Origin of the sequence: Microbacterium sp. (assembly GCF_040394595.1) — a bacterium.
Classification (GTDB): domain Bacteria; phylum Actinomycetota; class Actinomycetes; order Actinomycetales; family Microbacteriaceae; genus Microbacterium.
Map to the genome: position 1 here is coordinate 56,540 of NZ_JBEBSA010000004.1, position 56,035 is coordinate 112,574.

The 56,035-nt window shown below is 71.2% G+C and carries 50 protein-coding genes, 2 tRNA genes, 1 other RNA gene and 2 pseudogenes (2 of these 55 cut by a window edge); 33 read left to right on the forward strand and 22 right to left on the reverse strand.

The features are described 5' to 3' along the window. The 5 genes and pseudogenes from ABWO84_RS07100 to ABWO84_RS07120 form a co-directional block, all read left to right on the forward strand. On the forward strand, positions 1-761 hold the 3' portion of the coding sequence (locus ABWO84_RS07100) for a carbohydrate ABC transporter permease (protein ID WP_353113821.1). It extends 208 nt beyond the left edge of the window; the window shows 761 of its 969 coding nt (coding positions 209-969); its start codon lies beyond the left edge, outside the window; its stop codon occupies positions 759-761. A 76-nt stretch (positions 762-837) separates the two neighbouring features. Beyond that, a pseudogene (locus ABWO84_RS07105) lies at positions 838-1,785 on the forward strand (pyridoxal-phosphate dependent enzyme); the annotation flags it as partial. An 84-nt stretch (positions 1,786-1,869) separates the two neighbouring features. Next, positions 1,870-3,027 (forward strand): cystathionine gamma-synthase, encoded by a 1,158-nt coding sequence (locus ABWO84_RS07110; protein ID WP_353113822.1) that lies wholly within the window; start codon positions 1,870-1,872, stop codon positions 3,025-3,027. Between the two features lie 253 nt (positions 3,028-3,280). Further along, a complete protein-coding gene (locus ABWO84_RS07115) occupies positions 3,281-4,510 on the forward strand; it encodes a multidrug effflux MFS transporter (RefSeq protein ID WP_353113998.1) in 1,230 nt (409 codons plus the stop codon). A gap of 75 nt (positions 4,511-4,585) precedes the next feature. Then, the gene (locus ABWO84_RS07120) at positions 4,586-5,818 is read left to right on the forward strand and encodes a GNAT family N-acetyltransferase (protein WP_353113823.1); all 1,233 of its coding nucleotides are present in this window, start codon (positions 4,586-4,588) and stop codon (positions 5,816-5,818) included. 110 nt (positions 5,819-5,928) lie between these two features. Here ABWO84_RS07120 and ABWO84_RS07125 read toward each other — a convergent pair. Further along, positions 5,929-6,016 (reverse strand) — tRNA-Ser (locus ABWO84_RS07125). Positions 6,017-6,135: 119 nt separating this feature from the next. Here ABWO84_RS07125 and ABWO84_RS07130 point away from each other — a divergent pair. From ABWO84_RS07130 to trhO, 3 genes and pseudogenes are all read left to right on the forward strand, one after another. Beyond that, the gene (locus ABWO84_RS07130; RefSeq protein WP_353113824.1) at positions 6,136-6,501 is read left to right on the forward strand and encodes an HNH endonuclease; all 366 of its coding nucleotides are present in this window, start codon (positions 6,136-6,138) and stop codon (positions 6,499-6,501) included. Further along, positions 6,498-7,847 (forward strand): LssY C-terminal domain-containing protein, encoded by a 1,350-nt coding sequence (locus ABWO84_RS07135; protein ID WP_353113825.1) that lies wholly within the window; start codon positions 6,498-6,500, stop codon positions 7,845-7,847. The genes ABWO84_RS07130 and ABWO84_RS07135 overlap by 4 nt, the downstream gene beginning before the upstream one ends. Before the next feature lie 40 nt (positions 7,848-7,887). Next, positions 7,888-8,782, forward strand: a pseudogene (gene trhO, locus ABWO84_RS07140) (oxygen-dependent tRNA uridine(34) hydroxylase TrhO). 29 nt (positions 8,783-8,811) lie between these two features. Here the strand turns inward: trhO and ABWO84_RS07145 are convergent. The 4 genes from ABWO84_RS07145 to ABWO84_RS07160 all read right to left on the reverse strand — a co-directional run bounded on the left by ABWO84_RS07145 (position 8,812) and on the right by ABWO84_RS07160 (position 16,188). Beyond that, on the reverse strand, positions 8,812-11,016 hold the full coding sequence (locus ABWO84_RS07145; protein WP_353113826.1) for a transglutaminase TgpA family protein: 2,205 nt from the start codon (positions 11,014-11,016) through the stop codon (positions 8,812-8,814). After that, positions 11,009-12,193: a DUF58 domain-containing protein gene (locus ABWO84_RS07150; protein ID WP_353113827.1), complete on the reverse strand. Its 1,185-nt coding sequence runs from the start codon at positions 12,191-12,193 to the stop codon at positions 11,009-11,011. The genes ABWO84_RS07145 and ABWO84_RS07150 overlap by 8 nt, the downstream gene beginning before the upstream one ends. Positions 12,194-12,195: 2 nt before the next feature. Then, the gene (locus ABWO84_RS07155; RefSeq protein WP_353113828.1) at positions 12,196-13,179 is read right to left on the reverse strand and encodes an AAA family ATPase; all 984 of its coding nucleotides are present in this window, start codon (positions 13,177-13,179) and stop codon (positions 12,196-12,198) included. Between the two features lie 81 nt (positions 13,180-13,260). Further along, entirely contained in the window at positions 13,261-16,188 is a 2,928-nt protein-coding gene (locus tag ABWO84_RS07160) for a DEAD/DEAH box helicase family protein (protein WP_353113829.1), read from the reverse strand. A gap of 69 nt (positions 16,189-16,257) precedes the next feature. On the opposite strand from ABWO84_RS07160, the gene ffs reads away from it, so the two are divergent. The 10 genes from ffs to ABWO84_RS07210 all read left to right on the forward strand — a co-directional run bounded on the left by ffs (position 16,258) and on the right by ABWO84_RS07210 (position 28,534). Then, an RNA gene (gene ffs, locus ABWO84_RS07165) (signal recognition particle sRNA small type) lies at positions 16,258-16,354 on the forward strand. Positions 16,355-16,395: 41 nt separating this feature from the next. Beyond that, positions 16,396-16,992 (forward strand): rhomboid family intramembrane serine protease, encoded by a 597-nt coding sequence (locus ABWO84_RS07170; protein WP_353113830.1) that lies wholly within the window; start codon positions 16,396-16,398, stop codon positions 16,990-16,992. Next, positions 16,989-17,660 (forward strand): hypothetical protein, encoded by a 672-nt coding sequence (locus ABWO84_RS07175; protein ID WP_353113831.1) that lies wholly within the window; start codon positions 16,989-16,991, stop codon positions 17,658-17,660. The genes ABWO84_RS07170 and ABWO84_RS07175 overlap by 4 nt, the downstream gene beginning before the upstream one ends. A gap of 58 nt (positions 17,661-17,718) precedes the next feature. Then, positions 17,719-19,833 carry a phosphate acetyltransferase gene (pta, locus tag ABWO84_RS07180; RefSeq protein WP_353113832.1) on the forward strand — a complete coding sequence of 705 codons (2,115 nt, stop codon included), beginning with the start codon at positions 17,719-17,721 and terminating at the stop codon, positions 19,831-19,833. Then, positions 19,830-21,062: an acetate/propionate family kinase gene (locus tag ABWO84_RS07185; protein ID WP_353113833.1), complete on the forward strand. Its 1,233-nt coding sequence runs from the start codon at positions 19,830-19,832 to the stop codon at positions 21,060-21,062. Before pta ends, ABWO84_RS07185 begins: the two co-directional genes overlap by 4 nt. 106 nt (positions 21,063-21,168) lie before the next feature. After that, entirely contained in the window at positions 21,169-21,918 is a 750-nt protein-coding gene (locus tag ABWO84_RS07190) for an HAD-IA family hydrolase (RefSeq protein ID WP_353113834.1), read from the forward strand. Next, positions 21,915-24,389, forward strand: coding sequence for a glycoside hydrolase family 65 protein (locus ABWO84_RS07195; protein WP_353113835.1), 2,475 nt, complete (start codon positions 21,915-21,917; stop codon positions 24,387-24,389). Before ABWO84_RS07190 ends, ABWO84_RS07195 begins: the two co-directional genes overlap by 4 nt. A gap of 130 nt (positions 24,390-24,519) precedes the next feature. Beyond that, positions 24,520-26,898, forward strand: coding sequence for a DNA polymerase III subunit gamma and tau (locus tag ABWO84_RS07200; protein WP_353113836.1), 2,379 nt, complete (start codon positions 24,520-24,522; stop codon positions 26,896-26,898). Continuing rightward, positions 26,898-27,491 carry a recombination mediator RecR gene (gene recR, locus ABWO84_RS07205; RefSeq protein ID WP_353113837.1) on the forward strand — a complete coding sequence of 198 codons (594 nt, stop codon included), beginning with the start codon at positions 26,898-26,900 and terminating at the stop codon, positions 27,489-27,491. The genes ABWO84_RS07200 and recR overlap by 1 nt, the downstream gene beginning before the upstream one ends. Next, entirely contained in the window at positions 27,488-28,534 is a 1,047-nt protein-coding gene (locus ABWO84_RS07210) for a DMT family transporter (RefSeq protein ID WP_353113838.1), read from the forward strand. Before recR ends, ABWO84_RS07210 begins: the two co-directional genes overlap by 4 nt. A 50-nt stretch (positions 28,535-28,584) precedes the next feature. Here the strand turns inward: ABWO84_RS07210 and ABWO84_RS07215 are convergent, their stop codons facing one another. After that, positions 28,585-29,040 (reverse strand): DUF2871 domain-containing protein, encoded by a 456-nt coding sequence (locus tag ABWO84_RS07215; RefSeq protein WP_353113839.1) that lies wholly within the window; start codon positions 29,038-29,040, stop codon positions 28,585-28,587. Positions 29,041-29,135: 95 nt separating this feature from the next. Between ABWO84_RS07215 and ABWO84_RS07220 the strand changes: the two genes are divergently transcribed. The 8 genes from ABWO84_RS07220 to ABWO84_RS07255 all read left to right on the forward strand — a co-directional run bounded on the left by ABWO84_RS07220 (position 29,136) and on the right by ABWO84_RS07255 (position 37,822). Beyond that, on the forward strand, positions 29,136-30,314 hold the full coding sequence (locus ABWO84_RS07220) for a sensor histidine kinase (RefSeq protein ID WP_353113840.1): 1,179 nt from the start codon (positions 29,136-29,138) through the stop codon (positions 30,312-30,314). Further along, positions 30,311-30,925 carry a response regulator gene (locus tag ABWO84_RS07225; RefSeq protein ID WP_353113841.1) on the forward strand — a complete coding sequence of 205 codons (615 nt, stop codon included), beginning with the start codon at positions 30,311-30,313 and terminating at the stop codon, positions 30,923-30,925. The genes ABWO84_RS07220 and ABWO84_RS07225 overlap by 4 nt, the downstream gene beginning before the upstream one ends. 101 nt (positions 30,926-31,026) lie before the next feature. Next, positions 31,027-32,313, forward strand: a complete 1,287-nt coding sequence (locus tag ABWO84_RS07230) for an aspartate kinase (RefSeq protein ID WP_353113842.1) — start codon at positions 31,027-31,029, stop codon at positions 32,311-32,313. Between the two features lie 143 nt (positions 32,314-32,456). After that, positions 32,457-33,515: an aspartate-semialdehyde dehydrogenase gene (locus tag ABWO84_RS07235; protein WP_353113843.1), complete on the forward strand. Its 1,059-nt coding sequence runs from the start codon at positions 32,457-32,459 to the stop codon at positions 33,513-33,515. Positions 33,516-33,620: 105 nt separating this feature from the next. After that, positions 33,621-35,054 carry a malate dehydrogenase (quinone) gene (mqo, locus tag ABWO84_RS07240; RefSeq protein WP_502915402.1) on the forward strand — a complete coding sequence of 478 codons (1,434 nt, stop codon included), beginning with the start codon at positions 33,621-33,623 and terminating at the stop codon, positions 35,052-35,054. 10 nt (positions 35,055-35,064) lie between these two features. After that, the gene (locus ABWO84_RS07245) at positions 35,065-35,706 is read left to right on the forward strand and encodes a thymidine kinase (RefSeq protein ID WP_353113845.1); all 642 of its coding nucleotides are present in this window, start codon (positions 35,065-35,067) and stop codon (positions 35,704-35,706) included. A gap of 114 nt (positions 35,707-35,820) precedes the next feature. Next, complete coding sequence (locus ABWO84_RS07250; RefSeq protein ID WP_353113846.1) at positions 35,821-36,540, forward strand: FadR/GntR family transcriptional regulator; 720 nt, start codon at positions 35,821-35,823, stop codon at positions 36,538-36,540. A 31-nt stretch (positions 36,541-36,571) separates the two neighbouring features. Then, positions 36,572-37,822 (forward strand): alpha-hydroxy acid oxidase, encoded by a 1,251-nt coding sequence (locus ABWO84_RS07255; RefSeq protein ID WP_353113847.1) that lies wholly within the window; start codon positions 36,572-36,574, stop codon positions 37,820-37,822. Between the two features lie 73 nt (positions 37,823-37,895). Here the strand turns inward: ABWO84_RS07255 and ABWO84_RS07260 are convergent, their stop codons facing one another. The 5 genes from ABWO84_RS07260 to ABWO84_RS07280 form a co-directional block, all read right to left on the reverse strand. Beyond that, the gene (locus tag ABWO84_RS07260) at positions 37,896-38,663 is read right to left on the reverse strand and encodes an HAD-IIB family hydrolase (protein ID WP_353113848.1); all 768 of its coding nucleotides are present in this window, start codon (positions 38,661-38,663) and stop codon (positions 37,896-37,898) included. Beyond that, the gene (locus tag ABWO84_RS07265) at positions 38,660-39,109 is read right to left on the reverse strand and encodes a VanZ family protein (RefSeq protein WP_353113849.1); all 450 of its coding nucleotides are present in this window, start codon (positions 39,107-39,109) and stop codon (positions 38,660-38,662) included. The genes ABWO84_RS07260 and ABWO84_RS07265 overlap by 4 nt, the downstream gene beginning before the upstream one ends. Before the next feature lie 107 nt (positions 39,110-39,216). Beyond that, positions 39,217-39,290 (reverse strand) — tRNA-Pro (locus tag ABWO84_RS07270). Between the two features lie 80 nt (positions 39,291-39,370). Continuing rightward, entirely contained in the window at positions 39,371-40,309 is a 939-nt protein-coding gene (locus ABWO84_RS07275) for a metallophosphoesterase (RefSeq protein ID WP_353113850.1), read from the reverse strand. After that, complete coding sequence (locus tag ABWO84_RS07280; RefSeq protein WP_353113851.1) at positions 40,300-42,858, reverse strand: transglycosylase domain-containing protein; 2,559 nt, start codon at positions 42,856-42,858, stop codon at positions 40,300-40,302. The genes ABWO84_RS07275 and ABWO84_RS07280 overlap by 10 nt, the downstream gene beginning before the upstream one ends. A 79-nt stretch (positions 42,859-42,937) precedes the next feature. Here ABWO84_RS07280 and sp36 point away from each other — a divergent pair, with 79 nt between their 5' ends. Further along, positions 42,938-43,153: a Sp36 family protein gene (gene sp36, locus ABWO84_RS07285; RefSeq protein ID WP_353113852.1), complete on the forward strand. Its 216-nt coding sequence runs from the start codon at positions 42,938-42,940 to the stop codon at positions 43,151-43,153. A 41-nt stretch (positions 43,154-43,194) separates the two neighbouring features. Beyond that, complete coding sequence (locus tag ABWO84_RS07290) at positions 43,195-43,653, forward strand: RidA family protein (protein ID WP_353113853.1); 459 nt, start codon at positions 43,195-43,197, stop codon at positions 43,651-43,653. A 77-nt stretch (positions 43,654-43,730) separates the two neighbouring features. Here ABWO84_RS07290 and acs read toward each other — a convergent pair whose 3' ends face one another. Continuing rightward, the gene (acs, locus tag ABWO84_RS07295; protein ID WP_353113854.1) at positions 43,731-45,698 is read right to left on the reverse strand and encodes an acetate--CoA ligase; all 1,968 of its coding nucleotides are present in this window, start codon (positions 45,696-45,698) and stop codon (positions 43,731-43,733) included. Positions 45,699-46,058: 360 nt separating this feature from the next. On the opposite strand from acs, the gene ABWO84_RS07300 reads away from it, so the two are divergent. The 4 genes from ABWO84_RS07300 (at position 46,059) to ABWO84_RS07315 (ending at position 49,794) form a co-directional block, all read left to right on the forward strand. Continuing rightward, the gene (locus ABWO84_RS07300) at positions 46,059-47,057 is read left to right on the forward strand and encodes a TadA family conjugal transfer-associated ATPase (protein WP_353113855.1); all 999 of its coding nucleotides are present in this window, start codon (positions 46,059-46,061) and stop codon (positions 47,055-47,057) included. Beyond that, entirely contained in the window at positions 47,051-47,956 is a 906-nt protein-coding gene (locus ABWO84_RS07305) for a type II secretion system F family protein (protein WP_353113856.1), read from the forward strand. The genes ABWO84_RS07300 and ABWO84_RS07305 overlap by 7 nt, the downstream gene beginning before the upstream one ends. Positions 47,957-48,018: 62 nt before the next feature. Further along, complete coding sequence (locus ABWO84_RS07310; protein WP_353113857.1) at positions 48,019-48,156, forward strand: hypothetical protein; 138 nt, start codon at positions 48,019-48,021, stop codon at positions 48,154-48,156. 3 nt (positions 48,157-48,159) lie between these two features. Next, the gene (locus ABWO84_RS07315) at positions 48,160-49,794 is read left to right on the forward strand and encodes a recombinase family protein (RefSeq protein ID WP_353113858.1); all 1,635 of its coding nucleotides are present in this window, start codon (positions 48,160-48,162) and stop codon (positions 49,792-49,794) included. A 24-nt stretch (positions 49,795-49,818) separates the two neighbouring features. Here the strand turns inward: ABWO84_RS07315 and ABWO84_RS07320 are convergent, their stop codons facing one another. Then, positions 49,819-49,980, reverse strand: coding sequence for a hypothetical protein (locus ABWO84_RS07320; protein ID WP_353113859.1), 162 nt, complete (start codon positions 49,978-49,980; stop codon positions 49,819-49,821). A 17-nt stretch (positions 49,981-49,997) separates the two neighbouring features. Then, positions 49,998-50,789 carry a hypothetical protein gene (locus ABWO84_RS07325; RefSeq protein ID WP_353113860.1) on the reverse strand — a complete coding sequence of 264 codons (792 nt, stop codon included), beginning with the start codon at positions 50,787-50,789 and terminating at the stop codon, positions 49,998-50,000. A 521-nt stretch (positions 50,790-51,310) separates the two neighbouring features. Between ABWO84_RS07325 and ABWO84_RS07330 the strand changes: the two genes are divergently transcribed. Continuing rightward, positions 51,311-51,484, forward strand: coding sequence for a hypothetical protein (locus tag ABWO84_RS07330; protein WP_353113861.1), 174 nt, complete (start codon positions 51,311-51,313; stop codon positions 51,482-51,484). A gap of 10 nt (positions 51,485-51,494) precedes the next feature. Here the strand turns inward: ABWO84_RS07330 and ABWO84_RS07335 are convergent, their stop codons facing one another. The 8 genes in view from ABWO84_RS07335 to ABWO84_RS07370 are tightly spaced (at most 20 nt apart) and all read right to left on the reverse strand, a layout consistent with a single transcriptional unit that may run on beyond the window. Continuing rightward, positions 51,495-52,037, reverse strand: coding sequence for a hypothetical protein (locus tag ABWO84_RS07335; RefSeq protein WP_353113862.1), 543 nt, complete (start codon positions 52,035-52,037; stop codon positions 51,495-51,497). Between the two features lie 19 nt (positions 52,038-52,056). Continuing rightward, positions 52,057-52,641 (reverse strand): HGGxSTG domain-containing protein, encoded by a 585-nt coding sequence (locus ABWO84_RS07340; protein WP_353113863.1) that lies wholly within the window; start codon positions 52,639-52,641, stop codon positions 52,057-52,059. Beyond that, positions 52,569-53,033, reverse strand: coding sequence for a hypothetical protein (locus ABWO84_RS07345; RefSeq protein WP_353113864.1), 465 nt, complete (start codon positions 53,031-53,033; stop codon positions 52,569-52,571). The genes ABWO84_RS07340 and ABWO84_RS07345 overlap by 73 nt, the downstream gene beginning before the upstream one ends. Next, positions 53,030-53,890, reverse strand: coding sequence for an arsenate reductase/protein-tyrosine-phosphatase family protein (locus ABWO84_RS07350; RefSeq protein WP_353113865.1), 861 nt, complete (start codon positions 53,888-53,890; stop codon positions 53,030-53,032). Before ABWO84_RS07350 ends, ABWO84_RS07345 begins: the two co-directional genes overlap by 4 nt. Then, positions 53,884-54,477 carry a hypothetical protein gene (locus ABWO84_RS07355; RefSeq protein ID WP_353113866.1) on the reverse strand — a complete coding sequence of 198 codons (594 nt, stop codon included), beginning with the start codon at positions 54,475-54,477 and terminating at the stop codon, positions 53,884-53,886. Before ABWO84_RS07355 ends, ABWO84_RS07350 begins: the two co-directional genes overlap by 7 nt. After that, positions 54,474-55,427 carry a hypothetical protein gene (locus tag ABWO84_RS07360; protein WP_353113867.1) on the reverse strand — a complete coding sequence of 318 codons (954 nt, stop codon included), beginning with the start codon at positions 55,425-55,427 and terminating at the stop codon, positions 54,474-54,476. The genes ABWO84_RS07355 and ABWO84_RS07360 overlap by 4 nt, the downstream gene beginning before the upstream one ends. 20 nt (positions 55,428-55,447) lie before the next feature. Then, positions 55,448-55,753: a hypothetical protein gene (locus tag ABWO84_RS07365; RefSeq protein ID WP_353113868.1), complete on the reverse strand. Its 306-nt coding sequence runs from the start codon at positions 55,751-55,753 to the stop codon at positions 55,448-55,450. Continuing rightward, positions 55,750-56,035, reverse strand: partial view of a hypothetical protein gene (locus ABWO84_RS07370; RefSeq protein WP_353113869.1) — the 3' portion only. It continues 35 nt past the right edge of the window; only the last 286 of its 321 coding nucleotides appear in the window; its start codon lies beyond the right edge, outside the window — the gene reads right to left on this strand; it ends in the stop codon at positions 55,750-55,752. Before ABWO84_RS07370 ends, ABWO84_RS07365 begins: the two co-directional genes overlap by 4 nt.

Consider the following 56,035-nt stretch of genomic DNA (forward strand, 5'->3'; position numbering starts at 1 on the left):
GATGGTGGACGGTGTTCGTCAACCCGAGCTTCACGCTGGACAACTACTTCCAGGCGCTCACCTCGGGCGGCACGGCGCTGACGCTGGGGCAGTCGTTCATCAACTCGCTCGCGATCACGATCCCGGCGACGGTGATCCCGATCACGATCGCCTCGCTCGCCGCCTACGCGTTCGCCTGGATCCCGTTCAAGGGGCGCAGCGCGACCTTCGTGTTCGTCTTCGCCCTGCAGATCGTGCCGATCCAGATGGCCCTCGTGCCGCTGCTGACGCTGTTCTCGAAGGGCCTGACGATCGGCGACGTGACGATCTTCCCGGGCTTCGGGCTGCGCGATGTGGACCACAGCTTCGCGACGGTGTGGATCGCGCACGCGATCTTCGCCCTGCCGCTGGCGATCTTCATGCTGCACAACTTCATCGCCGAGATCCCGAGCGAGATCGTCGAGGCGGCGCGCGTGGACGGCGCCGGGCACGGACAGACGTTCTTCCGCATCATCCTCCCGCTGGCGATGCCGGCGATCGCGTCCTTCGGGATCTTCCAGTTCCTCTGGGTGTGGAACGATCTGCTGGTGGCGACGATCTTCGCGCCGTCGTCCTCGCTGCCTCTGACGCAGACGCTGAACTCGCTGTCGGGATCGTGGGGCGACCGCTGGTTCCTGCAGTCCGCGGGCGCGTTCATCTCGATCATCGTCCCGCTGATCGTGTTCTTCTCTCTCCAGCGGTTCTTCGTGCGCGGGCTGCTCGCCGGCGCGACGAAGGGCTGACCGAGGCCGGGGGAGCCGGATGCCGGATGTCGAAACACACCTCGGCATCCGGCATCCGTGAACGTAGCCTGGGCACATGCGATACGCGGACTCCATCGTCGACCTCGTCGGCGGCACGCCCCTGCTCAAGCTCGGCCGGGTGACCGAGGGCGTCGCGTGCACGGTGCTCGCGAAGCTCGAGTACCTGAACCCCGGCGGCTCCTCGAAGGATCGGATCGCGGGCCGGATCATCGACGCCGCCGAGGCCTCCGGAGCCCTGCGTCCCGGTGGGACGATCGTGGAGCCGACCAGCGGCAACACCGGCGTCGGGCTGGCGCTCGTCGCCCAGCAGCGCGGCTACCGGTGCGTCTTCGTGGTGCCGGACAAGGTGGGCGCCGACAAGATCGACGTACTGCGCGCCTACGGCGCCGAGGTCGTCGTGACGCCGACGGCCGTCGAGCCGGACAGCCCCGAATCGTACTACAGCGTCAGCGATCGGCTGGTGCGGGAGATCCCCGGGGCGTTCAAGCCCAACCAGTACGACAACCCGAACGGCCCGCGCAGCCACTACGAGACGACCGGTCCGGAGATCTGGCGCGACACCGACGGCGCGATCACCCACTTCGCGGCGGGCATCGGCACAGGCGGGACGATCACCGGAACCGGGCGGTATCTGCGGGAGGTCTCCGGAGAACGGGTGCAGATCGTGGGCGTCGACCCGGAGGGGAGCATCTACTCGGGCGGCCCCGTGCACTCCTACTTCGTCGAGGGCGTCGGGGAGGACATGTGGCCCGGCACCTACGATCCGTCGGTGCCGCACCGGATCGAGCGCGTCGGCGACGCGGAGTCGTTCGCGATGACCCGCCGGCTGGCGCGCGAGGAGGGGCTGCTCGTCGGCGGATCGAGCGGCATGGCGGTGGCGGGCGCGCTGCGCGTGGCCCGCGGGCTGCCGTCCGAGGCGGTGATGGTCGTGCTGCTGCCCGACGGCGGGCGCGGCTATCTCGCGAAGATCTTCGACGACGAGTGGATGCGCGGCCACGGCTTCGAGGCCTGACGCGGGACGTAACAGGATGCCCGGCCGCCATCGGGGCGGGCGTAGCGTGAGAACACCGCCGATCGAGGAGAGACCATGAGTGACCGCGCCTTCGCCACCCGCGCCATCCATTCCGGGCAGCAGGCCGACCCGGTGACCGGGGCGATCATCCCGCCGATCTACCAGTCGTCCACGCACGTGCAGGACGGCATCGGCGGCTTCCGGGGCGGCTACGAGTACAACCGGGCGGGCAACCCCACGCGGGACTCCCTCCAGACCCAGCTCGCCGCGCTGGAGGGCGGCGTCGCCGCGCTGTCGTTCGCGTCGGGGCTCGCCGCGGAGGACGCGCTGCTGCGCGGAATCCTGAGGCCCGGCGACCACGTGCTGCTCGGCAACGACGTGTACGGTGGCACCTACCGCCTGCTCACGACGGTGCTGGCGCCGTGGGGGATCGCCACGACGACCGCTGAGCTCTCCGACCTCGACGCCGTGCGCGCGGCGCTGCGGCCCGAGACGAAGATCGTGTGGGTCGAGACCCCCAGCAACCCGCTGCTGAAGATCGTCGACATCGCCGCCGTCGCCGAGATCGCGCACGCCGCAGGCGCGGCCGTCGTGGTGGACAACACCTTCGCGTCGCCCGCCCTGCAGCAGCCGCTGTCGCTCGGCGCCGACCTCGTGGTGCACTCGACCACCAAGTACCTCGGCGGCCATTCCGACGTGCTCGGGGGCGCGGTGGTCTTCGGCGACGACCGGTTCGTCGAGCCGGTGACCTTCCAGCAGTTCGCCGTCGGCGCGGTCTCGGCGCCGCTCGACGCCTGGCTGACCACCCGTGGCATCAAGACCCTCGACGTGCGGGTGCGCCGCCACAGCGAGAACGCCCTCGCGATCGCAGAGTGGGCCGTCGACCGCCCCGAGTTCGGCGAGGTCTACCATCCGGGCCTCTCCTCGCACCCCGGACATGAGATCGCCGCGCGGCAGATGAGCGGCTTCGGCGGGATGCTCTCGCTGGGCCTGGCCGCAGGCCCCGAGGCGGCGCGCGCCTTCGCCGAGTCCACCGAGCTGTTCCAGCTGGCGGAGTCGCTGGGAGGCGTCGAGTCGCTCATCGGCTACCCGCCCGAGATGACCCACGCCTCGGTGCGCGGCACGGCGCTCGCGGTGCCCGAGAACGTGGTGCGCCTCTCGGTGGGCATCGAGGACGTCGCGGACCTGATCGCGGATCTCGAGCAGGGCCTCGCCCGCATCGCCTCCCGCTGATCGCTCCGCCCGGGCGCTGATCCGGGATGCGGCACGGCGACGCCGGGGGATACGATGGAGGATTCCTCGTCGAATCGTTTCGGCGTGAGCCGCCCCCGTCCCCGGAAACGCCGTGACCGAACACACCCCTGACGAGACCGCCTCCCTGCGCACCCCGACCGGCAGCATCCGCGCGATCACCGACACCATCCGCACGTCGTCGTCCACGGGCGCGATCCGTACGCTCGGCCCCGACCCGCGGACCGCGCCGATCATGCTGCACCCGGGCGACGCGATCGCGACGGGGCGGAGGGTGCTCTACATCATCTTGCTCGGGGCGCTGACGGCCCTCGGCCCGTTCACGATCGACCTCTACCTGCCCGCGTTCCCCGTGTTGGAGGAGGACTTCCAGACGACGGCGGCGATGATCCAGCTGACCCTGACGGGCACGATGATCGGGTTCGCGATCGGTCAGCTCGTCGTCGGGCCGCTGAGCGACAAGGTCGGACGCCGGGTGCCGCTCATCGTCGTCACCGGGGTGCACGTGCTCGCGAGCGTGGCGGCCGCCCTCGCGCCGAACCTCGTGCTGCTCGGCGGGGCCCGGGTGCTCATGGGCGTGGGAGCCGCGGCGGGCGGGGTGGTGGCGATGGCGATCGTGCGCGACCTGTTCGGAGGGCGGCGGCTCGTGGTGATGCTCTCCCGCCTCGCGCTCGTCTCGGGCGTGGCCCCCGTGGCCGCGCCGCTGATCGGCTCGTGGCTGCTCACCGTCATGTCCTGGCACGGCATCTTCGTGGTGCTCGCCTGCTACGGCGCCGTGATGCTCGTCGCCGCGATCGCGCTGATCCCCGAGACGCTCCCGAGGGAGCGCCGGCAGGAGCGGGGCACCACGACCGCCTGGGAGCGCTACCGCAGCGTGCTCACCGACCGGGTCTTCCTCGGCGTGCTCGTCATCGGCGGGATGACCTTCTCGGGGCTCTTCTCCTACCTCGCCGCGTCGCCGTTCCTGTTCCAGCAGACGCACGGGCTCGACGCGCAGCAGTACGGGCTGCTCTTCGCGGCGAACTCGGTCGGCGTCGTGGCCGGGGTGCAGACGGCGTCCCGTCTCGCCGCCCGGTTCGGGCCGCAGTGGGTGCTCGCCGTGTCGACCGCGACGCTGCTGCTCTCCGGTGTCGCGATCATCGTCTGCGATCAGCTCGGCCTCGGCCTGTGGGGCACCCTGGTGCCGCTGTTCCTGTTCATGACGTCGTGCGGCTTCAGCTTCCCGTGCGTGCAGGTGCTGGCGCTCGACCGGCACGGCAAGGCCGCCGGCACCGCGGCGTCGATCCTCGGCGCCAGCAACAACGCCGTCGCCGCGCTCATCTCGCCGATCGTCGGCTGGATCGCCAAGGACGCCGGGATCACGGCGACGACGATGGCCTCGGTGATGGCCGGATGCGCGGTGGTCGCGATCCTCTCCCTGTGGTTCGTGGTGCGGCCGCGGACCGTCGGGATGCTCGCGCCCTGACGCCTCCGCGCGCTCGGCGCCCACCCGCGGGGCCCGGCGCAGGGGCCTCCCATGCGCTTCGGGGAGAATGGGCGGATGACCAGGCGGCGCGCAGCGATCACGGGAGCGGCGCTCCTCGTGGTCGCCGGCGTGCTGGGCGTCTTCGCCGTGGCGCTGCTGCACGGCACCGTGAACCCGGTCGACGAGGCCTGGAACAGGCTGATGGTGCAGGGGCGGCAGCCGCTGGTGCTCGACGCAGCGCGCGTGCTCGACGCGATCGGCGGCGGAGTGATCGCGGTGTTCGTGATCCCGCCGGCCATCGCGCTGACCCTCCTGGCGCTGAGGCGCTGGAGGGAGGCGCTGTTCTCGATCGCGGCGTTCGCCGGCAGCGCGCTGTTCGTGCAGCTGCTCAAGCAGCTCTTCGGCAGGGACCGCCCTGCCGATCTGCTGGTCGCCTCGGACTACGGTTCATTCCCGTCGGGGCATACGGCCAATGCCGCGACGATCGCCATCGTGCTCTGGCTGGTCCTCCCGAGGGCGTGGGTGGCGATCGCGGGCGGGGCGTGGACGGTGCTCATGGCGCTCTCGCGCACGGCGCTCAGCGTGCACTGGCTGACAGACACGATCGGCGGCGCGCTCGCCGGTGCGGCCGCGGGCCTTCTCGTCGCCGCCGTGCTGTGGCGCTGGCTACGCTGGGAGCATCGTCCGTCGTCGAAAGAGAACGCCATGTCCGTGATCCGCCCGTACCGTCCCGCCGACCGCGAGGCGCTGTACGACGTGTGCGCGAGGACCGCCGACGCGGGCGGCGACGCCACCGGCATCCTCACCGACGACCGGCTCTGGGGCGACGTCTGGTCGGTGCCCTACGCCGAGCGCGACCCGGGGCTGTGCTGGGTGGTGGAGTCGGAGGACGGGCGCGTGATCGGCTACATCGTCGCGACCGACGACACCGACGCCTTCGAGACGTGGTTCCGCGACGCGTGGTGGCCGGGAAGGGCGGGGGAGTACCCCGCGGAGACCCCGGACAACGATCGGCAGACCGGGGTCATCCGCTACGCGTCGAACCGCGGCCCCGGCAAGGAGGCCGTGGCCACCGAGTACCCGGCGCATCTGCACATCGACCTCCTGCCGGAGACGCAGGGCCAGGGGCTCGGGAGGCGACTGGTGGACACGCTCTTCGCCGAGCTGCGTCGCCGGGGCGTGCGCGGTCTGCACCTCGGCACCAGCCTCGAGAACCCCGGCGCGATGGCGTTCTACCAGCGGATCGGCTTCGACCGGCTGGACGGACCGGAGGGGTCCGTCCTCTTCGGTGTCCGGTGGGGGAGCTGACCGCGACCCACGTCGGCGGTGAATTCGGCGTGCGCTGGCGAAGGCCGGTCATCGCGGTGCTCGAATGAGCCGGAGATGACGAAGGCCCCGCATGCGCGGGGCCTTCGATCTGGCGGTGACGGAGGGATTCGAACCCTCGGTTGCTTGCACAACACACGCTTTCCAAGCGTGCTCCTTCGGCCGCTCGGACACGTCACCAAGGAACAACCTCACCATCCTATCCGATCCGCGGGAGTGCCCCGTGCGGCGCATCACCGGATCGGCGGCGATCCGCGCGGCGGGCGGGGAAGCGCCGGCCCCGGCGATACCGTCGGGGCATGCCCGTGAGCCAGACCCGCAGAGCCCGCGCCTCCCGCCGCCGGGCCCGCCGCGTCGCCGCATCGGGGAGCGACCTCACCGCCGCGCAATGGCAGCGGATCCTGGATGCCTGGGGGTGCTGCGCGTACTGCGGCGGCGACGGCGCGGCGCTCCAGAAGGACTGCGTGCTGCCGATCTCCCGCGGAGGGCGCTACACGCTGGAGAACGTCGTGCCGGCCTGCCGGTCCTGCAACGCGAGCAAGAGCAACGACGAGGTGACGTCGTGGATGCGCCGCCGGCGGCTCGACGAGCCCGCGTTCCTGCGTCGCTGGGCGGGCATCCTCGCCGGGTTCCGCGCCGAGGGCGCCGCGGAGGCGGAGGGATGACCTCGCGCTCACCGGAGGAGCCGGGGCGCCGTCGGTGGGCTCCCCGGATGCAGCAGTCGCTGCCGACCGCGACCGTGATCGACCGGATCGCCTTCCTGGTCGGCACGATCTCGGCGATCTGGCTGGCGGTGGTGATCGGGATGCAGGGCTTCCGGTACCCCTGGTCCTTCCTCGTGCTGATCCCGGTCTGGGTGATCACGGCCTACCTCGCCCTGCCGCGCCTGCACCGCCTGCTCTCCGACCTCTACGTGCCGGACTACTTCTTCGGGCGCACCAGGACCGGCGACGGACTGCTCGGCGATCCGGTCAACCTCGGCGTCGACGGCAGCCCCGCGCAGCTCGACGAGGCGATGATCGCGGCGGGCTGGCACCGAGCAGACGAGATCACGGCGGCCTCGACCTGGCGCATCATCACCTCGACGATCACCCGGCGCAGCTATCCGACCGCCCCGGTGTCGCCGCTGATGCTCTTCGGACGCCGGCACGACGTCGCCTACCAGCAAGAGGTCGAGGGCAACCCCAAGCAGCGGCACCACGTGCGCTTCTGGCACACGCCTCCCGGGTGGCTCCTGCCGGGCGGGGCGCGCACCGACTGGATGGGCGCCGGCACGTACGACACCGACGTCGGGCTCTCGTTCTTCACCCTGCAGGTGACCCACCGCATCGACGAGAACACCGACATCGAGCGCGACTACGTGGTGTCCTCAGTGCGTGAGGCCGTTCCCACCGCGACCGTGCGCACGCTGCACGACTTCACCACCGGGTATCACTCGCGCAACGGCGGCGGCGACCGGTTCGTCACCGACGGTGATCTGCCGATCCTCGACCTCACCGGCGTCGCGGTGGACGAGGCGGAGTACGAGCGCGAGCAGGAGGCCGAGGCCGGGCCGGACCGTCCGACCGCGCACGACATCATCGATCGCATGCCGCTGACCGTCGTGGCCGCGGTGGTGCTGGTGGTCGTCAGCGCGATCTTCGAGTCGCTCAGCCTGCTCTTCGACAAGGAGGTCGCGGCGCTGCTCGCGGCGGGCGGCGAGGAGGGACGGATCGCCTACATCGTCGTGCTGGCGTTCGTGCTGGTCCTCGCGGTGCTGCAGCTCGTCATCGCACTGCTCGTGCTGCGGCGGGGACGGGGCGCGCGTCTGCTGCTGATGATCCTGCTGGTGCTCGACATCCTCACCACCGCGATCAGCTACCTCGACGGCACCGCGGCCCTGCGCTTCAACGGCACCCTCTTCTCGGCCTCTCTGCAGTGCCTCGCATTGCTCGCGCTGTCGAGCGAGTCCGCCGGCGCGTGGTCGCGCGGCCGTCGGCGCGGAGAGCTGATGGAGGAGGCCCGCCGCTGAGCGGGACGGGAGGCCTCGGAGAGGTGCATAGACTCTCCTGGTGCCCACCCCGAAGATCGTGTTGTTCTATGCGTTCGCGCCCCTCGCCGACCCCGAGGCCATCCGCCTCTGGCAGCGGGACCTCGCGCAGTCGCTGCGCCTGCGCGGACGCATCCTGATCTCCGGGCAGGGGATCAACGGCACGCTCGGCGGCGACCTGCCGGCCCTGAAGAAGTGGGTGCGGCGGTTCCGTGAGCACCCGGCCTTCGCGGACGCTGATGTGAAGTGGAGCGAGGGCACCGGCGTGGACGCCGGGGGGGTACAGCACCGACTTCCCGAAGCTCAGCGTGAAGGTGCGCGCGGAGATCGTCTCGTTCGGCGCCCCCGGGGAACTCGAGGTCGACGAGCACGGCGTCGTCGGAGGCGGCGTGCGCCTCACGCCGGAGGCGCTGCACGACCTGGTCGCGGCGCGCGGGGACGAGGTGGTCTTCTTCGACGGGCGCAATGCCCTGGAGGCCGAGATCGGCCGCTTCGCCGGAGCGGTCGTGCCCGCGACCGAGACCACCCGCGACTTCGTCGGCCTGCTCGACTCCGGCGCCTACGACGACCTCAAGGGCCGCCCGGTGGTGACCTACTGCACCGGCGGCATCCGCTGCGAGGTGCTCTCCAGCCTGATGACCGCCCGCGGATTCGGCGAGGTCTATCAGCTCGATGGCGGCATCGTCCGCTACGGGGAGAGGTACGGCGACGACGGCCTGTGGGAGGGGTCGCTCTACGTGTTCGACGGGCGCGGATCGGTGGAGTTCTCCGACCACGCCGCGGTGATCGGCGTCTGCCGCGGATGCGGTGCCCCCACCAGCCGCACCGCGAACTGTCCCGACCCGTCCTGCCGCCGCCAGTTCGTGGTCTGCGACGCCTGCGTCGCGGTGCGCTGCGCGGAGCACGCCGCCGCCTGAGCACGCCCGCGCCGTCGCGGGCCCCGGTCTCAGCCCTTCCGGCGGGGGATCAGCGACCTCGGCACGAAGAGCGCCATGGTGCGGGAACGGCTGTCGACCGAGGCGCGCATCGATCGGATGACACCGGCCAGCGGCGCCGCGAGCGATGGACCCCGTCCGGCATCGCGGGCGTAGCTGGCGCGTTCGATCGCGGTGACGATCGGTGCCGTCTCCCCGGCGTCGACGCGTCCGTCGGCGATCAGCGCCGCGGCGACCTCCCGGGCGGAGTCTGCGGAGGACACCGGGACCCCGAGGTCGATCATCGTCGACTCGATCTCCCGCCAGGCCGCGACCGCGTCGCCGTCTCCCGCCCGGCCGATCCGCCGGCGCCGCACGGCGAGCCGCACCAGCATCGGCAGCAGGAGCACGAGGACCGCGCCGGCGACGGCGAGGACCACCGGGGTCGGGTCGACGGCGCGCAGGCTCCCGCCGCCGCCCGCTCCCGCTTCCGGGTCCTTCGCCGTGGCTGAGGGCGCCGAGGTCGGTGCCGTGGTCGCGGTGGCGGTGGGCTTCGGGGCCTCCGGCGTCCCCTCGTTCCCTCCCCCGGTCGAGTCGGCGGCGAAGTCGGTCGCGACGCCGAGGGTGGCGGTCGGCTCGAAAGGGATCCAGCCGATTCCCTCGAAGTGCACCTCCGGCCAGGCGTGGAGCTGGTCGCTGTCGATCTGGTAGACGGTGTCGCCGTCGCGCTTCTGGTCGGTCGCGGTGCCGGGCAGGTAGCCCACCACGATGCGCACCGGCATGCCGAGGGTGTCGGCCATCAGGGCGAACGCCCCCGCGAAGTGCACGCAGTAGCCCGACCGCACCTCGAGGAACTTCGCGACCGCTTCCGCGCCCGTGCCGTCGAACCCGTCCTCGACCGGCGTCTCCAGCGAGTAGGTGAACTGGGAGCGGAACCAGTCCTGCAGGGCGATCAGCCGGTCGTAGTCGCTGGTCTTCCCCCGGGTGACCTCGGCCGCGGTCCTGGCGATGACCGGCGGAAGGTCTTTCGGCACCTCGGCGCGCGCCGCGCCTCCCGCCGTCGCGGCGCGGATCTGCTCGCGAGTCGGCTGCACGAGCGTCGACGTCACGGTGTAGTCCTGGCCGGCGGCGTCCTGCGTGGTCGACATCACGGTGCGGTTGTCCGGCATCGCCCGCCATCCCGACGTCGCCCCGGACACCTTCTCCGGCGCGTAGGGCACCGGAAGCCGTGAGCTGGACATGCCCACCACGCGGATCGACGTGTCGACCTTGACGGTCTTGATGTCCTCGCCCCAGTCCGCCGAGCCGAAGCCCTCGCTCAGCGGGACGAGACCTGACCGATCGGGACGCCAGACGTCGCCGTCGAAGCGGGACATCGTCGCCATGCGGAGGTAGGGGGCGGAGGCGGAGGAGGTCACCAGGGTGAGCACGGGCACGCCCTCGGGCCGGCGCAGGTCGTCGCCGAGGCGCAGGTTGGCGTCGACGACGATCGCCGGCCCGCTGCCCGGGATCGCACCGGCGATCGGCAGCACGGGGGCGAGCACGACCGCCATGGCCACCGCCGCCCCTCCGGCGACCACCGCGACGACTGGCGAGGCATTGCGGGGCGCGCGGAGGTCGTGCCGCGAGCCGTAGCGCATGAGCACCAGCACGAGCACCGCGAGGAGCACGAACCAGGGGACGTTGGCGTCGCCGAACGAGATGATCATCGGCACGACGCCGACGACCGAGACGAGCAGCACCGTGAGCAGGATCAGGCGCTGGGAGACGAGCTGGTCGACGAAGATGGCGACGACCGTGAAGACGATGCCGAGCAGCGTGGAGATCGTGAGGGTGGCCGGGATCGGTGCGACGCCCTCGACGATCTCGTGGAAGGCCTGGAACAGTCGGATGTCGACGAGGTCGATCGTCGTCTTCGTGGGGATCAGCCCGAGCAGCGCGGTCTCGCTCGCGAGCAGGGCGGTGAGCGCGGGGATCGCGACGAGCACCTGGAACAGCAGCGACAGGGGCTGCCTGCCGCGGCCGCGGACCGCCCCGCGGACGATGAGCCCGGTCGCGGCGATGACGACGACGATCATCCCTGCGGTGACGGTCCAGGCGCCGGCCTCGACCACGCCCGTGTACGGCCAGATGGCCACCGCGGACGCGGCGACCGACAGCAGAGCCGCGCCGAGGGGCGACGCCGGCGGGCGGTCGTCGCTAGGGGGCCGGTCCCGGTCCGTCCGCGCGTCAGCCACGGCGGGGCCCTGCGACGGGGAGCGCGTCCTGCCAGACGGCGGCGAGGTCGGCATCCGGCGAGAGTGGCATCGCGTGCCACCCGCCGTCGGATGCGGCCCGCACGGCCTCCTCCGATGCGCCGGCGGCGAAGAGGATCGGCGCGGCCGCGCCCGCGGGCTTGAGGGCTGCGGCATCCGCCTCGTCGATCCGCCCGGTGACGTACACCAGCGGGCCGGGAGGCGCACCGCCCACGATCGAGGCGAGGTCGCGTGCCTCGCCGCGCGGGGCGATCACGGCGAGGGCGACGAGCAGCCCGTCGCGATCGTCCTCGTGACCGCGCAGCGCACCGATCAGGTGGCCGGCGCCGTCGACCACGTCGACGCTGTAGCCGTCCTGCACGAGCCGGATCGCCGCCGAGGCGCACAGCGAGACCGCGGCCTCGAACGCCGGGTCGGCCTCCTCGCCCGGGCGCGCCCACCGCGATCCGGAGCGGTCGAGCACGACGAGGGCGTCGGGGCTCGCTTCCTCCTCCTCCTGGCGCACCATCAGGTCGCCGCGGTGTGCGGTGGCGCGCCAGTGGATGCGGCGCATGGAGTCGCCGGGCACGTAGTGGCGCGGGGTGAGGTTGTCGCTGCCCTGTCCGAGGCGGCTGGAACGCGTATGCGCGCTGCCGCCCGCGGCGCCCACCTTGACCGCGAGGGGCGCGAGGGCGACGATCTCCGGCACCACGGTGATCGTGCGCGCCTCGCCGAACTCCTGCTCCCGCTGGGCGAGTCCGAACGGGTCGACCGTGCGCAGCAGCAGCGGGCCGATCGCGGACACCCCCCTCCGCACCCCGGTCACCTGATAGCGCATCGACGCGGTGCCCCGGCCGTACTCGCCGGTCGCGTCGCCGCTCACGGAGGGCGGGAGCGCGTCGCGCCAGAGCGCGTCGGGCACGCGCAGCGCGCGCAGATCGAAGCGGACCGTCACCCGCGAGGTCTCGCCGACGGTGAGCAGATCGGTCGAGATGGTGCGGGCCACCGAGCCGCTGCGCCGGGGGAGGTGCACGACGACCAGCGAGATCAGCGGCAGCGCCAGCAGCAGCACTCCGATGTAGAGCAGGATGGCCGCCGTCGTGACGTTGGCGGCGACCATCAGCAGGACGCCGCAGATCAGGCACGCCACGCCCCGTGAGGTGAGCGGTCGACGGCGCATGGTCAGAGCCGGGCGGCCAGGGGGACGGGCACGCGGTCGAGGATCTGCGCGAGCGCCGCCTCGACCGGTTGCGCGCCCGCGCGGTGCACCCCGCGCGCCGGCAGGAGGCGGTGGGCGAAGACCGGAGCCAGGAGATCGGCGAGGTCGTCCGGGATCACGTAGTCGCGTCCGTCGAGGGCGGCGTGCACCTTCGCGGCCCGGACGAGCTGAAGGGTGGCGCGCGGGCTCGCGCCGAGGTGCAGGCTCGGCTCGGCGCGGGTGGCCTGGGCGAGGGCGACCGCATAGGCCTCGATCGCCTCGGCGACGTGCACGCGGCGCGCCCAGGCGATGAGGCGGCGCACCATCGCCGCGTCGGCGACCGGGGTCACGGCGGAGAGCGGGTTGACGGTGTCGCGCTGCCGCAGCATCAGCGTCTCGGCCGCGGCGTCCGGGTACCCCATCGAGATGCGCATCATGAACCGGTCGCGCTGGGCCTCGGGCAGCGGGTAGGTGCCCTCCATCTCGAGGGGGTTCTGGGTGGCGACGACCAGGAAGGGGTCGGGCAGCGGGTGCGTCGAGCCGTCGACCGTGACCTGCCCCTCCTCCATCGCCTCGAGCAGCGCGGACTGGGTCTTCGGCGAGGCGCGGTTGATCTCGTCGGCGATCACGATGTTCGCGAAGATCGCGCCCTGCTTGAAGGAGAACTCGCGGGCGCCCTGGTCGTAGACCGAGACGCCGGTGACGTCGCCGGGGAGCAGATCGGGGGTGAACTGGATGCGCCGCACGTCGGCGTCCACGCTCGCCGCGAGCGCGCGCGCGAGCATCGTCTTGCCGACCCCGGGGACGTCCTCGATGAGCAGGTGTCCCTCGGCGAGCAGGCAGACCAGGGCGCTGCGCACCGCGTCGGGCTTCCCGTCGATCACCGCGCCGACGGAGGCGATGATCCTCGAGGTCTGTGCGGCGAAGACGTCGGCCGTGATCTCGAGTGCGTCGTGCGGATCGTGCATGGGGCTCCCTCCGCCCGTCGGTGCGCGTGGTTCGATCGTAACCCGGGGAGGGCGGACGCGGACGGCCCGGATGCGCCGTCGTCAGCCCCAGACCCGGCTGCGGGCCTCACCGGGCGTCGCGTCCCCGGCGCTGCGCGCGGCGCGGAGCAGGAGCAGCCCCTCGGGGCCGGTCAGCTCGTGCAGTGCGCACGGTCCGACCTCCCGCTCCCACAGGTCGCGGAACGACTCGGCGTCCGCGCGTCGTCGGCCCAGCGCCCGGGGCACCGGGAGCAGCAGCCTCCCCGGGGCGAGCCGTTCGGCTGCCCGCTCGGCGAGCCTCCCGGCGCCGAGGGAGCCCCGGCCGGTGACGAGCAGGAAGCGCGGGCTCTGCGCGGGGGAGAACAGCTCGTCCAGGGCGTCGGCCACCGCCCGCCTGTCGGTCTGTCCGCCGCCGATCTCGACCCGGAAGTCGATCCCCCCGCCGGGGAGCGGCTCCTCCGCGACCGTCACCGCGTCCTCGTCGAACGCGCCGATCCGCCCGGCCTCCTGCAGTGCGCGCCCGATCGCGAGGACGGCGCCCCGGTAGACGGCCGCCGGGTGGGTGCGACCGCGCAGCGCCGCGACGACGGGGCGGACGCCGGTCGCCAGCACGGTGGCCGCTCCGGCGCAGAGGGCCGCCGCGATCACGCCGCCGGGGTTCAGCCCCAGGGGTCCCGCCGCCGCGCCGCCGCCCACGAGAGCGAGCATCGTCACCGTGGCGCCCGGGCCGAGCGCGCCGATACGCGGGCGTCGTCCGGCGAGGCGCACGGCGGTGCGTCGGGCGGCCCGGACGGTGACGCCCTCGCGCTCGTGCGGCGCGTAGGGCTCGCCGATGCGCCAGTCCGCTCGGACGCCTTCGCGGTCGCGGACCGTGCGGCTCACCTCGTCGAGGCGCTCGAGGGACGCCCCGGGCCGTTTGGAGAGCACCGCATCGAGCTCTTCCCTCGCCGCCGACGGGAGGGCCTGGGCCAGGCCGCTCACGACGCGCCGGTGATCGTCGGCGCTGAGACCCCAGAGGTGGGCGTGGCGGCGTTGCAGGCGCCGGGGCTCCGCCTCGTCGTCGAGGGCCACCGCGGGCGGGATGAGACAGGCGACCGACCAGTTGCGCGCCACCTTCTCCGGCCACTGCGGGTCGAGGCGGAGCGTGCGCCCGCGCAGCTGCTGCGTGGCCGCAGAGGTCGAGACGGTGGTGAGGTCGACCAGCGTGTTCACCGCCGGGCAGTCCCAGCCCTCGCCGAGCAGGCCCCTGGTGCCCACGAGCAGCCGCACCGACCCGCGGCTGATCATCGCGGACAGGGCGGAGACCACGCGCCCGCTGTCGCCGGGAGGCGTCCGCAGGGCCACGGTCGGCCCCGGCTCGTCGACGGCCTCGATCCGCTCGCCGAGCAGTGCGCCGAGTTCGTCCGTGAGGACCGGGGCGTCGGCGACGCGCACCCGCAGCAGGGAGGCGGTGACCAGGACCGGCCGGAGGGGAGCGAGCCGCGGGCGGGTCGCCAGCAGCTCGAAGGCGCGCACCGCCCCGGCGGCCTCGGCGTCGGCCAGGCCGCGGCTGTTCCCGTGCACGGCGAAGTCGGTGACGACCACGGCCCGCATCCGGTCGCCGTCCGGCCCGTCGAGCTCGCGCTCGAGGATGTCGGCCGCGATGAGGTCCTTCGCCGCGGAGGTCGCGAGCGTCGTCTCGATCGCGTCGCGCCCGCGTCGCAGCCCGCGGTCGGTGAGGTGGTAGCCGAAGTCGGCGAGCGAGCGGCGCACATAGTCCCACTGCGGTCGCGCTGCCGGATCGGGGAGCAGCACGGTCAGTGCGAACCGGGCGAGCACGGTGAGCAGGTCGTCGGTGGCGCAGCGTCCGAAGAGGGCGGGCGGGAGCAGCGGACCGAGCGGATGCTCCGGGGCGAGCTCCCGGAGCACGGCGCCGCACGACCGCGCGAGGGCGAAGTCGGCGGAGAGGGCCCTGTCGATCCGCGCGAGCAGCTCGACGCGGTCCGCCGTGGCGTAGGCGCCGTCGACGGGTGCCGGGTCGGCGGCGGGGTCCGGCGGGAGCAGCACCCCCTCGAGGTAGCGGATGCCGTCGACGCTGGAGAGCACCTGGGCGATCAGCTCGTGCAGCAGCCGCTCGTGCCGCCGGATGAACGCCGCCTCCTGCGGCGTGGGCGCCGTGAAGCGCACGTGGTCGCTGTAGGGCGCGAGATGCCCCTCCTTGACCACGGCCGGAGTGGGGACCTCGTAGTCGACGTCGCCGAGGAGGCCGGCGTAGTTGTCGTACTCGGTCGCGTCGTCGGGGGAGGGGAGCGTCGCGGTGAGCCCGATCAGCAGGCAGCCGCCGGCCTCCCGCATCCGCGCCGCGAGGTAGGCGACGACGAGGGCCCAGTGATCGAGCAGGTGATGGCACTCGTCCAGCACCACGGTGCGGACCCCGTGCGCCACGATCGCGTCGATCAGCGCCACGGCGTTGGGGTGCAGCACGCGCGCCAGCTGCTCCGGCCGCTGCTGCGCGAACCGCCGCCGCACCCGACGGGCACGGGCGGCGATGCCCCGCTGGTAGCGCGCGGGGTTGTCGACCGCGAGGCGGGCGAGCCAGGTCGCGGCCTCCGCGTCGGTGCGGCCGTCGGCGGCGACCTCCTCCTCCCAGAGGGCGCGGGCGAGGTCCTCGAACGGCCGCGAGTCGCCGGTGACGCTCAGTCGCTGATACGTGAGCACGGTGAGGTCGGCGAGCTCGTCCTCCGACACCTGCGCCGGGTCGGCGGTCAGCCCGCCGGCGGTCTCCGCCCACTGCCGCCGGATCGTGGTGGTGGGGGTGAGCACCACCGTGCGATGCCCCTCCCGCGCCGCGAGGAGGAGTCCCAGCAGGGTCTTCCCGGATCCGGGCGGAGCGACGATGTGCATCCGCTCGTAGGCGCCGGCGGGGAGCTGGGCGAGCACCTCCTGCTGATAGGTGCGCAGCGTGCCGGCGAAGCGCCACGGCCGCAGCGGCGTCGTCGTGGGCTCGTCCATCGCCCCGAGCGTATCGCGCGGCGGAAGGCCGCCGCGTCGCCCCGGCCCCGGGAGTCGGCTAGACTTGTCCTCGGCTCTCCGCGTGACGACATCCAGGCCAATTCCCCCAGGGCGGAAACGCAGCAAGGGTAACCGGGCTCTGCCGGGTGCGCGGAGGGCCTTCTCCGTCCTCAGGGTCCTCCGGGGCCGTGCTGTCAGGATCGTGACGTGACCACTTCCGCGACCGCCGTGCGCGCAGGGGCCTTCAGCCGGTTCCTGTCGCCCCTCGCCCTGCTCGCCCTGATGTGGGCGATCCAGCTGGTCGACAGCGTCACCCCCGACCGGTTCGCGGTGTACGGCATCCGCTCCTGGGACCTCTCCAGCGCGCCCGGGCTCGTGCTCGCACCTCTGCTGCACGCCGGGTGGGGCCATCTCATCGCGAACTCCCTGCCCTTCCTCGTGCTCGGCTGCCTGGTGGCCGTCGAGGGCACCGGCCGGTTCTGGATCGTCACCGGCGCCGCAGCGCTGGTCGGCGGCGTCGGCACCTGGCTGTTCAACATCCCCGGCACGATCACGGTCGGGGCGTCCGTCCTCGTGTTCGGCTACTTCGGCTACGTGGTGCTGCGCGTCTTCGTGCCGGGACGCGTCTCGCACCGGATCGCCTACGCCGCCATCGCGGTCATCGTCGTCGTGCTCTACGGCGGATCGATGCTCGCCGGGGTCTTCGGCGCCGCTCCGGGCATCAGCTGGCAGGCGCACCTGTTCGGGGCGATCGGCGGCGGCCTCGCCGCGCTCGCCGGGCGCTCGCGGAAGGCGCCGGAATGACCGCCGGCGGCGCGCAGGAGCGGGCGAGACGCGCGGCCGCGAGACAGCGGGCGGCGCGCCGACGTGCGAAGGCGCGCCGCGAGAGCAGTCGGAGGATGCTGCGCCGCGGTGCGATCGTCGCCGCGATCTCGGTCTCGGCCGTCGCCGGGGTGTGGCTCCTCTCGCTCGCGGCGCTGCAACGCGACCAGTCGTACTGCGCCGCTCAGCCGGCGTCGTTCCCGGCCGCGGGCATCTCCGGATGGAGCGGTGAGCAGCTCGAGAACGCTGCGACGATCATGCTCACCGCCCGGCGGCTGGGGTTCGACCGCGACGGCCAGGTGCTCGGCGTGATGACGGCGATGGGGGAGAGCTCGCTGCGCAACATCGGCCACGGCGACTGGGAGACCTCCGGGGTCACCAACCCCGACGGCAGCCGCACCAGCAGCATCGGCCTCTTCCAGCAGCAGAAGTGGTGGGGATCCGTCGCGGAGCGGATGGACCCGGCGACCGCGGCGACGCTGTTCTACGCCCGGCTCGGGAAGCTGAAGGGCTGGCGCGACATGGAGCCGTCCCACGCGATCAACCTCGTGCAGGTCAACGCCGACAAGGAGCACTACGCACGGTTCCACCACGAGGCGGCCGAGGTCGTCGACGCGCTCTCCGGACCCTGTCCCGCCGTCACCCCCTGAGCCGCTATCCCGCCCCGGGCGCGGGGCGTCCGCGGGACCGGTCGCCTAGGCTGGGACCGTGGCTCGGAGCATCTACATCACGTCGGCCGAAGGGCACACGGGCAAATCCACGATCGCGGTCGGCGTGCTCGACGCCCTCATGCGCGTCTCGCCCCGGGTCGGGGTGTTCCGCCCGATCGCCCGGTCGGCGGACGAGCGGGACGACGTGCTGGAGCTGCTCCTCGCGCACGACGGTGTGCCGCTCGCCTACGACGACTGCGTCGGCGTCACCTACGACGACATGCGGGTCGATCCCGAGCAGGCGCTGTCCACCATCGTCTCCCGCTTCAAGGCGGTCGAGGCGCAGTGCGATGCGGTCGTCGTCCTCGGCAGCGACTACACCGACGTCGCCAGCCCCGCCGAGCTCGGCTACAACGCCCGGATCGCCGCGAACCTCGGCGCCCCCGTGCTGCTCGTCCTCTCCGGGCGCGACCAGCAGCGCCGCGCCGAGCAGCTCGGGACCACGACCGCGCGCACGCCCGCCGAGGTGGGACAGCTCGCCGCGCTCGCGCTCGCCGAGCTCGCCGATGAGAGGGCCGAGCTCTTCGCCGTCGTCGTCAACCGCGCCGATCCCGGTGCGCTGGACACGACGATCGACGCGGTCCGCGCCGTGCAGCCGCATCCCACCGCGGTGTGGGCGCTTCCCGAGGATCGCGCACTGGTGGCCCCTTCGATGCGCGGCATCCTCCGGGCGGTCGACGGCCGGCTGGTGAAGGGCGACCCGGCGCTGCTGGATCGCGAGGCCTTCGACGTCGTCATCGCGGGGATGTCGATGGTCAACGTGCTGCCGCGGCTCACCGAGGGGGCGGTCGTCGTGATCGCGGCGGACCGCACCGAGGTCCTGCTCGCGACGCTCCTCGCCGCGGCGTCCGGCACGTTCCCGGACATCGCCGGAATCGTGCTCAACGGCCCCTTCGAGCTGCCGGAGCCGATCGTCACCCTGCTGGACGGCTTCTCCGCCACCGTGCCGATCGTCGCCGCCGACCTCGGCACCTTCGACACCGCGACGCGGATCATGGGCGCGCGCGGCCGTCTCAGCACCGCATCCGGGCAGCGGTACGAGCGCGCGCTCGCGCTGTTCCAGACGCACGTCGACATCACAGAGCTGAGCATCGAGCTCGGCCTGGCGGAGTCGACCGTGGTGACCCCCCTGATGTTCGAGTACGGGCTGATCGAGCGCGCCCGGGCCGACCGCAAGCGCATCGTGCTCCCCGAGGGCGACGACGACCGCATCCTCCGGGCGGCGGCGATCCTGCTCGGACGCGACGTCGCCGACCTCACGATCCTGGGAGACGAGACCGAGATCCGCGCCCGTGCCGGCGCCCTCGGCGTCGACATCTCGGCGGCGCAGATCCTCAGCCCCGTCGACCCGGGGCTCGTGCAGCGCTTCGCGGCCGAGTACGCGCGGCTGCGGGCACACAAGGGCGTGACCGTGCAGCAGGCCGCCGACACCGTCACCGACGTCTCGTACTTCGGCACGATGATGGTGCACCTCGGCCTCGCCGACGGGATGGTCTCCGGCGCCGCGCACACCACCGCGCACACCATCCGTCCCTCCTTCGAGATCATCAAGACGGCCCCCGGCGTGCAGGTCGTCTCGAGCGTGTTCCTGATGGCGCTCGCCGACCGCGTGCTGGTGTACGGCGACTGCGCGGTGATCCCCGACCCCACCGCGGTGCAGCTCGCCGACATCGCCGTCTCCTCGGCGGCGACCGCACGGCAGTTCGGCATCGACCCGCGCGTCGCGATGCTCTCCTACTCCACCGGCGAGTCGGGGACCGGTGCCGATGTCGACAAGGTGCGCGAGGCGACGGCCCTCGTCCGCGAGCGGGATCCCGGTCTCCCCGTCGAGGGCCCGATCCAGTACGATGCGGCGGCGGACGCCGCAGTCGCGAGGGCGAAGCTTCCCGACTCCGCGGTCGCCGGCCGGGCGACGGTGTTCGTCTTCCCCGATCTCAACACCGGCAACAACACCTACAAGGCCGTGCAGCGCTCGGCGGGCGCGGTGGCGATCGGCCCGGTCCTGCAGGGGCTCAACAAGCCGATCAACGACCTCAGCCGCGGCGCGCTCGTGGACGACATCGTGAACACCGTCGCGATCACCGCGATCCAGGCGCAGGAGACGACCGCATGAGGATCGTGCTCGTCATCAACAGCGGCTCGTCCTCGCTCAAGTACAGCCTGATGGACATGGACCGCGAGGAGGAGCTCGCGGTCGGTCTCATCGAGCGCATCGGCCAGGAGAACGGCGTCGCCGCGCACACCGTGCGGCAGCGCGCGGAGCCCGGTCGGCCCTCGCCGACGGTGCTCGACGCGACCTTCCGGATCGAGCAGCCCATCGCCGACCATCTGCAGGCCTTCGCGGTGATGCGGGAGATGTTCGCGGCGCACGGACCGTCGCTCGACGCCCGCCCTCCGGTCGCCGTCGGGCACCGGGTGGTGCACGGCGGAGCCCGGTTCTTCGCGCCGACGCTCATCACCCCCGACGTCGAGCGCCAGATCGGGGAGCTCAGCGTGCTCGCGCCGCTGCACAACCCCGCGAACCTGGCCGGCATCGTCGCGGCGGAGGAGGCCTTCGGCGGCGTGCCGCACGTCGCCGTGTTCGACACCGCCTTCCACCAGACGCTCCCTCCGGCCGCCTACACCTACGCGATCGACGCCGAGCTCGCCCGCGCCCACCGCGTGCGGCGCTACGGGTTCCACGGCACGAGCCACAAGTACGTCAGCGAGCAGGCGGCGGCGTTCCTCGGCCGCGACCTCGGCGCACTCCGTCAGATCGTCTTCCACCTCGGCAACGGGGCGTCGGTCGCGGCGATCGACGGCGGACGCTCGGTGGAGACCTCGATGGGCCTCACTCCGCTCGAGGGTCTCGTCATGGGCACGAGGTCGGGGGACATCGATCCCGCGGCGCTGCTGCACCTCGCGCGACGGGCGGGGCTGGGGATCGACGACCTCGACGATCTGCTCAACAAGCGCAGCGGGCTCCTCGGCCTCGCCGGGCGCAGCGACATGCGCGACGTCCTCGCCGGGCGGGAGGCGGGGGAGGAGGCGGCGATCCTCGCCTTCGACGTGTACGCGCACCGTCTGCGCGCCTATGCCGGCGCCTACATCGCCCAGCTCGGCGGCGTCGATGTGATCTCCTTCACCGCCGGCGTCGGCGAGAACGCGGCGCCCGTGCGGTCGGCCGCGCTCGCGACCCTCGGGTTCCTCGGCATCCGCATCGACGAGGAGCGCAACGCGGCCCGCGGACGCGGCATCCGGCGCATCTCCGCCGACGGCTCCGGGGTCGAGGTCCTCGTCGTGCCGACCGACGAGGAGCTCGAGATCGCACGGCAGACCCTCGGGTGCACGGGGATCGCCTGACGCGACCCGGCGATGCGGCAAGTCGTCACCTGCACGCTTCCGGCGCGCAACCTCTGCGCACTACGCTGGAGACGGTCCCGGTCCATCCGCTCACCTGGGAGGCTCCGTGCCCGAATCCCTGCCTGATCTGCGTGCCGCCGACGCCGTGCTCTTCGACCTCGACGGCGTGCTCACGCCGACCGCCGAGGTGCACATGCGCGCCTGGCAGGCCGTCTTCGACGACGTCTTCCGGCAGTGGGGCATCGAGCCCGCGTACACCGACGCCGACTACTTCGCCTACGTCGACGGGAAGAAGCGCTACGACGGCGTGGCGAGCCTGCTGCGCAGCCGCAACGTGGAGATCCCCTGGGGCGAGGTCGACGACCCGCCCGAGGCGGACACCGTGTGCGGCATCGGCAACCGCAAGAACGCGGCGTTCGCCGAGACGCTGCGCGCCGAGGGCATCGCGCCCTATCCCGGATCCCTCGCCCTGATCGAGGCGCTGCGCCGGGAGGGCGTGCCGATGGGAGTGGTCTCCAGCTCCAAGAACGCCGGCGAGGTGCTCGCCGGCGCCGGCATCCGCGACTTCTTCGCCGTGGTGGTCGACGGCCTCGTCGCCGAGCGCGAGGGGCTCGCCTCCAAACCCGCCGCCGACATGTTCCGCGCAGGCGCCGAGCGCCTCGGCGTCGACCCCGCCTCGAGCGCCGCGGTCGAGGACGCCACCTCCGGCGTCGCCTCGGCCGCGGCCGCCGGCTACCGCGACGTGATCGGCGTCGACCGCGGCGCCGGCACGGACGCCCTGCGCGCCGCCGGCGCCACCGCGATCGTCGACGACCTCGCCCGCCTCGTCCCACCCCTCACCACGGAGACCGAATGATCGACCGCCACCCCGCTGACACCTGGCGCCTCACCGAGAGCCGCTACGACGAGGGCGGCGTCTCCGAGACGCTGTTCGCGATCGGAAACGGCTACCTCGGCCTGCGCGGCAATCACATCGAGGGCCGCGGCGCGCACGAGCACGGCACGTTCATCAACGGGCTCCACGAGACCTGGCCGATCCGCCACGCCGAGCAGGCCTACGGCTTCGCCGAGGTCGGGCAGACGATCGTCAACGCCCCGGACGCGAAGATCATGCGGATCTACGTCGACGACGAGCCGCTGTCCTTCGACGAGGCGGACGTGCGCGAGTACTCGCGGGTGCTCGACATGCGCACCGGAGTGCTGGAGCGCACCGTGCTCTGGGTCACGCCCTCGGGCAAGAGGGTGCGCCTGCGCGACGAACGGATGGTCAGCTTCGACGAGCGGCACCTGGCGGTGCTGCGCCTGGACGTCGTCGTCGAGAACGCCGACGCCCCGGTCACGATCAGCAGCCAGCTGCTGAACAGGCAGGACGGCGGGACGGTCTACACGGGCACTCCCGAGGCGGCGCAGAAGACGGCGGGATTCGATCCCCGCAAGGCCGAGAAGATCCTCGAGCGGGTGCTCCAGCCGGCCGAGTACTGGCAGGACGGCCTGCGCTCGACCCTCTCCTACCGCGTCAGCGACTCCGGGATGACTCTCGCAGTCGTCGCCGACCACGTCGTCGAGACGGAGAACGAGTACAGCGCGCGCACCCTGATCGAGCCGGACATCGCGAAGAACGTCTTCCGCGTGCAGGCGAAGGCCGGTGTGCCGATCCGCATCACGAAGCTCGTCAGCTATCACTCCTCTCGGGGAGTGCCGCCGCGTGAGCTGGTGGATCGCTGCCGCCGCACGCTCGACCGCGCGGGCGTCGAGGGCGTGGAGGCGCTGTTCCGCACGCAGCGCGCCTGGCTCGACGCGTTCTGGGAGCGCAGCGACGTGCGCATCGAGGGACGCGACGACCTGCAGCAGGCCACCCGCTGGTGCCTGTTCCAGCTGGCCCAGGCCGCGGCGCGCGCCGACGGCAACGGGGTCCCCGCGAAGGGGCTCACCGGCTCCGGGTACAGCGGTCACTACTTCTGGGACACCGAGATCTACGTCCTGCCGTTCCTTACCTACACGTCGCCGCTCTGGGCGCGCAACGCGCTGCGCGCCCGCGTGCTCATGCTGCCGGCGGCGCGCCGCCGTGCGGCTCAGCTGAACGAGGCCGGGGCGCTGTTCCCGTGGCGCACGATCAACGGCGAGGAGGCATCGGCCTACTATGCCGCCGGGACCGCGCAGTACCACATCAACGCCGACGTGAGCTATGCGCTCGGCAAGTACGTGCACGCCACCGGCGACGAGGAGTTCCTGCGCTCGGAGGCGGCCGACATCGCCGTGGAGACCGCGCGCCTGTGGGCGACGCTCGGCTTCTGGCGCGGTAAGAACGGCGACGCCACCTTCCACATCCACGGGGTCACCGGCCCGGACGAGTACACCACGGTCGTCAACGACAACCTGTTCACGAACGTCATGGCCCGCTACAACCTGCGCTTCGCGGCGCGGATCGTCCGGGAGATCGAGGCGTCCGATCCGGTGGCCTACGCCGGTCTGGTCGAGCGCACCGGGCTGGATGCGGGGGAGCCGGACGCCTGGGACCGCGCCGCCGAGCGGATGCACATCCCGTTCAGCGACGGGCTCGGCATCCATCCGCAGGACTCGCTGTTCCTCGAGCGTGAGGTGTGGGATCTGGCGAACACCCCGGCGGAGCAGCGCCCGCTGCTGCTGAACTTCCACCCGCTGGTGATCTACCGGTTCCAGGTGCTCAAGCAGGCCGACGTGGTGCTCGCGCTCTTCCTGCAGGGCAATCACTTCACGGCCGAGGACAAGCTCGCCGACTTCGACTACTACGACCCGCTGACGACCGGCGACTCCACACTCTCCGCGGTCGTGCAGTCGATCCTCGCCGCCGAGGTGGGCTATCAGGACCTCGCCCAGGAGTACTTCGAGCAGGCGATCAACGTCGACCTGCGCGATCTGCACCACAACGCGGCGGACGGCGTGCACGTGGCGTCGGCCGGCGGGGTGTGGACGGCCCTCGTGTGCGGCTTCGGCGGCATGCGCGACTATGCCGGCGAGCTGAGCTTCGACCCGCGGCTGCCCTCCGACTGGCCCTCGCTGTCGTACCCGCTGCAGTGGCACGGATCGCAGCTGCAGGTCACGGTGCGGCGCGACGAGCTGACCGTGCAGGTGCGCTCCGGCGACCCGGTGTCGTTCACGGTGCGCGGCGAGGCGTTCACCGCCGCGGTCGGCGCCGACGCGGTGGTCGCGCTCGCCGACCAGGGGCCGGTGCGCCCGGGACGGCCGACGCTGCGTCAGTTCGCCGACGCCCGCCGCGACGACGGCACCCTGATGTCGCCGACGGTGCCGGTGACGTCGTCGATCCCGGTCATGGATGCGGGCGAGTAGCCCGATCGCGAGGGGCGCCCGGTCGGGACGCCCCTCGCCCTCCTCCTTCGGAGAGGCGTGCTCCGCGGGGGAGGAGGGGTGCGGTGACCGGGACCGCCGCAGTGTCGGCGGCACGCCGTAGGCTGTTCTGGTGACCACAGCCCTCTACCGCCGCTACCGGCCCGAGAACTTCGGGGAGATGATCGGGCAGTCCCAGGTGACCGAGCCGCTCATGACCGCTCTGCGCGGCGATCGGGTGGGGCACGCCTATCTGTTCTCCGGCCCCCGCGGCTGCGGCAAGACCACCTCCGCCCGTATCCTCGCGCGCTGTCTGAACTGCGCCGAGGGGCCGACCGACGTGCCCTGCGGCGTGTGCCCCAGCTGCGTGGAGCTCTCCCGCTCCGGGGGCGGCTCGCTCGACGTCGTCGAGATCGACGCGGCGAGCCACAACGGGGTCGACGACGCTCGCGATCTGCGGGAGCGCGCTACCTTCGCCCCGAGTCGCGACCGGTTCAAGATCTTCATCCTCGACGAGGCGCACATGGTGACGCCGCAGGGCTTCAACGCCCTGCTCAAGCTCGTCGAGGAGCCTCCGGCGCACGTGAAGTTCATCTTCGCGACGACCGAGCCCGAGAAGGTGCTCGGCACCATCCGCTCGCGCACGCACCACTACCCCTTCCGCCTGGTCCCCCCGGCCGCGATGCTCGAGTACGTCGAGAAGCTCTGCGGCGAGGAGGGCGTGCAGGTCGAGCAGGGCGTGCTGCCCCTCGCCGTACGTGCGGGCGGCGGATCACCCCGGGACACGCTGTCGCTCCTCGACCAGCTCATCGCCGGCTCAGACGGTGGCAACGTGACCTATGAGCGCGCGGTGGCGCTGCTCGGCTACACCCACGCCGCGCTGCTCGACGAGATCGTGGATGCGCTCGCCGCGGGCGACGCCGCGGCCGCGTTCCCCGCGGTCGACCGTGTGGTGCAGACCGGACAGGATCCGCGCCGCTTCGTCGACGACCTGCTCGAGCGGCTGCGCGATCTGATCGTGATCGCCGCGGTCGGTGACGGCGCGACCGCGGTGCTGCGCGGCATCCCCGACGACGAGCTGCAGCGGATGCGCGCACAGGCGTCGTCGTTCGGCTCCGCGCGGCTCTCCCGCACGGCGGATCTGGTCAGCCAGGCCCTCGACGACATGAGCGGTGCGACCTCCCCGCGTCTGCACCTCGAGCTGATGGTCGCCCGCGTCCTCGCCGGCGCCTCGGCGGGGCAGGGCGGAGAGGCTCCGGCGACGCGCTCGGCGGTGCCCGCTCCGGCTGCTCCCGCGGCTTCCTCACCGGCTCCCGCTTCGGCGCGTCCGGCCGCCTCCGCTCCGGCGGCGGCTCCGGCTCCTGCGGTCGGCGTCCCGGCCGGCGACGTCCCGGTGGCGTCTGACGACTCGCCGGTCGCTGACGCCGCGGCGACCGCCCCCGAGCGCCCCGCTCCTGAGCCCCCTGTCGCCGAAGCTGCTGTCGTCGAAGCGGCTTCGGCGTCGGCTGCCTCTCCGGCCGTCGCGCCGGTGGAGGGGAACGAGTCCGCTCCGGTCGCAGCCGCCGAGCAGTCCGCGCCGTCCGGCCCGGTCACGCTCGAGCGGATCGTCGCCTCCTGGTCGGCGGTGCTCGACCGGCTGGCCGGTCTCAGCCGCTCCTCGTGGCTGGTCGTCACGGGGGTGCAGCCGCTCGCCTACGACGACTCGGTGCTGACCCTCGGGTTCGCGGTGCAGACGGACGTCGCCAAGTTCAAGGGCACGACCCCGGGCGCCGGTCCCTCCGATCACCTGCGCTCCGCGATCGAGCAGGAACTCGGCGTGAAGGTGAAGTACCGTCCGGCCCCGCTGCCCCCAGGCGGAGGCTCCGGCGGAGGAGGTGGCGCCCCGCGTGCGCCCCGCAGCGGCCCCTCGGGCGGCGGCCGCGCGGAGGACGACGCACCCGCGTCAGGCTGGGCGACCCCCGGGGTGACCTCGCCGGGCGGGGATCAGCCCGCGCCCTCCTCCGGCTCCGCCTCGGCCTCCGACCCCGCCTCGGCGCCCGGTGGCGCATCCGCTCCCCGTGCCGCCGCGGTGCGCCCCTCCGCCGCCCCGGTCACGGAGTGGGCGGTGGCCCCGATCCCGACATCGGACGACGAGGTCGTGCAGCCGCAGTTCGCGGTGGACGAGGAGCCCGCCGAGGTCGAGTCCGCGGCCTCGGCGCCCGTCCCGCCGGTCGACGGCATGGTCGACCGCGACGAGCCCCCTCTTCCGGGCGACGACGAGGCGCCGGACGAGGACGAGCCCCCCTACGATCCTCCGTACGATGCACCCTCCGCACCGCCGGCCCGCCCCGCGGCGCAGGAGCCTGCTGCGCCGGCGTCCGCGTCGCGCGTCGAGGAGCGCACGCCCGTGGTGACCGCGCGCTCCGCCGCCCCCGACGGCGTGCAGCGCTACGGCGAGGCCGTCGTCCGTCAGGTGCTCGGCGCCACGTTCGTGCGCGAAGAGCCCTACGAGCCGACCACGAGGTTCTCCTGATGTACGACGGAATCGTCCAAGAGCTGATCGACGAGTTCGGACGCCTACCCGGCATCGGGCCGAAGTCCGCGCAGCGCATCGCGTTCCACATCCTGCAGACGCCGAGCTTCGACGTGGCGCGGCTGTCGGAGCTGCTGACCGAGGTGCGCGCACGCGTGCGCTTCTGCGAGATCTGCGGCAACGTGTCCGAGCAGGACCGCTGCGCGATCTGCCGTGACCCGCGCCGCAACGCGGAGCTGATCTGCGTCGTGGAGGATGCAAAGGACGTCGCGGCGATCGAGCGCACCCGTGAGTTCCGCGGCCTCTACCACGTGCTCGGCGGCGCGATCAGCCCGATCGCCGGCATCGGACCGGACGACCTGCGGATCGCCCAGCTGATGACTCGCCTCGCCGACGGCACGGTGCAGGAGGTCATCCTCGCGACCAACCCCAACCTCGAGGGCGAGGCGACGGCCAGCTATCTGAGCCGGCTGCTCACCACGATGGAGATCACCGTGTCGCGCCTCGCCTCCGGCCTCCCCGTCGGCGGCGACCTCGAGTACGCCGACGAGGTCACGCTCGGCCGGGCATTCGAGGGCCGGCGCCGCCTGTGAACGCGCATCCGGTATTCACGCGCCGGGGCTGGATCCTCTTCGCCGTCATGGCGTTCGTGTGGGGCATCACCTACCTCTTCATCAAGGAGGCGGTCGGGTCGTTCACGCCGCCGGCGGTCGTCGCGGGGCGTACGCTCCTCGGCGGCCTCGTGCTGCTGCCGTTCGCGATCCGGAGCGGAGCGCTGAGGCCCGCCCTCAAGCTGTGGCCCTGGGTGCTCGCCTTCGGGGCCGTCGAGATGGCCGGACCTTTCCTGCTGCTCAGCCACGCGGAGACGCAGCTCCCCTCGGGGCTCACCGGCCTCCTCGTCGCGACGGTCCCGCTCTTCGCCGTGATCATCGCGCTGATGCGCGGCGACCGGTCGGCGCTGGCCCCCGTCCGCCTCGGCGGACTGGTGCTCGGATTCATCGGCGTCGCGGTCGTCGTCGCCGGTCCCGGTCTCTTCCCGCACGGCGGGAGCAGCGTCGTGGCGATCGGCGAGATCCTGCTGACAGCGCTGCTGTACGCGATCGCGCCGTTCATCATCGCCTACAAGCTCTCCGAGGTGCCGTCGATCGGCACCATCACCCTCGCGCTCTTCGCGATCGGCATCGCCTATCTCCCGGCCGCCCTGCTCACGCAGCACGAGATGCCCTCCGTGCGCTCGACGGTCTCGCTCGTGCTGCTCGGCGTGGTCTGCACCGCGGTGGCCTTCGTGTGCTTCTTCGCCCTGATCCGCGAGGTCGGACCGGTGCGCGCCCCGCTGTTCACGTACATCAACCCCATCGTGGCCATCGCCCTCGGCACGATCCTCCTGTCCGAGCCGGTCACCGTCGGGCTGCTGGTCGGCTTCCCGATCGTGCTGATCGGATGCTGGCTTGCCGCCACCGGCGGACGTCTCCGTGCCGCCGACCAGGCCACGGCGGGTCTGCCCGATCCGGTCGTCGGTCTGCCCGGGGACGAAGGCCCTTCGGGCGCCGCGCATCCGCCGGGAGCCGGCGCCCCGGGAGACGCCGGTCCCGCGCGATCAGCCGAGCTCGCGGACGGAGTCCCCGGCTCGGACTGAGCGGCCGTCGCGGGAGGAACGTCCGGCGCGGGGAGCGCCGGCGCCGCGACTCATTCCGCGCGTGCGACGGCCTTCCCGAGGACGATCAGGAGCAGGACGAATCCCGCGCCGAGCAGCAGGTGACCGACGCCGGCGACCCCCGCGATCATCTTGGAGGGGTCCGCGTGCAGCACCTGCAGCACGCCGTGCCAGACGAGCACCGCGGTGGTCACCACGACCCCGGCGTTGTAGATCCAGAAGAACCAGCGGAACAGCCTGCTCGCCGAGAGGCGGAACGACTTCTCGAGCGCCAGGACGATGAGCGGGACGATCATGCCCAGCGTGAGGATGTGGGTGTGCGACACGGCGAGCTGGCCGGGCATGCCCTCCTCGAAGCCGTTGAGCTTGGTGAACTCGCGGTAGAACAGACCGGCGGCGAGTCCGAGCACGGTGTACACGGCGGTGGCGGTCAGCAGGAGACGCAGCGCGGAGCGGTGCGCCTGGACGGTGGCGGGGGCATCGGTCATGAGTCCAGCCTCAGCGGTCCGCCCGGGCGGCGGATCCATCGAAAGATCGATCATCCGCCCGGGCGGAAGCGGCGGCGAGGGGAGACAATCGAGATATGCCGACCGTCGCCGCCCCGAATCGCGTACGGATGCTGCGCACCGCGCGGTTCGCCCTGCACCTCATCACGGTGCTCCTCGTGGCGGTGACCTCCATACGGGCGGCGGCCGACGGCACCCCGCTGCTCGTGGTCACGATCGGCGCCGGCGCCTTCCTCGCCTGGTATGGAGCCGGAGCGGCGTTCGCGAGAGGCCCCGCCGCGCGGTGGTGGCTGTTCGGGCTCGCCGCCCTCTGGGTCGCGCTGCTCGTGCTCTCCCCGGAGTTCGTCTGGCTGTCCTTCCCCGTGCTCCTGCTCGCCGGGCACCTGCTGAGTGCGAGGGCGTCCTGGCCGTTCGCCGCCGTCGTGCTCGCGGCCGCGATCGTCGCCCCGCTGCTGCACCGGGCGGAGCTGACATTCGCGCACATCGCCGGTCCGCTCCTCGGCGGCGGCTTCGCCCTCGCGATCTCCCTCGGCTATGACGCGCTGCTGCGGGATGCGGCGGAACGCGAGCGGCTCATCGCCTCGCTCCTGCGTGCGCAGCAGGAGGCGGCCGAGCTGCAAGACGAGCTCGTGCGCACCCAGCACGAGGCGGGGGCCGCGCGGGAGCGCACGCGCCTCGCGCGGGACCTGCATGACACGATCGCGCAGGAGCTCAGCTCCGTGTCGCTCCTGGCCCGCACCGGGCAGGAGGCGCGGATGCCGCAGATCGACGCGCTCGCCCAGCAGTCGCTCGTCGAACTGCGCCGGATCGTCGCGGCCCTCGCGCCCTCCGAACTGGAGGAGTCGGCGCTCGAGGGCGCTCTCGGCAGGATGCTGGACGGGCTGCACGTCGACACCGGGATCGAGACAGCCCTCGGGGTCGCGGAGGGGCTCCCCGCGCTGCCGACCCCGGTCGAGGTGGCCTTCCTCCGCGTCGCGCAGTCCGCGCTCGCCAACGTGCGGCAGCACTCCGGGGCGGCGAAGGTCGATGTGCGGCTGGAGGGCGGTGCAGGACGGGTGCGCATCGCGATCGCCGACGACGGACGCGGCTTCGACCCGGATGCCGTTCGCGGCGGATCCTCCTACGGGCTGACCGCGATGCGCTCACGGATGCGAGAACTGGGCGGGGAGCTCCTGGTGGAGACGCCCGAGGGCGGAGGGACGCGGATCGTCGCGGCCGTCCCCACCGGTGCGGGCGCGGAAGGAGGCACGTCATGACTGCGACGGTGCTGCTCGTCGACGACCATCCGATCGTGCGCGCCGGACTGCGCGCCGTCATCGAGAGCCGCGGCTTCGAGGTCGTGGGGGAGGCGTCGACGGGCGAAGAGGCGCTGGAGGCGGCGTCCGCGCTGCGGCCCGACGTGGTGCTCTGCGACCTGCGGCTCGGCGAGGGGATCGACGGGGTGGCCGTCACCGCCGCGCTCCGCGCCGGACCGGATGCCCCCGCCGTCGTCATCCTCACGACCTTCGACCACGATGCGCAGATCGTGCGCGCGATGGAGGCGGGTGCCGCCGGGTACCTGCTGAAGGAGGTCGACACCGACACGATCGCGCGGGCGATCACGGATGCCGCCGCCGGCGGCCTGGTGCTCGCCTCCGGGGACGACCGGCTGATCGAAGCGCTGAGGGCGCCCCGGGCCTGGCTCACCGCGCGGGAGCACGAGGTGCTCGCGCTGGTCGACGCGGGCGCGGCGAACCGGGAGATCGCGACGCGCCTGTTCATCACCGAGGCCACGGTGAAGACGCACGTCGTCCATCTGCTGGAGAAGCTGGGCGTCTCGAGCCGCAGCGCCGCCGCCGCCGAGGCCCGCAGACGCGGTCTGCTCTGAGCCCGCCGCGCGACACATGCGCGGAGAGGCATGAAGGCCGTCCGTAGAATGTCCGTGGGCGGATCCGCCCCACCCATCGTGCAGTACCCACAGGAGTGAACGTGGCACTCATCGTGCAGAAGTACGGCGGCTCGTCCGTCGCCGACGCGGAGAGCATCAAGCGCGTCGCGAAGCGCATCGTCGACACCCGCCGCGCCGGTCACGACGTGGTCGTCGCCGTCAGCGCGATGGGCGACACGACCGACGAGCTCCTCGACCTCGCGAACGAGGTCGCTCCCATCCCCGCGCCCCGCGAACTCGACATGCTGCTCTCCAGCGGCGAGCGGATCTCGATGGCGCTGCTGGCGATGGCGATCCACTCGATGGGCTTCGAGGCGCGCTCGTTCACCGGCAGCCAGGCGGGCATGATCACCGATTCGAAGCACGGTGCCGCCCGCATCGTCGACGTCACCCCGGTGCGCCTGCGCGAGGCCCTCGACGAGGGCGCGATCGTCATCGTCGCGGGTTTCCAAGGGTTCAATCGCGACACCCGCGACATCACCACGCTCGGCCGCGGCGGATCGGACACCACCGCCGTCGCGCTCGCCGCCGCTCTCGGAGCGGACGTCTGCGAGATCTACAGCGACGTGGACGGCATCTTCACCGCCGACCCGCGCGTGATCCCGCGAGCACAGAAGCTCGACCACATCACCAGCGAGGAGATGCTGGAGCTCGCCGCCAACGGCGCCAAGGTGCTCTACATCCGCGCCGTCGAGTACGCACGCCGTCACGGCGTCCTGATCCACGCCCGGTCGACGTTCTCGTCGGCCGAGGGCACCTACGTTCTGGGCGAGGGCATGAAGAACCCCCGCGAATCCGAGGGAGCAGCCATGGAAGAACCGATCGTCGCCGGCGTCGCCACCGATTTCAGCCAGGCCAAGATCACCGTCGCGGGTGTGCCGGACGTGCCGGGCAAGGCCGCCGAGATCTTCAAGATCGTCGCGAAGTCGGGCGCGAACGTCGACATGATCGTGCAGAACGTGTCGGCCGCGTCGACCGGCCGCACCGACATCTCGTTCACGCTCCCCAAGGCGGACGCCACGGCGACGCTCAAGGCGCTCGCCGCCGAGCAGCCGGAGGTGGGCTTCGAGGCGCTCCTGCACGACGACCAGATCGGCAAGCTCTCGGTGGTCGGCGCAGGCATGCGCACGCATTCGGGCGTCTCCGCGATCCTCTTCGAGGCGCTGTCCACCGCGGGCATCAACATCGAGATGATCTCGACCTCCGAGATCCGCATCTCGGTGGTGCTGCGCGGCGACGACCTCACCGAGGCCGCCCGCACGGTGCACAGCGCCTATGGGCTCGACAGCGAGATCGAGGCCACGGTCCACGCCGGCACCGGCCGCTGACCTCCCGCACGCCGGGAGCCCGGCATCCGTGCGCGGGTCTCCGGGCACGGTAGACTCACCGAAACCCTGACACCGGCGCCAGGCGAAGCATCCGCATCCTGGGGCTGAGCCTGGCGCATCGCATCCACGCCAAGGACCCTGTCATGACCCGCATCTCCGATTCCGGATTCTCCGTCGCCGTCGTCGGCGCCACCGGCCAGGTCGGCCGAGTGATGCGCGAGATCCTCGCCGAGCGCGACTTCCCGATCCGTGAGCTGCGGCTCTTCGCCTCGGCCCGCTCGGCCGGCACGGCGATCGGCTTCGGCGGCGTCGACGTCGTCGTCGAGGACGTCGAGACGGCGGATGCCACGGGCATCGACATCGCGCTCTTCTCTGCGGGCGCCACCGCGAGCCGGGCCTATGCACCGCGGTTCGCCGCCGCGGGCGCGGTGGTCATCGACAACTCCAGCGCCTGGCGCAACGACCCCGAGGTCCCCCTCGTGGTCAGCGAGGTCAACCCCCACGCGATCGACGACCGCCCCCGCGGCATCATCGCCAACCCGAACTGCACCACCATGGCGGCGATGCCGGTGCTGAAGGCGCGCGACGCCGAGGCCGGCCGCGAGCGCCTCATCGTCTCGACCTACCAGGCGGTCTCCGGCTCCGGTCTCGCCGGCGCCGAGGAGCTGCTCGGTCAGGTGGAGGGCGTCCTCGCACAGGGCGACACGCTGCGCCTCGTGCACGACGGTTCGGCGATCGACTTCCCGCAGCCGGAGAAGTACATCGCGCCGATCGCCTTCGACGTCATCCCGTTCGCCGGCAACCTGGTCGAGGACGGGCAGAACGAGACCGACGAGGAGAAGAAGCTCCGCAACGAGAGCCGCAAGATCCTCGAGCTCCCCGGCCTCCGCGTCGCCGGCACCTGCGTGCGCGTCCCCGTCTTCACCGGGCACTCGCTGTCGATCAACGCCGAGTTCGCGAAGGACATCACCCCGGAGCGTGCCCGCGAGGTGCTGGCCGCCGCGCCGGGCGTCGCGCTCGAGGAGGTTCCGACCCCGCTGTACGCCGCGGGCAAGGACGACAGCTACGTCGGACGCATCCGCGCCGACCAGTCGGCGCCCGAGGGCAAGGGGCTCGCGCTGTTCATCAGCAACGACAACCTGCGCAAGGGCGCCGCGCTCAACGCGGTGCAGATCGCGGAGCTGGTCGCCGGCCGTCTCTGAGCGCTCGCCAGAGGCGGGGAGGCCGTTTTCAGGGTCGCCCCGCCGCGGTCCTAGACTGGTCTGGTGACTGAATCCGTCGACGTCGTCCTGATCGGCGGTGGCATCATGAGTGCCACCCTCGGAACCCTGCTGCACGAGCTGCAGCCGGACTGGAAGATCGTCGCCTTCGAGAGGCTGGGCGAGGTCGCCCAGGAGAGCTCGAACCCCTGGAACAACGCCGGTACCGGCCACGCCGCGCTCTGCGAGCTGAACTACATGCCGGATGCCCCGGGCGGAGGCCCGCTCGACCCGGCCAAGGCCGTCGGCATCAACGAGCAGTTCCAGCAGAGCCGTCAGTTCTGGTCGTCGCTGGTCGCGCGCGGCGTGCTCGACGAGCCGTCGTCGTTCATCAACTCCACCCCGCACATGACCTTCGTGCGCGGCGCCAAGGACGTCGAGTACCTCCGCCGCCGCTACGAGGCGCTCAAGGACCAGCCGCTGTTCGCCGGCATCGAGTACAGCGAGGACTCGCGCGTCATCAACCAGTGGGCGCCGCTGCTGATGCAGCAGCGGAAGAAGGGCGAGCCGTTCGCGGCGACCCGTGTCCCCGCCGGGACCGACGTCGACTTCGGCTCCCTCACCGCGCAGCTCTTCGATCACCTCGCCGAGTCGGGCGTCGACGTGCGCACCAACCACGAGGTCCGCTCGCTCTCGCGACAGAGCGACGGCGGCTGGCTGGTGAAGTACCGCAACACGATCGGCCGGGCCCCGAACCGCCTCAAGGCGCGTTTCGTGTTCGTCGGCGCCGGCGGATGGGCGCTCAAGCTGCTGCAGAACAGCGGGATCCCGGAGATCAAGGGCTACGGCGTCTTCCCGATTGGCGGGCAGTTCCTGAAGACCAGCAACCCCGAGATCGTCTCCCAGCACCGGGCGAAGGTCTACTCCCAGGCGTCGGTCGGCGCTCCGCCGATGTCGGTGCCGCACCTCGACGCCCGCGTCGTCGACGGCGAGCAGTCGCTGCTGTTCGGGCCGTTCGCGACCTTCAGCCCCAAGTTCCTCAAGCAGGGATCCTGGTTCGACATCGTCGGGCAGGTGCGGCCGCACAACCTCTGGCCGATGCTGCGGGTGGCCTTCGCGAACCCCGACCTCATCACCTACCTGCTGAGCGAGCTGGTCAAGACCCACCACAAGAAGGTCGACAGCCTGCGCATCTTCATGCCGACCGCGAAGGACGGGGACTGGGAGCTGATCCAGGCGGGTCAGCGCGCCCAGGTGATGAAGAAGGACGAGAAGAAGGGTGGCGTGCTGCAGTTCGGCACCGAGGTCGTCGCCTCCGCCGACGGCACGATCGCCGGTCTGCTCGGCGCGTCGCCGGGTGCCTCGACCGCCGTGCCGATCATGCTCGGCCTGCTGAAGCGCTGCTTCCCCGAGGAGTACCCGGGCTGGGAGCCGGCGCTGCGCGAACTCATCCCGACTCTCGGTGAGACGCTGAACGACAACCCCGCCGATGCCGGGAAGTCGATGGCGGCGACCGCCGAGGCGCTCGGCATCTCCCTCTGACGGTCCGACCGTGGCGAAGCTCTACTTCCGCTACGGCGCGATGAACTCAGGCAAGTCGACGGCCCTGCTGCAGGCGGCGTACAACTACGAGGAACGCGGACAGCACGTGCTGCTGGCGAAGCCGGCGATCGACACCAAGGGTGCCAGCCAGATCGAGAGCCGCCTCGGGATGACCCGCGAGGTGGACTTCCTCATCGGCGCGGAGGACGACGCCCGGGCGCTGTTCCAGGGGGAGCGCGCGCGCATGCGGGCGCAGGATGCGGCGAGCCTGCTGCCGCACGCACAGATCGACGTTGCATGCCTGCTCATCGACGAGGCGCAGTTCCTCACCGCGGCGCAGATCGACGACCTGTTCCGCATCGCGGTGCTCGACGGCATCCCGGTGATGGCGTACGGGATCCGCAACGACTTCCTCACCCATGCGTTCCCCGGGTCGGCGCGACTGCTCGCGATCGCGCACACGCTGGAGGAGCTCAAGACCATCTGCCGTTGCGGCCGCAAGGCGGTCTTCAACGGCCGCATCGTCGGCGGCCGTTTCGTGTTCGACGGCGATCAGGTCGCGATCGACGGCGCCGGGGACGAGCTCGTGACGACCTACGAGTCGCTCTGCGGCAACTGCTATCTCGAGGAGTCCGGCGGACGCCTCGGCTGACGCTCCCGTCTCCGTCTGCGCCTGCGGTCACCGTCGCGCGGTCGGGGTGCAGGCATGTCCGCTTGCGTGGTCTGACCACAGGCGATAACCTGTGGTCAGACCACAGGAGGATCGATGACGCAGCGCGCCTGGCGCACGGTGCTCGAGCACATCGAGCGCGATCTCATCGAGGGGCGGCTCGGACCCGGTGACCGCCTGCCCTCGGAGCGCGACCTCTCCGCCGACCTCGGTGTCGGCCGCTCCAGCGTGCGCGAGGCCCTTCGCGTGCTCGAGGTCATGGGCCTGATCCGCACGGCGACCGGCTCAGGGCCGCAGGCGGGGGCGATCGTGATCGCGACGCCCTCCGGGGGCATGCAGGCGCTGTTGCGTCTTCAGGTGGCCGCACAGGGCTTTCCGCTCGCCGACGTGGTGCAGACCCGCCTCGTGCTGGAGAGCGCCGTCGCGCAGGCGCTCGCCGCCGACGGGGAGCGCGACCTCTCGGCGGCGCACCGGATCCTCGACGCGATGGACGTCCCGCATCTCACCGCGCCGGAGTTCCTCGCCCTCGATGCGCAACTGCACCTCGCGCTGGCCGAGGCCTCCGGCAACTCCGTCATCGCCGCGACGATGGCCGGCCTGCGCAGCGCGATCGAGTCGTACGTGCTCGAAGGATCCGCGCGGATCGACGACTGGTCCGCGATGGCGGAGCGGCTGCGCGCCGAGCACCGGCAGCTCGTGACCGCGATCGACGCCGGTGACGCCGCGTCAGCCGACGCCCTCGTCCGCACGCACATCACCGGCTACTACACCGCTGCGGGCCTCGTGCCCGACGCCAGAACCGTCCTCACCGACTGACCCCGAATCCGTTCCGACAGAGAGGAACCCCATGGTCCAGCGTCAGCTGCCGAAGCCCGCCGAGATCTTCGAGCTCATGAAGTTCAAGGCGCCAGAGCTGAACGGTCGCAAGCGCCGCCTCGACAAGGCGCTCACGATCGACGATCTGCGCACGATCGCGAAGCGCCGCACCCCGAAGGCGGCCTTCGACTACACCGACGGCGCCGCGGAGGGCGAGCTCTCGCTCGCCCGCGCCCGCCAGGCCTTCCAGGACGTGGAGTTCCACCCCGGCATCCTGCGCCCGGCCCCGACCGTCGACACCAGCGTCGACATCCTCGGCGGACGGTCGGCACTGCCCTTCGGCATCGCGCCGACCGGCTTCACCCGCCTCATGCAGACCGAAGGGGAGGAGGCGGGTGCGGGAGCGGCCGCGGCGGCCGGCATCCCGTTCACCCTCTCCACCCTCGGGACGACGTCGATCGAGGGCGTCAAGGCCGCCAACCCGGACGGCCGCAACTGGTTCCAGCTGTATGTCATGCGCGATCGGGAGATCTCCTACGAGCTCACCCGCCGTGCGGCCGCCGCGGGCTTCGACACCCTGCACTTCACCGTCGACACCCCGGTGGCGGGGGCCCGCCTGCGCGACAAGCGGAACGGCTTCAGCATCCCGCCGCAGCTGACGATCGGCACGATCATCAACGCGATCCCGAGGCCCTGGTGGTGGTTCGACTTCCTCACCACTCCGAAGCTGGAGTTCGCGTCCCTGAGCACCACCGGAGGCACGGTCGGCGAGCTGCTCGACGCCGCGATGGACCCGACGATCAGCTACGACGACCTCGACGTCATCCGTGACCTGTGGCCCGGGAAGATCGTCGTCAAGGGCGTCCAGAACGTCGAGGACTCGGTGCGGCTGAGGGATGCCGGCGTCGACGGCATCGTGCTCTCGAACCATGGAGGTCGCCAGCTCGACCGCGCGCCGATCCCCTTCCACCTCGTGCCGCAGGTGCGTGAGGCGGTCGGCGAGGACTTCACCGTGATGGTCGACACCGGCATCATGAACGGCGCCGACATCGTCGCGTCGATCGCGCTCGGCGCCGACTTCACGCTCATCGGCCGTGCCTACCTGTACGGCCTGATGGCCGGAGGGCGCGAGGGCGTCGATCGCACGATCGCGATCCTCCGATCGGAGATCGAGCGCACGATGCGGCTGCTCGGCGTCTCCTCCTTGGCCGAGCTGGAGCCCGGTCACGTGACGCAGCTCACCCGGATGGTCCCCGTCGGGGAGCCTCTCCCCGTGCGCTGAGGCTCGTCGAGCCCCAGCCCGTTGAGCGAGGGGAGTGCAGCGACCGAGACGAAACGGTAGCCGCTGCCCTCGCTCAACGCCCCCGGGAGAGCGTCTCCAGGAGCTCGTCGAGCTTCGCGGCGGTGTCCTCCCAGCCGTGCACGGCCACGGAGGGGACCCCGAGGGCGAGCACGGGGTAGTCGTTGCCGCCCTCGTCGAGGCGGTCGCCGTAGAACAGCATGGCGTCGAGGGGGACGCCGGTGTGCTCTGCGAGCTGCCGCATTCCATAGGCCTTGTCGATGCCCGCGCGGGTGATGTCGATCGACGTCGAGCCGCCGGATCGCACCTCGAGGCCGGGGAGGCGGGCGGCGACGGCGTCGCGCAGGGCGGCGCGCTTGGCGCCGTCCGGGTCCCAAGCGTGCTTGGCTTCGCCCGGGGCCTGCTGTCCCAGCGCGGAGAAGGTGATCTGGGATCCGCGGTCCTCGAGGATCTCGCCCCAGGGGTCCGCCTCCCAGACGCCGAGGCGCTCGGCCTCCTCACGGAGAGCGGTCAGCGCCGCATCCTTCTCCTCCGATGTGAGGTCCCTGGCGTAGACGGGGGCGAATCCGGCGCCGTCATGACGGAGGTAGCGGGTGCCGCAGGTGGGCAGCAGGTGCAGGCGTGAGAGGTCCTCCGCGGGGGTGTCGCCGAGCCGGGCGATGACCTGGTTGCGGAACTGCTCCTCGTTGCCGCCGGAGATGATGGCGACGTCGACGCGCCGCAGCAGCGCCCGCAGCAAGGCCGCGATGCGCGGGTCGATCGCGGCCTTCGAAGGCGCGAGGGTGTCGTCGAGGTCGAAGGCGACGAGAAGGGGCGTGCTCACGCCTCCAGCCTAGAGGGACCTGCTGTCCGCTCCCTGCGCAGCCGCCGTACGAGGAGCACCGCGGCGACGCCGAGCGTGGCGCCGAGCGAGTTGGCGATGAGGTCGCTCAGGGTCGCGGCCCGCTGGGGGAGGGCGACCAGCTGCACGGTCTCGATCATCGCGGAGAGTGCGGGCCCGATCAGTAACGCGTACCCCTGCCGGCGCACGGGGAGGAGCACCGCGGCGATCACTCCCACCGGCACGAAGACCAGGACGTTCGCTGCGACCTCGAGCGTGGTGAAATCGAGCCAGGTCCAGCCGAGCCGGTGACGGGAGAACGACAGCGCGAGGTCGAGGAAGATCGGAAGGTGCCGCTGCACCGCCTGCGGAGCGATCGTGAGGACGAGCAGGCCCGCCAGGAACGGGATGCCGAGGATCAGGGCGATCGCGACGGGACGGCGGGGCATGGGGGAACGGTATCGGAGGATCCGGGGAGGGGCCTGGGACAGCACGAGGCCGATCGACCGGAAATGCGAGAAGGACCGGTCGGAACCGGTCCTTCTCGTGTTCGCTGTCGGGGTGACAGGATTTGAACCTGCGGCCTCTTCGTCCCGAACGAAGCGCGCTACCAAGCTGCGCCACACCCCGTTTTGCAACCGTTCAAGTCTACATGGCGGACACGGTTCCGCCGAATCGGACGGGCTGTCGGATCCTCGCACGGGTGACCTCTAGCGCGCGACGAGCGTGAGGAGGGAGGCCTCCGGGCGGCAGGCGAAGCGCACCGGGGCGTAGATCGAGTGGCCGCATCCGGCGCTGACGTTCAGCGGGATGCTGCGCCCGTCGTGCGTCCAGGTGCTCAGCCCCTTCGCCTGCTTCAGGGGGATGTCGCAGTTCGCGACGAGAGCACCGTAGCCGGGGAGGCACACCTGGCCGCCGTGGGTGTGGCCGCCGAAGATCATGTCCGCGCCGAGGTCGGTGAAGGTGTCGAGCACGCGGCGATAGGGGGCGTGCGTCACGCCGATCACCGAGGTCGTGACGTCCCGCGCGCCGAGTTCCGCGATCGCCGGGGGGAGAGCGTCGAGCTCGTCCCAGTCGCGATGCGCGTCGTCGACGCCGAAGAAGTCGATCGTGTTCCCGGCGATGCTCAGCCGCGCCGCGGCGTTGTCGAGGTCGGTCCAGCCGAGGTCTTCCGAGAAGAAGGAGTCCATCGCCTCCGTGTCGAGCATCTCCGGCTCGTCCGCCTGCTGCTTCGAGGGCCCGGTGAAGTACCGCAGGGGGTTGCGGGGCGACGGAGCCTGCACGTCGTTCGAGCCGTGCACGAACACGCCGGGGATCCCGGCGAGGGGTTCGAAAGCGCGGCGGATCCCCACGAGCCCGTCGCGGTGTCCGAGGTTGTCGCCGGTGTTGACGACGAGGTCGGGCTGGAGCGCCGCGAGCGACGCGAGCCAATCCTGCTTGCGGTGCTGCCACGGAGCCATGTGCGCGTCCGACAGATGCAGCACCCGCACCGGATCGGAGCCGGGCGCGAGCGCGGGCACTGTCGCCCGGCGCACCGTGAAGAGGTACCGCTCGATCCCGATGCCCCAGGTGGCGGCCGCCACGCCAGCGGCCCCCACCGCGCCGAGCGCGATGAGGGCCGGAGAGGTGCGGCGCGAGGTCACTCGCATTTCACCCGGATCTGCGTGCTCTTCGCCGCGCGGGTCCCGCCGGAGGGGTCGGTCGCCTGGACCTTCGACCCCGGCTTGCAGTTGCCGCTCCAGTCGATGTTCGTGTAGCCGGCGCCGTTGAGGATGCCCTGCGCATCGGAGACGATGTTGCCGGTCACATCGGGTACCGTCCCGCCCTTGCCATTGCTCGGGGAGAGCGTCACGGTCACGCCTCCGGCGACCTTCCCCGCGCCGGGGGACTGCGCCGCGACGGTTCCGGCCGGCTGGTCGCTGTCGACCTCCGGGCCGACGTTCACCGAGAAGCCGGCGCGGTCGAGGATGCTCTTGGCCTCGTCGATGGTCTTGCCGACGACATCGGGCAGGTCCTTCAGCACGTTGCGCGTGAGGTTGCTGTCCGGGCGGGGGAACGGTCCACCGGGATAGGCGGCGTCGGCGGCGCGCTGGATGACCGGCGCGATGTAGTGGCGCAGCTGTGCCGCCTGGATGCCGTTGATCCTGCGCTGGTACAGGTCGGACTCGCCCTTGATGTTGCCCACCCACACGGCGGTGGTGACCTTGGTGCTGGACTCCACCATCATGGTCTGCCACTGCTCGTGGGTACCGGTCTTGCCGAGCACCGGGGTGCCGTCGCCGGGGTTGGAGGCACCGCCGGTGCCCCCGTTCATCACGCCCTGCAGGGTGTACGCGGCGGTCGAGGCGACCTCCGGCTGCAGCACCTGGGTGCAGGTCGAGGCCGGAGGCGTGATCTCCTTGCCGTCGATGCCCACGACCTTGTCGATCACGCGCGGCTCGCAGAACTTCCCGCCGTTGGCGATCGTGCCGAAGGCGCCCGCCATCTGCACGGCGGCGACGTTCTTCGCGCCGAGGGTGGAGGCGTAGAGGCCGTTGTCCGCGGTCACGGGCTTGCCGTCGCCGAGGTGCACGCCGAGGCGCTGGGCGACCTTGTTGATGTCGCAGGTGTCCAGCTCCTGGGCCATCGCGAGGAACCCCGTGTTGAGCGAGGCCGAGGTGAACTGCTTCGGGGTGCCCACGGTTCCGCGACCGCCACCGAAGTTCTTGATCAGCGTGCCGTTGTACTCGGTCTGGCCGCAGGCGGTGTAGGTCTTGAAGATGCGCGACGTCCCGTCGAGGACCTCGTTGACCGAACGTCCGTTCTCGAGCCAGTCGAGCAATGTGAAGATCTTGTAGGTCGAGCCGACCGAGAAGCCGATGCCGCCGCCGTGGTCCTGATCCGCGGCGAAGACGAGGCTGGAGACGCCGGGCTTGGACGCCTCGGACGCCGACTCGCTGAACCGAGTGTTCTGGACGATCGAGAGGATACGTCCGCTCGTCGCTTCGATGCTGACCGCCGCGGCGCCGAGGTTCATCCCGTCGACCGCCTGGGGGACGCGCTTGGCCATCACATCGAGGGCGGGCTGCTGCACGCGCATGTCGAGGGAGGTGTAGACCTTCATCCCGCCGCGCTTCAGGTTCTGCTGGCGCTCGTCCGAGGTCTTGCCGAACGCCTCGTTGTTCTCCAGCACCGACTTCACGTACTGGCAGTAGTAGGCGTTCCCGCCGGCCGCGCCGCAGCCCTGGTTGCTGGGGTGGATGTTCGGCTCGACCGGAGCGGCCTTGGCCTCGTCGTGCTGGGCCTTGGTGATCTTGCCGTCGATCAGCATCCGGTCGAGAACGTAGTTGCGGCGCTCCTTGGTGGTGGCGTAGCCGTCTTCCTTGCTGTTGTGCGAGGCGCCGGCCTTGTCCTTCCAGGAGCCGCCCACCATGTCGATGCGCAGCTGGTTCGGGTTGTTCACCATCCCGGCGAGCGTCGCGGCCTGAACGAGCGTGAGGTTCGCGGAGGAGACGCCGAAGTAGTAGCGGGCGGCGGCCTCGATGCCATAGGTGGTGCCGCCGAAGTTGGAGACGTTCAGGTAGCCGAGCAGGATGTCGTTCTTGGAGTAGTCCTTCTCGATCTGCAGGGCGTAGCGCATCTCGCGCAGCTTGCGCTCGATGCCGTCGGCCCCGGTCGCGACCGCCGCGTCGAGCCAGCACTGCTGGGTCTTGGTCTCGTACTTCTCGTCGTTGAGCGGGACCTTCTTCTCGCACTCCTGGATCAGCACGTTCTTGACGTACTGCTGGCTGATGGTCGACGCGCCGCGCGACGACTTGCCCAGGGCGTTGTCCGCCGCAGCCTTGATGGTCGCGAGCAGGTTCACGCCGCCGTGTTCGTAGTAGCCCTTGTCCTCACTGGACAGCAGAGCGTCGATCATCGTCGGCGAGATCTGGTCGAAGGTCACCGGGATGCGGTTCTGCTGGTAGAACGTCGCCAGCTGGAACGGCTTGCCGTCGGTCCCGGTGCCGTAGATCGTCGTCGGAGCCATCGGCTCGCTGGGCTTGAGATAGCCGGGCAGATCGTTGAAGAGGGTGAGCGCCTGGGAGCCGGTGAAGCCGGTCATCGCGATCGCGGGGGTCACGGTGGCGGTCACCAGGATGCCGGCGACCGCGCTGAGCCCGACCAGACCGAGAAGTCCGCCGAGCACACCCTTCACCGTACGTTTCGTCTGGGGCATACGCTTGATCGTAGGGGAGTTCCCTGAATATCAGCCTCGACCCCCGGGATGCCCGGCGGTCCCGACGCACAGGAGTGCCATGACCACGTGGGAGTACCTGACCACGCCGCTGCTGATCCACAACACCGCGGCCATCCTCAACAACTGGGGCAAGCAGGGCTGGGAGCTGGTGCAGGTCGTGACCGGGCCGGAGGGCGGCCTCGTCGCCTACCTCAAGCGTCCCGTCACCGCCGATGGCGAGGCCAACGGCGGACTCGCGGCCGCCGCAGAGGCGTCCCGCCAGTTCGAAGGCTGATCCCGGCCTCCCGGCCGCACCCGTATCGAAGGAGAACCCCCATGACCATCGCCTCGCGCCTCGCCGACCTCGGCATCGAGCTCCCCGCCGTCGCCGCCCCCGTCGCGGCCTACGTGCCCGCGGTCGTCCACAACGGCCTCGTCTACACCTCCGGGCAGTTGCCGTTCACCGATGGCGCCCTCCCCGAGACCGGCAAGGTCGGCGCCGGGGTCGATCCCGAGGACGCCAAGGGCTATGCCCGCACCTGCGCGCTGAACGCCCTCGCGGCTGCGGCTGCGGCCGCGGGCGGCGTCGACCGCATCGCGGGTGTGCTGCGCGTGGGCGGCTTCGTGGCATCCGACCCCTCGTTCACCGGGCAGCCGGGCGTCGTCAACGGCGCCAGCGAGGTGCTCGGGGAGATCTTCGGCGATGCGGGGAAGCACGCCCGCGCCGCGGTCGGCGTCCCCGTCCTCCCGCTCGACACCCCCGTCGAGGTCGAGGTGACCTTCATCCTGGCCTGATCGCGCCCTCCGCGGCCTGCGGAGATGGAAAACGCACCGGAGACTCTCGTCTCCGGTGCGTTTTCCATCTTGGGCGCTTACTTGACCTGCGCGGAGATGATGCTCATCACGGCGGTGTCCGCGAGCGTCGTGGTGTCGCCGACCTCGCGGCCCTCCGCCACGTCGCGCAGCAGGCGGCGCATGATCTTGCCGGAGCGCGTCTTCGGGAGCTCGCCGACGATGTAGACGTCGCGGGGGCGTGCGATCGGGCCGATCTGCTCGCCGACCCAGCCGCGGAGCTGCGTGGCGAGCCCCTCCGGCGAGTGCTCGGCGAGGTAGCTCTCCTTGATGATGACGAACGCCACGACCGCCTGGCCGGTGGTCTCGTCCGCGGCACCCACCACCGCGGCCTCGGCGGTGGCCTCGTGGGCGACCAGCGACGACTCGATCTCCGCCGTGGAGAGGCGGTGCCCGGAGACGTTCATCACGTCGTCCACGCGGCCGAGCAGCCACAGATCGCCGTCCTCGTCCAGCCGTGCGCCGTCGCCGGCGAAGTAGTAGCCCTTGTCCTGGAACTTCTCCCAGTAGGTCTCCTTGAAGCGCTCCGGGTCGCCCCAGATGCCGCGGAGCATCGACGGCCAGGGCTCCGTGATCACCAGCAGGCCGCCGTTGCCGTTCCCGACCTCCGCGCCGCCTTCGTCGACGACGTCGATCGAGACGCCGGGGACGGGAACCTGCGCAGACCCGGGCTTCGTCGCGGTGATGCCGGGGAGCGGCGAGACCATGATGGCTCCCGTCTCGGTCTGCCACCACGTGTCGACGATCGGGGCGGCGTCCGCGCCGATGACCTCGCGGTACCACATCCACGCCTCGGGGTTGATGGGCTCGCCCACCGAGCCGAGCAGACGCAGAGACGAGAGGTCGTACTGGTTGGGGATCTGACGGCCGGTCTTCATGAAGGAGCGGATCGCGGTCGGCGCGGTGTAGAGGATCGTCACGCCGTACTTCTGGATGAGCTCCCACCAACGGCCCGGGTGGGGCGTGTCGGGGGTCCCCTCGTAGAGCACCTGCGTCGCGCCGTTCGCCAGCGGTCCGTACGTGACATAGGAGTGTCCGGTGACCCAGCCGATGTCGGCGGTGCACCAGAAGACGTCGGTCTCGGGATGGAGGTCGAACACGTACTTGTGCGTGTAGGCCGCCTGGGTGAGATAGCCGCCTGAGGTGTGCAGGATGCCCTTCGGCTTCCCGGTGGTCCCCGAGGTGTAGAGGATGAACAGCGGGTTCTCCGCGGGGAACGCCTGCGCGACGTGCTCGACGGATGCCGCGGGCACCGCCTCGTGCCACCAGATGTCGCGGCCCTCGGTCCAGGCGATCTCGTTGTCGCCACGCTTGACGACGAGGACGTGCTCGACCGTCTTCTGCTCTCCTTCGCCGCGATCGGCGAGCGCCTGGTCGACCGCAGGCTTGAGTGCGGAGACCTTCCCCTTGCGGTAGCCGCCGTCGGCGGTGATGACCACCTTCGCGCCGGCGTCGTCGATGCGCGAGCGCAGGCTGTCGGCGCTGAAGCCGCCGAAGACGACCGAGTGGATGGCGCCGAGGCGGGCCACCGCGAGCATCGAGGCGATCGCCTCGGGGATCATCGGCAGGTAGATCGCGACACGGTCGCCGTGGCCGACGCCGAGGCCGGAGAGCACGTTGGCGACGCGCTTGACCTCGTCGGTCAGCTCGGCGTAGGTGATGCGGCGGGAGTCGCCGGGCTCGCCCTCCCAGTGGATCGCCACGCGGTCGCCGCGGCCTTCCTCGACGTGCCGGTCGAGGCAGTTGTAGGCGACGTTGAGCTCGCCGTCGTCGAACCACTTGGCGAAGGGCGGGTTCGACCAGTCGAGGGTGCGGGTGAAGGGCTTGTGCCAGTGCAGGAGCTCACGCGACTGCTCCGCCCAGAACCCTTCGCGGTCGGCTGAGGCGCGCTCGTACAGCGCGGGGTCGTCGATGGACTGCGCCGCGAACTCGGGCGAGGGCGGGAACTGCCGGGACTCGTCGAGAAGATGATCGATCTGGCTGCTCATGCGCTCGCTCCTTTGCGTGGAAAAGACGTGGCCGTGCTCGCGCACGACCGTGACACGGCGAATCTAGCGGCGGCGCCCGTCTCCGCATACTGTCGAAAGTCGGTAGCGCGGTGGGTTTTGCGTGGGCAATCCCGTTGCGTACACTCGTCCTCAGCCGAATCGTAATCCGGCTTCAGCGTGCCCGACACCCCCGATTCACGCGGCACGCTCAGGCGGCGCCTCATTCCCCCCGTGAGGCGCCGCCGTCTTCTCCGGGAGCGTTCCCACACCGCCGTCCCCAAACGGTCGCCACCGCGGCTTGTTCACCGGACGCGGTTCCGCGCCCTTCCCGCGTTCCCGTCGGCGAATAGCGTCTGGCGCATGACCGATCCGTTCGTGCTCCGCCCCCGCTCCGCCGTCGTCGACGTCGGAGCGCCGATGCCGCTGCGCGTCGATCCCGCCTTCGGAGCGCTCGCGGAGCACTGCGCCGACGAGCGCGTGACCGACATCTTCGTCAACGGCTCCTCGGGACTGTTCGTCGATCGCGGGGAGGGAACGGTGCCGGTACCGTCGTGGCGGGCCTCGGAGCGGGAGGTGCGCGATCTCGCGGTGGCCCTCGTGGCGCGGGGAGGGCGGCACCTCGACGACCACACCCCGTGCGTCGACGTGCGCCTCGACTCGGGCATCCGGGTGCACGCGGTGCTCGCACCGGTGTCGACGGCGGGCACGGCGCTGTCGATCCGCGTGCCGCGCGTCCGCGCCGCCGACCTCGACGCGCTCGCGGCGCTCGGCGCCTTCGAACCGGCCCAGCGCGCGTGGTTGAAGGATCTCGTCGTGCAGCGGGCGAATGTCCTGATCACGGGAGGGACGGGCAGCGGGAAGACGACCCTGCTCTCCGCGATGCTCACCGAGGTCCCGGAGCGGGAGCGGATCGTGACGATCGAGGACGTCGCCGAACTCCGGCCGCGTCATCCCCACCACATCGCGCTCGAGGCCCGCCAGGCGAACCTGGAGGGCGCCGGGCGGATCACCCTCGCGGTGCTCGTGCGCGAGTCCCTGCGGATGCGGCCCGACCGTCTGGTGGTCGGCGAGTGCCGCGGCGAGGAGGTGCGCGAGCTGCTCAGCGCCCTGAACACCGGCCACGACGGCGGGGCGGGCACCCTCCACGCCTCGGGCCTGGCCGACGTCCCCGCGCGCATGGAAGCCCTCGGTGCCCTCGCGGGACTGGACCCCGTCGCCCTCGCCCGTCAGGTGGTCAGCGCGTTCACCGTGGTCGTGCACCTGGGCCGGCGCCCGGACGGCTCGCGTCGCATCGTGCAGACCGGACGCTTCGCGCTGGTCGCAGACCGTCTCGCCATCGAGGAGACCCGGCCGTGGTGAGGTGGAGGAAGGACGGTGCGGACCCGTCGGCCGGTGCCGCCGACGCTGCGGCATCGGTGCGGACGCTCGCCGTGCTGCTGCAGGCCGGCGCCCGTCCGGCGGCGGCGTGGCGGCACCTCTCGGAGGCGGGCGATCCCCGTGCGGAGCGGATCGTGGTGCGCTGCGATCGCGCGCAGGAACTGGTCGCGGCGATCGCCTCGGAGGGCGGGGCCTGGAGCGATGTGGCCGCCGCCTGGGAGGTGGCCACCGTCGTGGGAGCTCCGCTCGCCGACACCCTCCGCTCGCTCGCAGAGGCACTGCAGGACTCCGCGAGTGCCGCGGACGACGTGCGCATCGCCCTCGCCGAGCCTGCCGGCACCGCCCGGCTGCTGCTCTGGCTCCCGTTCGCGGGTCTGCTGCTCGGGTTCGCGCTGGGGTTCGACACGATCGCCGTGCTGGTCACCGATCCGCTCGGGGCGGTGAGCCTCGTCGCGGGCCTCGGCCTGGTGCTGACAGCGCGGCTGTGGACGTCGCGACTGGTGCGGAACGCGCAGCCGGAGCCGGGCACGCCGGGGATGCACGCCGAACTGGTCGCGATCGCCCTCTCGGGCGGAACGGCGATCCCACGGGCGCTCTCCCTGGTGGCGCAGAGCGGCGCATCGCATCGCGAGGGGGAGGCGGAGAGTACGGAGGCGGTGCTCGAGCTCTCGCGGTCTGCCGGAGTGCCCGCAGCGGAGCTGCTGCACGCTTCGGCGGCGCAGAGACGGCACGAGGCGCGTGTGCGGGGGCGGCTGCGCGCGGCGCGGCTGTCCTCCCGTCTGCTGCTTCCGCTCGGCGCCTGCACGCTGCCGGCCTTCCTGCTGCTCGGCGTGGCCCCGCTCATGCTCAGCGTGCTGAGGTCAACGCCGCTGCCGTCGTGAGCAGCGGAACGGAACCGAAGAGGGACCGAAAGAAGAAGAAACCGAGGAAGAGGAGACAAGAGATGAAAGAGATGAAAGATGCCGCGCCGCGCCTGGATCGCCGTCGCGCCGCGGCCCTGTTCGCCGACGAGTCGGGAGCCGCCACCGCGGAGTACGCGATCACCACGATGGCCACTGTGACTGAGTTAGAGCATGATTGATGCATGATGATGAGTCCTCGAAAACAGCCTGTTCGTGCGGGAATCTACCTCCGCACCAGCGTTGATCGATCAGGCAAGGGCGATCGCATCGAGGACCAGCGCCCGATCTGCCGGGATCTCGCCGAGCGGGAGGGCTGGCAGGTCGTCCAGGAGTACGTGGACAACGACGTCAAGGGCCACAGCCGCAAGGCGACGACGGGATGGGCGCAGTTGCTCGCCGACCATGCCGCGGGCGAGATCGATGCCGTCGTGATCACCGACCAGGATCGCCTCGCGCGCGGCCTCGACGACTTCGCGCTGCTCCAGACCCTCGGCTTGAAGATCCTCACCCTGGCGGGCGTGACCGATCTCGCGACGGCTGAGGGCGTCCTGCGCGGCGGCATGAGCGCGATCTGGGCGAAGGCCGAGACGATGCGCAAGGCGGAGCGGCAGAAGCGAGCGAACGAGAGCCGTCGGACCCGTGGTGTGCCCACGTCAGGCCGTACTCCCTACGGCTACACCTGGATACCGATGTGGAAGCGGGAGGAGCGCGCCTCGATCGCCGCCTACGAGCTGGATGCCGACCGAGCCGCCGACGTGCGGGCGATCTTCGACGCGTTCCTCGGTGGCATCCCACTCGGGTCGATCGCGCGTGACCTGAACCAGGCCGGCAAGCGCACGCTGCCCTACAAGCGGAAGATCGACGGCGAGCGCGTCGAGGTGCCGGGAGCACCCTTCACGCCGACCACGCTGCGGCGGATGCTCATGTCGCCGTACTACTGCGCGCGGCTCCCGATCCCACCCGAGGGTGGCTGGCCGAACGGGCGCTATGACCAAGATCTGATCACGGTCGATCAGACCGTCGAAGGCGCGTGGCCCGCGATCGTGACCGTTGCCGAGTGGGAAGCCGCCTGCGCGCGTCTGCGGCACCCTGAGCGCAAGACCTCACCCGGCCCCACGCGGCGGTGGTTGCTCTCAGGGCTGGCCATCTGCGGCGGGCAGGGCAAGCGTGACGACGCGGCCATCGAAGCTCGGGCGCTGGAGCGCACCGGGAAGAGCGATGCCGCGGAGCTGACCCCGGTGGAGCTCGCCGAGGCCGCAGTCGCGCTCGCCGAGGAGCGGTGCGGGATGCCGATCCGCGCGGGCGGCGGCGAGGCGGGCATCCACAGCTACCGATGCGGGTCGATGGCGCACTTCATGCGACGCGGCGATCCTCTGGACTCGTTCATCGAGCGACTCGTCATCGCTCGCCTGTCGGCGCCCGACGCCGCCGATCTGCTCGTCGATCGCGAGCGGCCCGACGCGGCGGCGCTCGGAGCCGAGCTGACCAAGCTGGAAGCCGTGCGGCGGGAGCTGGGCGACGACCGCGACGAGGGACTGATCGGGCGTCCCGAGTACCTGCGGCGGCTCAAGCGCGTGGATGCGCGGATGGGCGAGATCCGCTCCAAGCTGGAAGCCGGGGCGGCGGTCGAGCCGCTGCGGGATCTCGTCGGGGTCGAAGACGTGAGAGCCGCGTGGGACGCTCTGCCGCTCGGGAACAGGCGCGCGGTCATCGAGGTGCTGATGACGATCGTCGTGCACTCTGTCGGCCAGGGCAACAGGCGGAACATGCCGGATGCGGCGATGGCGCGCACACTGAGCATCCTCTGGCACCGCTGAGGATGCCGGGGCGTCCTGCCTCGATTACTCGGGCTGGAAGCCCTTCACGCGCGTAAGGCCGCGATGCACGTTGTCGCGAATGCGCGGGTCTTCCTTGGCGTGCTCAACGATCCGACGCATCTCGTCGCTCGGATCGAGTCGCTGCAGGGTGCGGAAATACCGCTCCTCTGGAGTGAGATTGCTCATGTCCACCACCACCCCTACTAGTTTCCCCGTGGTCTGAGGATACTACCGATAGTCGCCGACGTTGCGGAGATCAGCCGTTGGCTAGCTGCGAGATTCAGCACAGCTTTGAAGCTATCGCCCTCGGTATAGAGCCGATCGACAGACAGAACTCCGATCTGACGGTCGTCGTGCGCAGGGTCCCACACTGGAACGGCGAGCAACTCCGAGTACTTTCCGGCGATCGCGTTGAACTCTTCCAGCTCGAAGCCGTTCTTGGTCGCCTTCGAGACCCCGCGGAAGTCGGTTGCGGTGATTGGCTCCTGATACTTCGCGGCGACGGCGTGCCAGTTCTTCGGGACCGGTCGATGCTTGCTCCAACATTCCCCGACCGCGCCGGTCTTGTCCGTCCACGTGATCCCCGACGGCGCGGGGTAGGCGGACGGACGGAAACGATGCACCCGAACCAGTCGAGTGCCCTTGGAGCCGTCGGGATGTCGGACGGTGCGGCGCCAGCGCGCAGCTCGATAGACAGAGCCGCCGAGGTCTTCGAACCGCACTTCGCCATCGCGGCAGAGCTCGATGAGGAGGCTCATCAGAGCGGTGTCGTACTTCTGACTCTTCGCTGCGAAGCGATTCTTGACTGCTTCGCTGATGATGCCGCCGAGGCTCCCGAGGCCGATCATGAGCAACGAGATGATCCAGATCGTCGGGGCCAGCTTCTCGCTCGGCTTCACGATCTCGTAGTGGGTTAGGACTTCAAGTAGCCCGACGAGACCGGCCCAGACGACCGCGACGATGCGCGCGCCCAGGACGACTCTGCTCCACCACATGACTCCTGATCATATTGCCGGAGCGAGATGCTCCCCGTCGCCAGCGATCGTGGCGCACCCCGAAAGTGTGTGGCAGGACGCCTAAGCACCTCGCCGATGGGCGCTTAGTAAGGTGCCGCGCTAGCCGGGCTTAGCACGAAAGAGGGTGTCGGCGGGGGTGTCGGCCTTTTCGAGAGCGACACCCCCGACACCCTCGCCGACACCCTAACGAGCCGCGGAATGACGCGGGAAACGGCCCCAGGGTGTCGGGGGTGTCGCACTTTGCGGTATCTCCCTACCTTGACCTAAATCGAGTTAAGAGAGGAAAAGGGGCATGCCGGGGAGGTACCGCAAACGCCGACACCCCCGACACCCTGACACTCTGCACCCGCCGCGCCAGACACCGCCGGCATTCCGCGCGTCCGTTTCGGGCACCTTAACGACTCCGGGACACGCCCTGATCGCGACTGCGCCCACTGTCGCGCATAGGGCATACCCCGGGTGCAGCATGATGGGACTTGACCACCGACCGAGGAGCGATGATGGCCAGCAAGAAAGATCCCTATGAGACACAGACGGTCTACGCTGAGCGCGCCGCCGCGAAGCTGATCGCCAAGGGCTGGGAGGTCGTCTCCAGCACATCGAGCGGCACCTGGGTAACCGGCAAGCGCACGGTGATCATCCTTCGTCGCCCGAACCCCAAGTACAAGGGCTGAGCGCCGGGGATCATGCCACGGGCGGCAGATCCTTGTCGGTGTAGTCCGGGCCGAACTTCCGCTGCACTTCGGCGGCAGAGAGCCGGAAATCTCGGCCCTTAGCCCGACCCCGCTCCCAGGCCACCAGGAGCGTGCTCAGTCGGTGAAGCTCACCCCTGATCTTCTCCATCTCCTCCGCGGTCTGAGCGCCGGCCATGAGCCATTCGTGCGTGGTCATGCCGTTGGCGGAGAGCGGTCGCCGGTCGATCGGGCGCCGCTCCAGAGCGGCGAGCATCTCGAAGCGCGCCCAGATCTCGGTCGCGACCTCGGGCGCGTAGAGCGGGACGGTAGCCATCGGCGTGGCACCGGCCTTGGCCAACGCCTGCGTGACGATGCTCCGTGCCTTCGTAATTGACTCCAGCGCCGACAGTGCCAACTCGCGACGGTGCGATCGTCGAGCCATCGCCCGCTGAATCGCGAACGTCAGGCCGGCACCGATCAGCACGCCGATCAGCGAGAAGGTGGAAGGGAACAGCCACGGGGCGGCGGTGGCGATCTCGCTCAGGCTCGGCATGCTCCTGACGATAGCTGCCTCAGTCCGCGTCCTCGATCACCTCGGCGTCGACGATCACGTCTTCATCATGAGGCACGCCCTCCAGCTCGGCGGGAGCCGCCTCTGCGGGGTGTCGCGCGCGCATGTCCATGATCCGCTCCAGGAGCATCTCGCGTGCGTCGGTGACAGAGACGGTGCCCTCGACGCGCGATGCACGCGGATGGCCGGCGCGATCCAGGATGGCCTCGGCAGCGCGGAGCCGGTCGGCGTCCTTCGCGCTCTTCGACTGCATCACGCTCGCCAGCGTCGAGATCGCCGGGTCGACGAGGGTCGCCAGCCGCAGAGCCGCCTTGCGCTTGGCTTGAGGCGCCGCACCGCCGTGCATGCGGCACCGCCGCTGCCCGGTCATCGCCGGAGAGCGGCACGGGTCGCCGCTTCTCGTGCGCGCACCGCACAGCGCCCTGTTCTGCGCGTCGCGCTCCACTCCCGTTCCAGGGTCAGTCGGTTGCATGGGGTTGCGACCGGTTGGTTGCGGGGTTGCCGATTCGTCGTTCATGATCCGTCCCTTCCATCGTCGATCCCGACAGGTAGCCCGTCGGGCCGCAGGCCTTCCTCTTCGGCGCATTCCTCGCACAGAAGGATCGCCAGCGCCACGAAAGCGAAGCCCGGCACGACTCCGAGGTCGGCCTGATGCACCGCCGTTGCTCGTGCGCTGTCGCACCTCTCGCACGTTCGCCTGCGTGCCGCCTCGATCTCCGCTCGGAAGTCCAACGCACAGGGCACACACGTCCCGTAGGCATGACCCGGCCACGCCACGATGTCGGGCGTCGTTGCGCCCGTGCCGACGCCTCCCATGTGCTGGCACCAGGTGAAGCGCCCGTTGGCCTCCAGCCGCTCCAGCAACTCCTCCGTGGTCGCGGCGAGGAACGGCGACACCGGCACTGTCTCGACCTCTTCACCGCGCAGGATGGCCTCATTCACAAGCGCCATCCACCGCGCCGCCATCAGGCCGCTCATGCCGTGCTCCTCTCGTCCTTCTTGATGCCGTCGAGCACGTCGGCGCAGATGCGCTCGAGCTCTCGATACGCCGACCGATAGAGCCACGTCGACGATCGCCACGGGTTGACCACCCACTCCTCGCGGATCGTCCCCAGCGCCGGAGCGATGGCGCGCATCCGCTGCGCAATGGCTGGGGACAGCGCGACGATGACGTCGAAGCGCTCGGCATCCTCGGCGGTGAACAGCCGCGCCCGGTGCGCGGTGCCGTCCAGGCCCTGCCGCGCGGCGTAGTCGAGACTGCCCGCGTCCATCGATGCGCCGTCCTCCGCCCCGACGCCTCGGGACGCGACTTCGACCGCGACGCCCGCTCTCGCCGCCATGTCGCGCAGGATCAGCTCTGCCGTGGGCGAGCGGCAGATGTTGCCGATGCAGACGAACAGAACGCGCGGCACGGGCGCATCGTCGAGCATGGCGCGAACCTCGGGCCATGACGCCGCGAAGCCGGGATGCAACGGCAGGTCGTCCACCTCGGCGACCAACACCCACTCGTGCCGAGTCACCTCGGCGCTGGCGGGCGGCGTACCGAGCTCGCGTGCGCCTCCCCGCAGCTTCGCGAGGTGCGTCGTGTACGTCCAGCCCGGCACCGGCTCAGCGACGTGCTGGCGGTCGCTCACGGCGAGGTGCTGGTGCTCCAGCCCGCTCTCCTCTGATAGCTCTCGGAGCGCCGCGTCCAGTGTCGTCTCGCCATGCGCGAGCGCGCCGCCCGGTATCGACCAGGTGCCGCCGTACTGGACGTAAGCGGAGCGAAGCTGGAGCAGTACCCTGCCACGGTCGCGGATGAGCATCCCCGCGGCGCTCCGTCCCCAGGTCAGCATGTCGGCTCTCCGGTCAGGCACCGCACTTCGGCGTGCTCCGGGAGATCGACGATGTACTCGTTGCCGCTCAGGCCGGCCACAGCCGCATTCATGCCGAGGAGCCATGACGGCTGGATCTCGGCGGCGTAGACGTGGACGCTCGCGCCGTCTCCTGCTTGCCGCAGCTCCCGCGCTCTCAGGTCGGCATACTCCGACGCCCAGCGCCGCCCAGGCGTCCAGCTCAGCCCCGTGCGGGAGTGCTCCTCGGTCGATGCGCGGTAGAGCGTCATCGGCTGGCGAGGGCGCCCGTTCGTCGTGCGGAAGCCGCATGTCAGGAACCCGACGCTCCAGAACCAGTGCGCCCACTTGTCGCGCTCGATGAGCACCAGCGGAGGGCGCGACGCTCCGCCCGGCTCGGGGATGATGTACGCCGTGAACAGGATCACGCCCAGCTCATCGATTGACAGGCCGGTCGGGTTGTCGTCCATGATCTCCCGAACCTGCTGGATCGGGCGGCGGGTGCGTCGCTCTCGGACAGCGAACGAGAGCAGTCCCAACGGCCCGGCGTGAACGGGGAGCGGCGGCGCTTCGACCGCGACAGCGCTCATGCTCCCAGCCCCTCCAGATCGCGCCGGAAGGCGTCGAGATCGATCCATCCCCACGGCTGATCGAAAGGCGCGGTTCCGACGCGCTGAGCGGCGAACGCCGATACGTTCGACTCCAGTTCGACCCATCCGCTACGCCGATGACCGACATGTGCCATCAGCGCCGAGATCATCGCGCGCTGGCCGAGGCCGTGGCTCTCTACCGCCGTCGCGCACGCCGGGCAGAGATGCCCGAAGACGGGCCGGCCGCGACGGCGCCCACCGAGCACGCTCAGGTCGCGGATCAGCACCTCGCGCCAGGGCGTCGAGCTCGGCATCGCCATGACGGAGCCGACGCCACACATGGCGCATCCGAGCAGATCGCTGTCGGCGGGCACCGGCTCACGACGTGGCCGCTCCAGCCGAGCACGCAACCAGCTCGCCGCCGCTTCGCGCAACGTGGCGCGAGCCTCTGACGTGACATGCGCGAAGGGCACCGAGGCGCAGACGCCGGGGCGGCGCTGAGCGGCCCATGCGAGTCCCCCTCCGGGCAGATAGGAGGTCAGGCGCAGGATCTCTGCCGTCGATGCCGAGCTGTCAGGTGCAGACGATCCGAGCACGTCGAGCGCAAGCAACGATCCTTCGATCCTCTCCGCGGCGATGCTTCCGAGGCGGGCGATGAGCGATGGGTGCTCAGCGAGGATGGCCGCGACGCGCTCACTCCGGGCCGAGCAGATGGTGCAGGTCGTCGTCGTGAGGAAGTCATTCACAGCTCGGGTGTCGCCCGTGGGCGCATCGGGTCGCTGCTCCCAGTGGTGACCGAGATGGATTCGCTCGACGATCGCGCCTTCTATCGGCACGGCGACGCCACATGCTCGGCATGCCAGCATCCCCTCGGGCAACGGGACAACAGCCGGGGCAGGTGGCAGGTCTGCCTCGGGAACCGTGATCGTAATCCGGTTGTTCTCGTACATGATGGTGTCTCCTCGAACGGTCAGAACTTCTTCAACAGGTGGTTGGCGGCCTTCATCAGCGCCGAATACTCCAACTTCGTGACGGTCACCGTCTCGACGGCGGGCCGCTCAGCGGGCGCAGGACGCGGCGAGACGGACTGGACGGGCGCCGGAGCCTGCGCGACCCGCTTCGCGCGCTGGCGAGCACGCTGGGCCGCAGCGGCGGCACGTTCCCGTTGCGCCTGCTGCTCGGCGATGACCGCACTCCGGGCGTCACGCGCACTGGCTTGCGCAACCCGATTGGCTGTCACGTCGATCAATCGGACGGCAGCGCCACGGCGGCTCATGAGCGCACCTCCTGAGCGGCGGCGTGGATGCGCTCGATCGCCTGCCGCGTGTGCCACGCGGTCGCCTCGCGCTTCTCGTAGCCGCGACGCTCCGCCTTGAGCTGCGCTCGCCAGCGCCGCACGTCGCGCCGGTAGCGGCCAGGCGACGTGAGCGCTGCGATGGCGCGCTCCTCGTGAACGCCGAGCAGACCAACAGCGGGGAGCGGCTTGCACAACTCGAACGGCATCGACGCGCACGCCGGGCAGATCGGCGCCAGGGCGAGCCAGCGGGCATCACGCTGC

Excerpts from the sequence above, each read along its gene's own strand:
- ABWO84_RS07110 (WP_353113822.1), top strand. The coding sequence starts at position 1,870 with ATGAGTGACCGCGCCTTCGCCACCCGCGCCATCCATTCCGGGCAGCAG.
- ABWO84_RS07115 (WP_353113998.1), top strand. The coding sequence starts at position 3,281 with ATGCTGCACCCGGGCGACGCGATCGCGACGGGGCGGAGGGTGCTCTAC.
- ABWO84_RS07120 (WP_353113823.1), top strand. The coding sequence starts at position 4,586 with ATGACCAGGCGGCGCGCAGCGATCACGGGAGCGGCGCTCCTCGTGGTC.
- ABWO84_RS07130 (WP_353113824.1), top strand. The coding sequence starts at position 6,136 with ATGCCCGTGAGCCAGACCCGCAGAGCCCGCGCCTCCCGCCGCCGGGCC.
- ABWO84_RS07135 (WP_353113825.1), top strand. The coding sequence starts at position 6,498 with ATGACCTCGCGCTCACCGGAGGAGCCGGGGCGCCGTCGGTGGGCTCCC.
- ABWO84_RS07150 (WP_353113827.1), bottom strand. The coding sequence starts at position 12,193 with ATGCGCCGTCGACCGCTCACCTCACGGGGCGTGGCGTGCCTGATCTGC.
- ABWO84_RS07155 (WP_353113828.1), bottom strand. The coding sequence starts at position 13,179 with ATGCACGATCCGCACGACGCACTCGAGATCACGGCCGACGTCTTCGCC.
- ABWO84_RS07160 (WP_353113829.1), bottom strand. The coding sequence starts at position 16,188 with ATGGACGAGCCCACGACGACGCCGCTGCGGCCGTGGCGCTTCGCCGGC.
- ABWO84_RS07175 (WP_353113831.1), top strand. The coding sequence starts at position 16,989 with ATGACCGCCGGCGGCGCGCAGGAGCGGGCGAGACGCGCGGCCGCGAGA.
- ABWO84_RS07185 (WP_353113833.1), top strand. The coding sequence starts at position 19,830 with ATGAGGATCGTGCTCGTCATCAACAGCGGCTCGTCCTCGCTCAAGTAC.
- ABWO84_RS07195 (WP_353113835.1), top strand. The coding sequence starts at position 21,915 with ATGATCGACCGCCACCCCGCTGACACCTGGCGCCTCACCGAGAGCCGC.
- recR (WP_353113837.1), top strand. The coding sequence starts at position 26,898 with ATGTACGACGGAATCGTCCAAGAGCTGATCGACGAGTTCGGACGCCTA.
- ABWO84_RS07215 (WP_353113839.1), bottom strand. The coding sequence starts at position 29,040 with ATGACCGATGCCCCCGCCACCGTCCAGGCGCACCGCTCCGCGCTGCGT.
- ABWO84_RS07220 (WP_353113840.1), top strand. The coding sequence starts at position 29,136 with ATGCCGACCGTCGCCGCCCCGAATCGCGTACGGATGCTGCGCACCGCG.
- ABWO84_RS07225 (WP_353113841.1), top strand. The coding sequence starts at position 30,311 with ATGACTGCGACGGTGCTGCTCGTCGACGACCATCCGATCGTGCGCGCC.
- ABWO84_RS07235 (WP_353113843.1), top strand. The coding sequence starts at position 32,457 with ATGACCCGCATCTCCGATTCCGGATTCTCCGTCGCCGTCGTCGGCGCC.
- mqo (WP_502915402.1), top strand. The coding sequence starts at position 33,621 with ATGAGTGCCACCCTCGGAACCCTGCTGCACGAGCTGCAGCCGGACTGG.
- ABWO84_RS07250 (WP_353113846.1), top strand. The coding sequence starts at position 35,821 with ATGACGCAGCGCGCCTGGCGCACGGTGCTCGAGCACATCGAGCGCGAT.
- ABWO84_RS07255 (WP_353113847.1), top strand. The coding sequence starts at position 36,572 with ATGGTCCAGCGTCAGCTGCCGAAGCCCGCCGAGATCTTCGAGCTCATG.
- ABWO84_RS07265 (WP_353113849.1), bottom strand. The coding sequence starts at position 39,109 with ATGCCCCGCCGTCCCGTCGCGATCGCCCTGATCCTCGGCATCCCGTTC.
- ABWO84_RS07275 (WP_353113850.1), bottom strand. The coding sequence starts at position 40,309 with ATGCGAGTGACCTCGCGCCGCACCTCTCCGGCCCTCATCGCGCTCGGC.
- ABWO84_RS07280 (WP_353113851.1), bottom strand. The coding sequence starts at position 42,858 with ATGCCCCAGACGAAACGTACGGTGAAGGGTGTGCTCGGCGGACTTCTC.
- sp36 (WP_353113852.1), top strand. The coding sequence starts at position 42,938 with ATGACCACGTGGGAGTACCTGACCACGCCGCTGCTGATCCACAACACC.
- ABWO84_RS07290 (WP_353113853.1), top strand. The coding sequence starts at position 43,195 with ATGACCATCGCCTCGCGCCTCGCCGACCTCGGCATCGAGCTCCCCGCC.
- acs (WP_353113854.1), bottom strand. The coding sequence starts at position 45,698 with ATGAGCAGCCAGATCGATCATCTTCTCGACGAGTCCCGGCAGTTCCCG.
- ABWO84_RS07300 (WP_353113855.1), top strand. The coding sequence starts at position 46,059 with ATGACCGATCCGTTCGTGCTCCGCCCCCGCTCCGCCGTCGTCGACGTC.
- ABWO84_RS07310 (WP_353113857.1), top strand. The coding sequence starts at position 48,019 with ATGAAAGAGATGAAAGATGCCGCGCCGCGCCTGGATCGCCGTCGCGCC.
- ABWO84_RS07315 (WP_353113858.1), top strand. The coding sequence starts at position 48,160 with ATGATGATGAGTCCTCGAAAACAGCCTGTTCGTGCGGGAATCTACCTC.
- ABWO84_RS07320 (WP_353113859.1), bottom strand. The coding sequence starts at position 49,980 with ATGAGCAATCTCACTCCAGAGGAGCGGTATTTCCGCACCCTGCAGCGA.
- ABWO84_RS07325 (WP_353113860.1), bottom strand. The coding sequence starts at position 50,789 with ATGTGGTGGAGCAGAGTCGTCCTGGGCGCGCGCATCGTCGCGGTCGTC.
- ABWO84_RS07330 (WP_353113861.1), top strand. The coding sequence starts at position 51,311 with ATGGCCAGCAAGAAAGATCCCTATGAGACACAGACGGTCTACGCTGAG.
- ABWO84_RS07335 (WP_353113862.1), bottom strand. The coding sequence starts at position 52,037 with ATGCCGAGCCTGAGCGAGATCGCCACCGCCGCCCCGTGGCTGTTCCCT.
- ABWO84_RS07340 (WP_353113863.1), bottom strand. The coding sequence starts at position 52,641 with ATGCGCCGAAGAGGAAGGCCTGCGGCCCGACGGGCTACCTGTCGGGAT.
- ABWO84_RS07345 (WP_353113864.1), bottom strand. The coding sequence starts at position 53,033 with ATGAGCGGCCTGATGGCGGCGCGGTGGATGGCGCTTGTGAATGAGGCC.
- ABWO84_RS07350 (WP_353113865.1), bottom strand. The coding sequence starts at position 53,890 with ATGCTGACCTGGGGACGGAGCGCCGCGGGGATGCTCATCCGCGACCGT.
- ABWO84_RS07355 (WP_353113866.1), bottom strand. The coding sequence starts at position 54,477 with ATGAGCGCTGTCGCGGTCGAAGCGCCGCCGCTCCCCGTTCACGCCGGG.
- ABWO84_RS07360 (WP_353113867.1), bottom strand. The coding sequence starts at position 55,427 with ATGTACGAGAACAACCGGATTACGATCACGGTTCCCGAGGCAGACCTG.
- ABWO84_RS07365 (WP_353113868.1), bottom strand. The coding sequence starts at position 55,753 with ATGAGCCGCCGTGGCGCTGCCGTCCGATTGATCGACGTGACAGCCAAT.